Raw genomic sequence first — 56814 nt, forward strand, 5'->3', positions numbered from 1 at the left:
ATTACTGGTGGTATTGGCGGTGGTGAAGGTGGTCCTCTTGGTGCAATCACTGGCATCATCGGTGGCATCACGGGCGGAATCGGCGGCGGTGAAGGTGGTCCTTTAGGCTCAATCTCTGACATCCTTGGTGGCATTACTGGTGGAATCGGTGGTGGTGAAGGTGGTCCTCTTGGTGGAATCACTGGCATTATCGGCGGTATCACAGGTGGTATTGGTGGCGGTGAAGGTGGTCCTTTAGGCTCAATCTCTGACATCCTTAGTGGTATCACTGGCGGTATCGGTGGTGGCGAAGGTGGTCCTTTAGGCTCAATCACTGGCATTATCAGTGGAATCACTGGCGGTATCGGTGGTGAAGGTGGTCTAAGTGTGATTACAGATATTCTTGGAACCATTAATAATGGTGCAAATAGCGGAGACGTTATCGCAGGAATTGCTCAACCGATTCAAACCGTCATTAGCAGTGGTAACATTGCTGTAGATGCCTTACAAGATCATGTCAGTACCCTATTCAGCGATGGCTCATTAGAAAGTATCAATAATCTAATCAGTGTAAGCGTTGGCAATGGAGATTACAGTGCTCACGGAAGCTTGGATGGAATTTTAGATGCGTTGACTGGCACAGTCACTTCAGGCATCGCAGTGGGTGAACCGAATCCAAATGGTGGTTCGTTAACCGATCTTATTTCTCTTCCATCAGCTTTAAACAATTTGACCGACCATCTATTCAGCTCAGTCAACCATTTCTAAATAGACCAACTAAAAAGCCGCTGATTTCAGCGGCTTTTTTTATATTTATCATATAGTTCATATTCAATCAAAAAACTTAGGCACAAAAAAACCGCAATTAAGCGGTTTCTTCTATTAAGTTGGTGCGCTCAGAGAGATTCGAACTCCCGACCCCTTAGTTCGTAGCCAAGTGCTCTATCCAGCTGAGCTATGAGCGCATTACTTATCTGCCTATTTAGGCGTGTGTTACTTTAAATCTTTACTTGGTGCGCTCAGAGAGATTCGAACTCCCGACCCCTTAGTTCGTAGCCAAGTGCTCTATCCAGCTGAGCTATGAGCGCTTTAAGTAAAGTGGCGGTGAGAGAGGGATTCGAACCCTCGGTACAGTTACCCGTACGCATCCTTAGCAGGGATGTGGTTTCAGCCACTCACCCATCTCACCGTAACACGAGCGCAATAATACAAACTAAAACCACATTACACAAGGGATGTTCCTATTTTTTTCTCCTTTTTTAAACCAATCAAATGTTTTTTAACCAATTCTTGTATTTTTTCAGCATTTTTTGCCTCAACGCTTGTTAATATAGTGTTCTCTCCTTTATTCAGATTGGGCAATAAACAGAATCTTGCAATCTTTGACGTGCAGTTAAAGTTTGAATGACTTATGCTAAACCGATCTGCCAGATGTGAAATGAAACGATATGACTACAAATTGGGTTGATCCCGAAGCAAAAGCAGAAGCGCAACGTTACGATAATCCTATTCCTAGCCGAACTCTTATTCTAACTACACTAGAACAATTAAAAACTGCACAGTCTCATGCGGAGCTGGTTGACCACTTTAATATCCCAGATCAAAAAAGTATTGATGCATTGAATCACCGTTTAAGTGCCATGGTGCGTGATGGGCAACTTATGAAGGATGGTTTTAAATACCAGCCTGCAACTGATTTGCCAAGCCATGAAGCAACGGTCTATATCAATAGTAAGGGATTGGGTACTGCCAATATTGCAGGTCAGGATGATATCCTTTTACCAGAACGTGAACTGCGCCTAGTTTTTAATGGCGACCGCGTTAAAGTGCGTCAGACTTCGGTTGACCGTAAAGGTAAGCCTTGGGGCTTTATTACCGAAGTGGTACAACATCGCGTCAAACAGATTATTGGTAAATTGTCTGAGCATGAAGGCGAATACTTTATTCAACCAAGTAATCCAAACCAGCACCAACCCATTACCTTAGAAAAAGAATTGATTGAGCATGCCAATGCTAAAGTTGGGGACATGCTTCGTGTCGCAATTGATGACTATCCAACACGCGAAGAGCTGGCGACAGGTCATATCGTGCAATCGATGGCGGATAAAGCAGACACAGAAATTATCATTCCACAAACAATTCTAGAATTTGGTCTACCTTACGAATTCCCAGATGCCGTGGTGAAAGAAGCTGAAAGCTTCAAGGAGCCATCGGCAAAAGATCTAAAAGGACGTGTTGATCTACGTGATTTACCGCTGGTCACCATTGATGGTGAAGATGCACGTGACTTTGACGATGCCGTATTTGCAGAAAAACGTGCAGGTGGTGGTTATCGAGTTGTCGTCGCAATTGCTGATGTCAGCCATTATGTGCGTTTAGACTCTCCATTAAATGAAGAAGCAGAAGAACGTGGTACATCGGTTTATTTCCCGCACTTTGTATTGCCCATGCTGCCAGAAGCGTTATCAAATGGCTTATGTTCTTTAAATCCACATGTTGATCGTCTGTGTATGGTCTGTGATTTAAAACTGTCTCGTACTGGTAAAGTCACAGGTTATGAGTTCTACCCTGCGGTGATGCACTCTAAAGCTCGTCTGACCTATACCCAAGTGGGACAATATTTTGAGGGAGTAACCAATGCGATTCCTGAAGATAAGAGCATTCATAAGTCACTCAATACACTCTTCCAGCTTTATCAAACACTAAAAGGTCTACGTGCTGAACGTCATGCAATGGAATTTGAAACCATTGAAACCTATATGACCTTTGACGAATTAGGTGGGATTAAAGAAATCTTGCCACGTAGTCGTAATGATGCGCATAAACTCATTGAAGAATGTATGCTGCTGGCCAACGTTGCTGCGGCAGAATATGCGTTAGAGCATGATATTCCGATGTTATATCGTGTGCATGAAGCACCAGAGTTTTCACGTATTCAGAAAGTGCGTGACTTTGTGAAATTGCTTGGTTTGCCATTCCCTGAACAGCCAACTCAAGCAGATTATCAAGCCGTCATTGAAGCGACCAAAGATCGTTTAGATGCACCAAGTATTCATGCGGTGTTGTTACGTTCAATGATGCAGGCTTACTATGGCGCGAAAAATTTAGGTCATTATGGCTTGGCATATGAAGCCTATACCCACTTTACCTCGCCGATTCGTCGTTACCCTGATTTATTATTACACCGTGCCATCAAAGCGTATTTAGACAAGAAGGCCTATCCACTGTCAGGCGCAGCTTTAGATGATGCTGGTGAACATTTCTCTAAAACAGAGCGTCGTGCCGATGAAGCATCACGTAGCGTTACCATGTGGTTGAAATGCCATTATATGCAACAGCATATCGGTGATGAGTTTGTCGGGATCATTAGCGCTGTCACCGAATTTGGTCTGTTTGTCACACTCAAAGATTTATATGTCGATGGTATGATCCATGTCAGCCAATTGGGTGATGACTTCTTCATTTATGATCAAGCAAGTCAAAGCTTGGTCGGTCAAAACCGTGGACAATCCTTTAGTCTCGGTGATGAAGTGAAGATTCAAGTTGCGGGTGTGAATTTGGAAGAGCGTAAAATTGACTTCCAGTTGGTTCAACAACTCACCCATTTAGGCCGAGTCATTCGTCAGAAAGCACCGCGTACTGCGAATCCTTCTAGCTCGAAACGTGCTTCAACAACTGAAGAAGTATTTGGCAAACAGCCCTCTACTACTCAATCCAAAGTCAGTGAAGATGGTGAGAAGCCTGTACGCAAGAAAAAGGATAAGAACAAACCAAGTTCTTATACCAAGAAGCCTGCAAAAAAAGCTTCGGCTAAGCCTGAAAGCAAAGACAAGGCCAAGAAAAAAGTGAAAAAGAAAAAGTCTAACGCGAAAGCAAAGGCTGAGTAATTTTTACAAAATAAGAGAGCTTCGGCTCTCTTATTTTTTGTTATATAATGAATAGATAGAATATTTCTAAATATAAATAAAATCCGAATGACTCACTACCGCATCACAAAATATTATTACCACCATTACTTTTCTATTCTCTTCTTCTTTCTCGCAATCGGTGCTGCTATTTCTGTATTTTGGAGTGATTTTTCACCTAGCTTTACAGTAGAAATTGTCGCCTTAATCATTGCATGTTTTCTCTATGCCTTACTCCTCATTTATTTTCTATACTTGAAAAAGAAACAGGAATGGGTAATTCCTAGACAATGGCAGAAAGTACAAAAACAACCTAAACATTATGCTTTATTTATTTTCCCTTTATTCATTATTCCCGTACTCTGGCTCAACTTGGCTGGTACGCTTCCAATGATTTGGACGTATATCACTGGAAATTCGGAAATAATAGAGGCATCAGCAATTGCCGAAAAAAAGCACACGAGACATGAGAATATTTATTTTTTTAAAACAGCTTATTCCGACATACCGATCTTTAGAATGACATCGACTGAATATCAAGCGTATAAAAACCATCAACTCAAATTAAAGCTGTCTACCCGTCATAGCTCATTCGGTACATATGTAATGTCGATTGATGAAATTCAGGTCGCAACGCAAAACCCAACGAATAAATAATCAATCAACCTTGATTTCTCCCCTCCGAAGCCCTACATCTATAACTATGTTTAAAGATGAATATGGCAAAAATACAATGACACTCCAGCAAGCGACACTTCCCGTTCCTCAATTTGATCAAATTCAACTTGCCGACTTAAAACAACAAATTGAACAGACCATTCAAAACGGCCAAAACTTTCTCAATCAACTCAATGAGGTTCCTCAAGGCACTGAAGCCCAACTAGCAACATTGACCGAAGTTGATCAACTTGAAAATAATATGAGTGAAGCATGGGGGATTTTGTCACATCTCAATGCTGTGATGAACAATGCCGAAACCCGTGAGGTGTATCAGGCACTGCTACCAAGTTTAAGTGAATACTATACGCAGCTTGGGCAACACACGGCACTGTATCAAACCTATCAACAGATTCATGATAGTGCTGTATTTCAAACACTGAGCGAAGCACAACAAAGTGCGATTAAACTGGCTCTACGTGATTTCAAATTGTCAGGTGTTGCACTCGAAGGTGAAGCTAAAAAGCGTTATGCAGAAATCTCAGCACGTTTATCTCAACTGTCTTCAGATTTCTCAAACCATGTATTAGATGCAACACAAGCCTATTTTAAACCTCTAACGGAAGCGCAACTCAAAGGCCTGCCACAAAGCAGTGTTGAACTGTTAAAACAATACGGACAACAACGCGAGCTTGAGCAAGCTGTTGCCACACTCGACTTCCCTGCTTATTTTGCCATTTTGACCTATGCTGAAGATCGTGAGTTGAGAGAAGAGCTGTATAAGGCTTACGTTACCCGCGCATCAGAACAATCTGACCAAACAGAATTTGATAATACCCCAGTGATGGAAGAAATCCTCAGCTTGCGTCAGGAAATGGCTCAGTTGCTAGGTTTCAACAATTATGCAGAATACTCACTTGCCAGCAAAATGGCACCAGATGTTGAAACAGTAAATCAATTCTTAGTCGATTTGGCAGAACATGCGCGTACGCCAGCACTGGCTGAAATTGCAGAGCTCAAAACCATTGCACAACAAGATGGTATCGAGGAACTCAAACCTTGGGATGCAACCTATTATTCTGAAAAGTTGAAACAACAACAGTTCAACCTTTCGCAAGAAGCACTTAAACCATATTTCCCTGCACCGAAGGTGGTTCAAGGTTTATTTCAGATCGTACAACGTCTTTATGGTATTCAGATTGTCGAACGCCAAGCCCCTGTGTGGCAGAATGATGTCCGTTACTTTGAAATTGAAGATCAAGGTCAAGTGGTGGGTGGTTTCTACTTCGACTTATACGCACGCAATGGCAAACGTGGTGGTGCATGGATGAGCGGTTTCCGTTCTCGTGTCCAAACAGCCAATGGCCTGCAAAAACCAATTTGCTATATGGTGTGTAACTTTACCCCACCAATTGGCGATCAACCTGCCCTGCTTACCCACGATGAAGTGATTACCTTATTCCATGAGTTTGGACACGGCTTACATCATATGTTGACCGAAGTAGATAACATCTCGGTGGCAGGTACACACGGCGTGGCTTGGGATGCTGTTGAATTACCAAGCCAGTTTATGGAATTCTGGGCATGGGATAATGAAAGTTTAGATGTACTCAGCGAGCACACCGAAACCAAACAAACGTTGCCACAAGAATTGCTATCCGCGCTGTTGAATGCACGTTTCTTCCAGTCTGGTATGCAAACTTTACGTCAAATTGAGTTTGCTTTATTTGACCTGACAATTCACCGCCAAGCACCAGCATTAAACAGCCAGCAAATCCAAGCGACTTTAGATGATATTCGCAGTAAATTTGCGGTTGTGCCTGCTGTTGCTTATAACCGTTTCCAGCACAGTTTTAGTCATATTTTTGCAGGCGGTTATGCGGCCGGCTACTACTCGTATAAATGGGCGGAAGTTTTAGCGAGTGATGCTTTTGACCGTTTCGAAAATGAAGGTATTTTTAATACTGACACTGGAAAAGAGTTTAGAAAGTTTATTCTAGCAGTTGGCGGAAAAGATACAGCACTTGATGCGTTTCGCAATTTCCGAAAAAGAGAGCCGAAAATAGATGCGTTATTACGTCATCAAGGTTGGACGAACACAGATAAAACCGCTTAAACTATGTCATTATTATTCACAGGGTGTAATTAACTGACATGAAAAGACAGTTCATCGCGGGCGCAAAATGCCCTAAATGTGGCGCCTTAGATCGTGTCGTTAAGATCATCACTGTGGATGACGAGTGGATTGAATGTATCGAATGTGCTTATAGCGAAAAACGCCCGACCCACGTGGAAGAGCAACAACCCGCTGAGCCAGATGAAATTGGGGTGATACAATTCAAACCTCGTCATTTTGACTAGAAGGTTAAAAATGATGTCCACATACCAAACTGAAAATTCCAAATTATTATGGATGATAATTGCTGGAATGAGTGTTGTAGTGGTGCTATTCCTTGCTGTCCAATGGTTTTTAGCACAAAAAGACCAGCAAACAAGTACTACCACAACTCAGCCTGTTGCCACAAAAACCGTTGCAACACCCGCAGAACCAACAACCACAGCCACTGAAGAAACCGCAGCAACAAGTGCTGTTGCAGAACCCATCCAATTGGTTGAAGCATCAATCATTAAGGATCCAATTCCTGCCAATGATGCTTTAGCGAAAGAAGAAATCGCAAAGTTGGATGACATTCATCAACAACTGCAAGACCAGCAACATGATTTGAAACAGCAGAATAGCGATGTTGATACATTACTCAAGTTGAAAGAAGATCAAATTAAACTCTTGGAAGCCCAAATCGCTGCACAGAGTAAATCTTAAAAAAGAAAAAGCTTTAACCTCGGTTAAAGCTTTTTTGTTCGCAATCTGGTTAATCTAAAATTTGCTTCGCGTCTTGCTTCAACTGGATGGGTTTCTGAATGGTTTGGGCAATCAAGATACCCATTAAGGTTAATCCCCCACCAATGTAATGAAACATCTGCAAATGCTCTCCCAATAAGGCCATGGCAATCAATGCCGTAAATAAAGGCAATAGATTCATAAAAATACTGTTACGATTCGGTCCTAAATGTCTTACCCCTTCAATCCACAAATAAGACAACAACACCGAAGAAAAAATACTGGCATATACAATCAGGGGAATGGTCTGTTGGTTCAACTGTATGTCGTTGGCAGGCAAAAATATAAAAAATGGCAATACATACATAATGGCAAAACTGGATTGTACGAAGTTAGATTGCCAAGCAGGAATCGGCATTTTCCAGCGTTTCAGCAACACACCATATAAAGCATAGCCTGCTGCTGCAATCAACATCAAACCATCACCGAGATGAACGCCTTGCTGCCAAATATTAATAATTGAACCATGACTCAGTAGGTACAAGATGCCATAAAAAGAGAGTGCCCCACCAAACAACATGCCATAACTGATACGATCTTTCAGCATTAAACTACTCAAAATCATGGTCAGTAACGGAATCAATGCAGTTACAATCGCCATATTGGTTGCGGTGGTGGTCGATGCCGCTTGATAAGACAAAAACTGAAATAAAGACACCGAAAGAAAACCTCCCAACGCCAATTGCTTCCAATATTGCTGAATAGTCTTCCGATTTTTCCAGACAGGAATCAGCACAAAAGTACTCATCACAGTAAGCGCCAGCACCAGACGATAAAAAGTAATCGCCACAGGAGAAATAGCATGACTGGCCATTTTGGAGACCACTACATTTCCCGCCCAAAATAAAATGGCGAATAATGGATAAAAGTAAGCTTTCTGAAACATGAACTAGACCTATACATTGCGGTATCAATCATGCTAAAAAATAATCGAATCATCATTTCTCGATAATAAGACGACTTCTATCGAGAAAAAGACAATAGGTTTGAGAGACTTGAGATGGGCAAGAACTTTGAACATGGATTCTTAGATTATCCAGTGTATGCGTTTTCTGAAAACTACCCACATGGACATATTGAAGATTGGCATAGCCATGATCGAATCCAATTAATTCATACGCTATCGGGTGTGATCCGTGTTCAGACCCATGAAGGGATCTGGATTACTCCACCTGGGCGTGGCGTCTGGATTCCAGCGCAAAAACCACATGCCCTACTCAGTAGTGGCGACGTCAAAGCCCGAGGCGTTTTTATCGAAGTTTCACTTCAAACCAATACGCTAGATCAATGTCGCGTTGTTGCAATTCCCGCCTTATTAAGAGAATTGATGAGCAGTGCCATGCAGATACGGACGAGTATTCAGACGAACAGCCGTAATGAACGGTTACTGCAACTGATTCTAGATGAAGTTCGGTTATTGCCCACACTCGCCTTCAATCTACCTGATCCTCAAAATCCAAAACTTCAGCAGCTATGCCAAAGGATTAAAGATAATTTAGCGCAGGAGTGGAACCTAGAAGACACAGCAGAGCAACTACATATGAGTAGTAAAACGCTGGCACGTCATTTTCAAAAAGAAACAGGACTCCATTTTTCCCATTGGGTCCGTCAAGCCAAACTCATGCAAGCCATGATCGACTTGGGCATGAACAAACCCGTGTTAAATGTCGCACTAGACCTAGGTTATGACAGCCCGAGCGCATTTAGTGCCATGTTTAAGCGTGAAACCAGCATGACACCGAGCGACTATCTCAAACAGTTTTCTGAAACATATGCTTGAATCCCTGTTTGAGGTATTCAGGTGAATTTGCATTCCTTTCCCCTGTATAGAAGCATAAAATAGGCATACTCACCCAATACAATCATCACTATGGACACGCCTCACGCCAATCGCAACCTTATCCTCGCGATTGGTTGTCTCACCCTTTCCGCCCTGCTTTTTTCAGTGATGGGAATCTGTATTCGTTACGCCTCACATACCGTGGATAACTACACTATTGTATTTTTCCGTAATGTGGTCGGGCTGATCCTGTTCCTCCCTTTTATTTTGAAGCAAGGAACAAGCTTTGTAAAAACAGAAAAACTCTGGATGCATACATGGCGCAGTATTGTTGGACTCGCAGCCATGTATGGATTTTTCTATGCCATTGCCCATTTAAAGCTCTCTAATGCCATGGTGTTTACCTATTCCTCTCCGATTTTTATTCCTTTAATCGCGTGGCTGTTCCTCAAAGAAAAAGTCACTACGGCGATGCTGTTTGCCGCGGGCTTGGGTTTTATTGGCGTATTCTGTGTGGCAAAACCTGATCAAGGTTTACTGAATTGGATTTCAATTGTAGGCATCAGTTCAAGTTTATTAGCATCAATGGCCTTTGTCACAGTTCGCGCTCTAACGCAAACTGAACCACCTGAACGCATCGTATTTTATTTCTGTTTTATTGGTTCATTGCTGTCTGTGATTCCGATGTTTTGGGTCTGGCGGCCTTACCATTTACATGAATTGTTTTTTCTAATTGCAGCTGGCGTACTGGCCAATGTCAGCCAGATTTTTATGTCTCATGCTTATCGTCTTGCACCTGCAGGGCAAATTGCACCCGTCAATTATGTTGCGATTATCTTCGCTGGAATTTGGGGCTATTTGCTTTGGAATGAAATCCCCGATCTTTCCAGTATCGTTGGTTTCGGCATTATCCTCTTGGCCATTGTGTTATGTAGTCCATTAACACGGAGAGAAAAGAAATTCACTCAATAACCAATCCTGCATAGAATAAAAAAGCACCCGAAGGTGCTTTTTTATTTTCAACATTTAGTGTTTATACCAGCCAAACATTTGGAAGATATATGGTGCGTAGGTCACCAACACCAAAGATGAGAACAACACGATAATCGGCAATAACCAACGCTCATAACGGAAGTAGAAACTGGTGTATTTCTCTTTCGCTTCCCTATCAGCCGCCGAGACTTCCTCATCCCCGACGGAGAGTCGCGTCAGTAAGTGGTTCAAGGCAACAGGCGGTGTCACATAACCAAATTCGAAGGCAACCAGTACAATCATCCAGAAATGGATTGGATGGATACCATTCTCGTAAGCCACAGGTGCAACCGTTGCAGCAACTAAAATCACCGCGCCAAATGGATCGGTTGTCATACCAATAATGGCAAGTAACAGCGCAATAAAGGCAAGTGAAATATAGATATTACCTAAGTGCGTTGGCAATAACTCAACCACTTCGGCACGCTCGATTAAACCACCAACGCTTGCAGACAATGCCATAAGCAGGATTAATGCACCAATGTGTCCAACCGTTTCTGATGTTGCAAAACGTAGCGCTCCACCAAAACCAAGCGTCTTGCCACCATGTGGATCATGTGACTTCAAGAATTCTGATTTCTTTTCATGCTCACGAACCAGTGCTTCATGCTTAGCATCAACAACTGGTGCAGGTGCAAGTTTTGCTGCAAATAACTTGTCAAACAAGATCATTGCAATCAATACCAACGGTAAAATCATTGGCGCAGTGAATTCATTGATTGAGGTATCTAAAGCAAGCTTATAGAACATCACCACAGCAAAACCAATGATCACATAAGGAATCACCGGTACACATGCACGTAACATTCCTGGAACTGCAACTTTAGGCGAGTTCACACGGAATTTTTCTTCAGCAAGAATTAAAGACACACCAAGGAAAATGAATGCTGTTAGCCAGAATACATAGATACCATGATCAAATAACTCAGTCGATGTTACATGACGGCTGTCCAGCATCGAGATCAAGATCACCAATAGACATGGGCGAATGACCACACCCAAAGAACCCGACATGGCAGATACAGCTAAGGCATATTGGCGGCGAGCACCAGAATTCCAGACTTCTTTATAGATGATTGCACCCGCTGCAATAACGAAAATACCGGAAGCACCTGTATATGCTGTTGGAATCGCTGCTGCAATCAAGATTAACCACGTTAAGGTTTCAGGCGCCAAGTTCCATGGACGTAGGATGTTTAAGAATAAATCCATCACACGTGTTTGAGTAAGCAACATACCTGCCCAAATAAACAATGCAAGATTTAAGAAAATCCCAGAGAACTCAACCAAGATACCTAAGTAAATCCCTTGCCCCATTGGATAATCCATGAAGAAGGTAAATACAATTCCTGTCACTAAAGACATGAACGCGTACAATGGCACACTAAGTAAAGCTAAACCAAAGTTCCCCTTCGGCTGAGCGGTCTTCGGAATAAAGATAAATTGGAAAATACTAATAATGGTCAGTGATACAAATAGTGCAATCCACAACCAATATAAGACAGTTGTTTTACCAGCAACCTCTACCCCAGAATTCAATACTGAGTGATATTGGCTGACAACTGAATAGCTGAGCAAGGCATTACCTGCAACCATCAACGCCGAATAGACACGGAAGTCAATTTTGGTTTTTGGCGCACGTAAACCGATGTGATGGTAACGCAAAGATGCTGTAATTGAAGCAAACAACACCATGATTAATAAAATAACAGTTTGGTTTTCAGACCCCAGTTTAAAGATGCCAAAGAAGGTTGTTTCAACTTTACGATAGGTACGAATGCTTGGATGAGCTTCCAAATGCTTCATTGCTTTATCATAGAATTGATATTTTTCTTCACACTGTTGCTGTGCTGCAAGTAACGATGCACGCACATCAGATTCAGAAGCCGCACCAAACATACTGGCAAATTCATCGGCAGCATTGGCTTTCATCTGCTCTTGAACTTGTGCATCAATGTTAGGATGTCGATCACAAGATGGTTTTTCAGGTTCCGCACGTAAAAATGAGTACTGCATCCCTGTTGTTTGATCACCGTACAGACGCTCCCCCATACGAAGCATCTGACCGTGAATCATCTCGCCTGTACCAATAAGCAAAGTCATTAGCAACAAAGCAAGAATGATGAATGTTGATATCCAATCATTCCAGATATAGCCTAACCGGGCTAATCCGGATTTATTCTCTTGATCATTTTGCATGTCTATTCCAGTTTATTGTTATCAACATCCATCCAAAGATGTTGAATCATGCGATGTCCATGGTTGATAGATAAATGAATTTACCCTCTTCTTAACCAATCCCTTTTTAACCGATTAAATTTGCAGCAAACTTTTTCAAAAAAGAATGACTGCAATCACTTTTTTGTTGGTTATTTTTATCAATTTATATGTTCTCTGTTTTCCTTTTTATCAATAAATAGCTTAAACCACACAACACACCACCAATTGCGCCAATCAAATGTGCTTCGGTCAGTACAGGACTACCAATCAACTGAGCCGTTCCTGTTTGACCAAAAGAGTTTTCCCAAATAAGTTTTGCAGCAATCAGTGCCAACACCAAGATTGCAAATTTTCGTTCGTTCTTATATTTCAAATACACCAATCCAACTGCGGTATATAAACCATGCAAAACGCCTGAAAGGCCTGCATAAGCATCAATATAAGGCAAATAAAAATAAAAGATTAAACTAATGAATGGAGGAAGGACTAATAACAAAGCCCAGAGATGCCAATTTCGGACATGAGGAAAAATAAATGGTAAACATGCAAATGCCAACATATTCAACAAGAAATGAATCCACCCCACATGTACCCAATGCGCGGTCCATAAACGCCAAAACTCAGTCAGTAGACTGGGTCTCCAATAAATAAAATGATCTGCAAACACTTGTAGACAAGCCGATATGGAAATACATATCGCGATCAAAATGATTTTCCTTATCCATATTTGATCTTTCATTTATCTACTACCTCTTAAAAAAACAGACCTTTTACAAGTGTAGATGTTTCAAATGTAAAAGGTCGTTTAATTCAGGTTACTGTGCTGATGTCTCTGATGCTGGGGCTGTTGCATCTTGAGCTGGTGCAGATCCAGCATCACCACCACCATCAAAGAGTGAATCTAATTCAGCCGAATTTTCTTGTTTATCATCCCAGAATGAAGTCAGACCTTCATCACTCGCTCTCACACCCGTATTTTCAGTCCAATAACGATCTGCAATGCCACGGACCATCAAGCCTGCTATCTTATCAATCAATCTAAATTGTGGATTAGCTGGTTTATCTTCACCTGTTGCCGCAGCATATGAACGGAAAGCATCACGCAATTTTGCATCATCACCACTGGCTTGCGCAGCAACCGCATAGAGTGCATGTGCTAAACGTACACCTTTTTTCTCGCCAATTGCCATAGATTGCTTCATGGTGGCATACGGTTCAGGCTTCCCATCACCTGCACCAGGTAATAAGGTCCAGATCACCGCACGGGTTGCCATTGGAGCACCCCAGAATTTTTCATTATCCAAACAGGTCATGCCTCGCTCAACAATTCCCGCGATATCCTTAGGGACATTGATTGCACCACCTGAGTTAATATCATTAGTCATGGCTTGCAGACCACTCACCATACCGAGTAAATAAACGGTTTGGTCTAAATCATTACGCATAGTTGGGCATGAATCGCCTAATTTATATTTGTATTTGGTTTCCCAGCGATTTGCAAACAGTTGATAACCTGCATATTGTCGTTCAGCAGCAATCGCAGCCCAACGTTTCTGTTCAATACGCGCATCTTGCGCTTCAGACACTTGCCCCGCTTTAGAGGCACGTAAATAACGTAATTCTGCTTCTAAGGCTTGACTCTCAGCACACACACCTGCTGCTGTATAAAGTAATACAGCCATACGCGTCGGATCAGCCCCCATATCTTTGGTTGACATGACCGCAGGCGTTAAAGCATTCCCTGAGTTACACACCATTTCGGCATCATCCATCGACAAAATCGGTGGAACAATATGCTTTTCACCAAAACCGAGTGCCACATTTGCACCCGTTTTAATCACATACGAACATCCAGATAGCATTGATGTTGTTAATACCGCAACCGCCACACCCTGCCCAATTTTATGGAGTTTAGACATACTTCCTGTCCCTCTAATAATTTGTTTTTTCCTTTTAGCTGTACATTATCAGATGCAATACTTGAATTAAAGAGTAATTGCTCTAATTTAACGAGGACATTTTGACATAATTCACAAATGAAAGAATTGACAGATCCGCAGCAATACAGAAATTTCAGGCAAAAAAAAGTAGCATTGCGACGGTTCAGCACATGCTACTTATTAACTGGTAAAATCGTGAAACTCTTTATATTTTAGTTTTGTTGAAAATAATCCTTGAGTAATGTTCCAGCTCTTCCTACTACAATCGCCATAACGATCGCAATTACCAGAAACATCCACATTGAAATCTCCATAGAGACCTCCTACACTTTTTGTATCTACTTTTGATAGATACTAGATTGGCGTTCACCATCGATATTCACAGGAGAGTGATATATTGATGACACTTTCAATCTCTTTCTCTTGGTCACTACAACTTGACGTTGACGTGATTCAAGAAATTCCCTGAGTAAAGTTCCTGCTCTTCCTACTACAATCGCAAAAATGATTGCGACCACCAGAAACGACCATGTTGGAATTTCCATTTTGGACCTCCACCATACTTTACGTTGGTGTTTGTACTTTAGCGAAAATAACTCAGCGTTGATTGCCAGATTGTCTGACAATCATAATTTTCACGATTTTTTAGAGTATTTAATCTAACAATTTAAATAAAACAAACTTTAATTTTAACCAAGATATTGAAATTTATATTTTTATTAATTTTATACAGTTGTAGAATTGTCAAACAATTATGCCAGTTTTGCGCGTAATTTTAGCTTTTTCCACTGAGAATGTGATAATTGATCCCACCAAATCACACAAGGCTGTTGCTTATGTTTAGAAAAGTACAAGGTGATATACGCGTGGTGATCTAATATTTTGACAATTTGTCTTCGTTGAATCGCTAAGGTTGGATCAGAAAACTCAAATGAACACTCTTGCTCATCCAAGTATTCGAACTGTTTAATTTGAGGCCGTTTCAAAAATAAAACCCAAGCAACTGCCATCATGCATACGCACATTAACCAAATCCATAAGGCAAGTAAGGAGTAGGTTAAACTAAGGATGACAATGAAAATTAAGAGCTGCAATGCGATCGCAAAACGACTGCGTTGCAGCTCGAAAACACCATTAACCATGGACATAGTGTTTTAATTTTAAAATAAAATCTTTTAATTCTGCACGAGGCGGTTCCCCAACCTCCATAAACCAATCCAATAAATCTGGATCTTCTTGATCGACTAACTCCGCAAATAATGCCTTTTCAGCGATATCGGCTGTCAGGTAATGGTTTTTAACATAAGGATCAAAATACACATCGATTTCTTTTAAACCACGACGTGCACGATACACAACCTTACGCTCTTCCAGTGTCATTTCATCAGACATTATTGGCTCCGCAATGCAACAATTTTCCCATAGTGTACCTGATCTCCCCGATGAAGTTCTGAGAGATTTTTCTCAAGTGACCAAATACATCAATCAAATTGAGCATTGATCACATTGTTCACTATTTTCGATTTCTTGTATGGTGATGAAGATGATTTAAATCCAACACTCTAGGGAAAAATAACAAATGCAATCAGGTGCTATTCGTCCAATTCCAAACATGCTCCCACGCAAACTGTTTACTTCAGACCACGAAGCATTCCGTGAAACAGTCCGTAAATTCTATGAGAAAGAAGTTGTGCCCAATATTGAAAAATATGAAACACAACAACATGTAGATCGTGACTTATGGAATAAGGCAGGTGCACTTGGCTTGCTTTGCACAACCATGCCAGAGCAATATGGTGGTTCAGGTGTTGATCGTCTTTACAGTATGATTCTGATCGAAGAACAAGCCTACGCCATGGATTCAAGCACGGGTTTTTCTTTGCATTCAGATATCGTTGCCAACTATATCAATAACTTCGGTAACGAGGATCAAAAACAACACTGGTTACCGAAAATGGCAACAGGCGAAGCAGTCACAGCGATTGCGATGACTGAACCTGGTACAGGTTCCGACCTACAAGCAGTTCGCACGACAGCCGTATTGGATGGCGATGAATATGTCATCAATGGTTCTAAAATCTTTATTACTAATGGTTATCTTTGCGACATGGCGATTGTCGTTTGTAAAACTGGCAATAATGAAAAAGGCTCAGCAAACTTATCTTTGCTGATTGTAGAAGCGGATCGTGCCGGTTTCAGCAAAGGTAAACCACTGAATAAAATTGGTATGAAAGGCCAAGATACCTGTGAATTGTTCTTTGATAATGTCCGTGTACCGAAAGAAAACTTGCTCGGTATGGAAGGCATGGGCTTTATCATGTTGATGAAAGAGCTCGCTTGGGAACGTATGTTGGTTGCGATTATCTGTCAAGCAGGTGCTGAAGCAGCTTTTGCTCATACGGTGCAATATACCAAAGATCGTAAAGCTTTCGGCAAAGCAATTAGTACCTTCCAAAATACTCGCTTTAAACTGGCGGAATTGCGTACTGAAATTGATTTCTGCCGTACCTATTTAGACCGTTGTATGGAATTACAGCTTGAAGAAAACTTAGGCGTGGATGCCGCAGCAGCTGCAAAATACAAAATTTCCGATATGTTTTCAAAAGTCGTCGATGACTGCTTACAACTGCATGGTGGTTATGGTTATATGCTGGAATATCCAATCGCCCGTGCTTATATCGACAACCGTGCTAACCGTATCTATGCTGGTACCAATGAAATCATGAAGGAACTGATTTCCCGTACCCTCTAAAGATCAATAAAGAAAAGGGATCGTGTCCGATTGCGCGATCCCTTTTTTATTTATTTCGATTCAGGTTTTTCAGCAGCTTGAACAGGCTGCGGATTCATTCTTGCCATCAGTTGCTTCACTTTAGGATTCTCAATGTATTGTTGCATGGTGGTATTCAGTGCAGTACGTGCATTTTGTGTGGTGAAATGCGCGACTTCACTACCAACATCACTGGCTTTCTTTGCCCATACCTTTCCTTCTACTGATTGATAGAAACTCAAAGCGGCTTGTAACTCTTTTTGGCTAAAACTTTCTACATAACGTTGTACGATAAATTGCTTACGCTGTTCACTGTTCAGATTTTTGCTCAAATCAGCATAAAAACTTTCAGGTAAATCTTTTGGCAAACGCATACGAATTTGCTCTAAAATCATTTTATCGGTGTTTTGCAGTCCTTGTTCCGTCCCGTCAACAGATACCAGCTTTTGTGCAATGGCTTCTTTTTGTTTTACGTCATCGGCAAACACCAATGTACTGAATAATAATGTCCCTAAGATGATGATTTTTTTCATCGTATTATCCCTAATCAAAATTTTCTAATGTGCTCAATATACGCGATATTGATCGAATTTAAAGCCTGATTGAAAATAAAAAAACCCCACGCTTATGCATAGGGTTTTTTTAATAAATTTAGTAATAATTACGACACCAGCTTTGGCTTACGATCGACTTGCTCACCACGTTTGTGGAACTGTAAAACTTCATCGCTAAATTTAGCATCTTTCAAGTCTTTACGATCCGCAAGGTAGTTATTGGTGATTTTCCACGGTGCTTTTTTACCTTGTTTTGGCATCACATCTGCTGCACGTGCAATATAACCAGAAGACATTTTGCCCATGATCGTATCTTGCTCACGCAATGCAGGATCTGCATGTGCAATCACTTCGTCATAACCATTTTTGTCCATATGATTCAACAAGCGACAGATATAGTCCGCAGCAATATCAACTTTCAATGTCCAAGATGCATTGATATAACCAATGATCATTGCCATGTTGGGTACATCACTGACCATCACGCCTTGATAGAGCATGTGCTGAGACGTATCCATTGGTTTGCCATCAATCGTCCCTTTCACGCCACCCAAGATTTGGATTTCCAAACCTGTTGCTGAAATCACAATATCTGCTTCGAGGTGTTTACCAGACTTCAACTGGATACCATTTGCCGTAAACTTCTCAATTTGATCCGTTTCTACATCAGCACGACCTTCACGCAACGCTTTAAATAAGTCACCATCTGGCACGACACATAAGCGTTGATCCCAAGGATTGTAGCTCGGTGTAAAGTGTTTCATATCCACTTTACCCTTTAACTGCAACTCAATACCTTTCAATAATAAACGACGTACTGTTTTTGGATATTTTTGCGCTAACGCATAAATACCGCGCTGCATCCCGATGTTACGTGCACGAGTAAATTTATATGCTGTTTCCTCAGACATAAATTTACGCGTTTTTTCATAAATGAAGTCAATTGAAGGAATCGTCGCTATATAAGAAGGAGAACGCTGTAGCATGGTTACATGCCCTGCACCACCTTTCACCATTGAAGGAACAAGCGTAATTGCGGTTGCACCACTACCAATAATAACGACTTTCTTGCCTGTGTAATCTAGGTTTTCAGGCCAGTGTTGTGGGTGGATCAATTGACCTTTAAAATCTTCTTGTTTCGGGAATTTCGGTGCATAACCCTGATCGTAGTTATAGTAGCCCGTACAACCCATCACAAAGTTTGCTGACCAAGTTTGTTTTTTCTTGTTGCTGTCTTCAATTTCGACAGCCCATGTTTTCTTTGCAGAATCGTAGTTTGCAGACAATACACGATGACCGAAGTGAATTTTCTCTTTTAACTGATTTTCACTGATGACATCGCTTAAATAACCTTTAATCTCAGCGCCACTTGCCAATACTTTGTCTTTTGCCCATGGTTTAAAATTAAAACCGAACGTTGACATATCCGAGTCAGAGCGAATACCAGGGTAGCGGAATAAATCCCATGTTCCGCCAAAACTATCACGACGCTCTAAGATTTCGAATTTGCGTTGTGGACAATTCTTTGAGAGATGTACAGCTAGCCCAATCCCAGAGATACCTGCACCAATAATTAATACATCAACTTGCTTTTCCATTTTTTTTATACCCTGTGTAAACCATGACTTTATTAAAGCACAAATTTGACAATACGCAATGTCAAGTTTGGTCATTCATCGGTTTTTTCATATCACTTCGGGACAATTTTAGAAAAAACAGCGCTAAAAAATCCTGAGATTTCTGCTTGGATTTCTTACTCAAAAGCATAGTAGAACCAAAAAATTATGTACACACACGAAATGCTTAGAGCGCTATTCTGTTTAATATTAGATAGCGAACAATATTTAAGAAAATGAATCTGTCACTTAAAAAACATTCCCTTAAATGACTTCAGGGAATGACCCGTATAAGAAGCTCTATAGAAATAGATGCTTGCCCAGATCATAAGTCTGCTAGCAGACAGAATATATAAATGTGTCTGAAGGTAAAAAAAGTTTCATCAAAAGCTCATCTGTATATTCAGCGCTATTTTTTAATGCTTTGGACTCTACCCCATACGTTTGGAAGCCAAATTTTTGATAAAGCTTAATTGCTGGCTGATTATCATCGGCAACAACAAGTAAAATTTGTTCTAAATACTCTTTGCTGTGTTCAATAACAGTCGTGAGTAGTCTATTGGCTATACCTCGTCTTTGAAATTCAGGTTCAATAAATACGCTGGATAAATGAGCCTTATGAGAAAGCTTTATGCCAAGTTCTCAAGCATTCCAGGGGCTTTTGCTAATGCTGCAAGTCTGATGGTTCTAAAATCATTCAGCTCATTCATACTTAGAGTTTTAATCTCAATATTTAACATATTTGTCTATTTGAATTTTTATAGTCATGCGACCTAATTTAGTAGAATACTCGATTTAAAATTATGCTCAAAATTAATTAAAAATGAACAATAAAAAAGCCGGTTATTACACCGGCCTTTTTTGGAACAACTGACTGTTCTACACGTAGAAGTATTATTTTACTTCACGGTCAACGAGTTCAACGTAAGCCAACGGTGCAGCATCACCTGCACGGAAGCCCGCTTTAAGAACACGAAGATAACCACCGTTACGTTCTTTGTAACGAGGGCCAAGAACGGTAAATAATTTACCAACAGTTGCTGCAGAACGAGTACGAGCAAACGCTAAACGACGGTTTGCTACTGTATCGTTTTTAGCTAAAGTGATTAAAGGCTCAGCAACGCGGCGAAGTTCTTTCGCTTTAGGTAGAGTTGTTTTAATTAACTCGTGCTCAACTAAAGCATTTGTTAAATTTTGGAACAACGCCTTACGGTGGCTGCTGGTACGGCCTAATTTCACACCACTATTACGATGACGCATGGTGATAGTCCTACTTAATTAACGGCTACGATAGGCAAAACGGTCATCCATACGGAGACTAGCTGGTGGCCAGTTCTCTAAACGCATGCCGAGTTGTAAACCTTTCGATGCCAAAACATCTTTGATCTCTGTTAACGATTTTTTACCTAAGTTAGGAGTTTTTAACAACTCAACTTCAGTACGTTGAACAAGATCACCAATGTAGTAAATATTTTCTGCCTTCAAACAGTTAGCAGAACGAACAGTTAGCTCGAGATCATCTACTGGACGAAGCAAGATTGGGTCAACTTCTTCGCGAGGCTCTTGAGCAACAGGAGTTTGATCTTTCTGAAGATCAACAAAAATTGCAATTTGTTGTTGCAAGATTGTTGCCGCTTTGCGGATTGCTTCTTCTGGATCAACAGTTCCGTTAGTCTCAAGATCAATCACTAACTTATCAAGATCGGTACGTTGTTCAACACGAGCATTTTCTACTGTGTATGAAACACGCTTGATTGGGCTATAAGAAGCATCTAACTGTAAACGACCTACAGGACGTGTTTCACCTTCAGGGAAACGAGAGTCAGATGTTTCATAACCACGACCTTGAGAAACTTTAAGGCGCATTTTCAATGAACCTGTAGAACTCAAAGTACCGATTAAATGATCAGGGTTAACCACTTCAACATTGTGAGGTAAACGAAGGTCAGCTGCAGTTACGTCACCTGCCCCTTGTTTCTCTAATGTCAAATATGCTTCGTTTTGATCGAACAGCTTAATAGACAATCCTTTTAGGTTCAGCAAGAGCTCGACGATGTCCTGCTGCAAGCCTTCTAAAGTACTGTACTCGTGCTCGACACCTTCTATTTCTACTTCAACCACAGCAGCGCCAGGTAAAGAAGACAATAGAATGCGACGTAAAGCATTACCTAGAGTGTGACCAAAGCCACGCTCTAAAGGTTCCAGAATCACTTTTGCCGAGGTCCCGCTCACCGCTTCGACCTTGATCGCTTGCGGAGTTAGAAACTCGTTTGCAGTACGCGTCATTTATTGCTACCTCAAGGATTATTTAGAATACAATTCTACAATCAAGCTTTCGTTGATTTCAGCAGGTAAATCAGAACGATCTGGTGCAGCTTTAAACGTACCTTCTAACTTAGAATGGTCAATTTCCATCCAAGCAGGGATACCACGTTGAGCAGCTAATTCAATTGCGTTTTTAATACGTAATTGTTGTTTAGCGCCTTCGTGTACTGCAATTACATCACCAGCTTTAACTTGGATAGATGCAATGTTAACACGACGACCGTTCAAAGTGATGCTACGGTGAGATACTAACTGACGAGCTTCTGCACGTGTAGAACCAAAACCCATGCGATAAACAACGTTATCAAGACGGCTTTCAAGCAATTTCAACAAGTTTTCACCTGTTGCGCCTTTCACACGAGCAGCTTCTTTGTAGTAATTACTAAATTGACGCTCTAACACACCGTACATACGACGTACTTTTTGTTTTTCACGTAATTGTAGTGAGTACTCAGATTGTTTGCTACCACGAGCTCCGCCGTGTTGGCCAGGAGCTTTAGCATGTTTTTTAGTCTTAACGTCAAACGGTTTAACGCCAGATTTTAATTGCAGGTCTGTCCCTTCGCGGCGAGAGAGTTTGCATTTTGGACCAATATAACGAGCCATGAATGTTTCTCCTTACACGCGACGTTTTTTAGGTGGACGGCAACCGTTGTGCGGAATTGGAGTCACATCGGTAATGCTGTTAATTTTATAACCCACTGCACCTAATGCACGAACCGCAGATTCACGACCAGGACCAGGACCTTTTACAAGGACGTCCAAGTTTTTCAAACCGTAATCTAAAGCAGCTTTACCAGCAACTTCAGCAGCTACCTGAGCAGCAAACGGTGTTGATTTACGTGATCCACGGAAGCCTTGTCCACCTGAGGTAGCCCAAGCCAATGCATTACCTTGACGATCGGTAATCGTAACAATGGTGTTATTAAAAGAAGCGTGAATGTGTGCGACACCTTCAGAGACGGTACGAGTGACCTTCTTGCGTGCGCGAGTATCTTTAGCCATCTTTTAGCTTCCAGAAATCTTATTTCTTAATCGGTTTGCGCGGACCTTTACGGGTACGTGCGTTAGTTTTGGTGCGTTGTCCACGGACAGGCAAGCTGCGACGATGACGAAGACCGCGGTAGCAGCCTAAATCCATTAAACGTTTAATGTTCATGGAAATTTCGCGACGTAAATCACCTTCGGTCGGAACCTTAGCAACTTCTGCACGAATCGCATCAAGCTGAGCATCATCTAATTCACGGATTTTTGTAGTTTCAGTAATACCTACAGCAGCTAAGATGTTCTTAGCAGTGTGGCGACCTACACCAAAAATATACGTGAGAGAGATAACAGCATGCTTGTTATCCGGAATGTTTACACCGGCAATACGAGCCATTCAATTTTCTCCAAAAAGGCAGTCAAGATAATCAACCGCCCCACAAAAATCTTGAGGGGCGGATAATAACCTAATTAGCCTACTGAAATCAACAGGTCTTAATTAAATTAACCTTGACGCTGCTTATGACGAGGTTCTGCGCTACAAATTACGCGAATAACCCCATTACGACGGATAACTTTACAGCTACCACAAATTTTCTTTACAGAAGCTTGTACTTTCATGATGAAACCTTCTAAGTGCGCTTATCCCTTAGGATGAGCAGTCGTTTTTCTCATTAACGTTTGATTATCATACTGATGCGACGTAAGGTGCGCTTGGAGTTGCGCCATAAAGTCCATTACTACTACCACTACAATCAGTAACGATGTCCCACCCAAATGGAATGGAATACCGAACGAACTTTGTAGAACCATAGGCATTAAACACACTACAGTAATGTAGATTGCACCAATGAAGGTCAAACGGTTAAGAATATGATCTAAATAACGAGCCGTTTGCTCACCTGGTCGGATGCCAGGTACATATGCTCCGCTACGCTTTAAATTCTCTGATACTTCTTTCGGGCTAAACACTAGCGCGGTATAGAAATAACAGAAGAAGATAATTAACGCACCGAAAAGCATTAAATACAACGGCTGTCCAGGCGATAACACCAATGCCAGATCTTGTAGGCTACGCTTCACAATCCCTGCATTTGGATCAGCACTTCCTAACCATTGTCCCAAGCTCGCTGGAAATAATAACAATGAGCTTGCAAAAATCGCTGGAATTACACCTGCCATGTTAATTTTTAACGGCAAATGTGTTTGCTGTGCAGTAAACACACGACGCCCTTGCTGTTTTTGTGCATAGTTTACAGGAATACGACGTTGTGCTTTTTCAATAAACACAATCGCTGCCAAGACTGCCAACGATAATAAACCGAAAACAACCAACCCGATTAAACTACCCTGACCATTTTGTACAGACGTTAACGACTGAATCACGAGATTTGGCAAACCTGCCACAATACCCGCAAAAATGATCATTGAGATACCATTACCAACACCACGTTCGGTAATTTGCTCGCCCAACCACATCAAGAACATTGTTCCTGCAACTAACGAAGTTAATGCTGGAACATAAAATGCTAGGCCTGAAGTTAAGGTAATACCTTGACTGATCAAGCCAGCACACATCCCTATACCCTGCACAAGTGCAAGAAATAAGGTGCCATAACGCGTATATTGATTGATCTTACGTTTGCCTTGCTCGCCTTCTTTTTTCAAAGCTTCTAGCGAAGGAATTACGGTAGACATTAACTGCACGATAATCGATGCAGAAATGTACGGCATAATCCCTAATGCTAGAATCGACATGCGTTCTAATGCACCGCCAGAGAACATGTTAAATAAACCTAAGAAGGTACCTTCATTAGCTTTAAAAAAATGTGCTAGCGCTACATTATCAATCCCCGGCAACGGAATATGCGCTCCTAGTCGAAAGACCAACAACGCGCCAATCAAAAACATTAATCGACGAATAATTTCACGGTATTTCACATGAAATGGTTGGCCTTTCATCATGTTTACATGACCTGAAGAACTAGGAGTCATAGACACTCGAGATTACTCCTCGACTTTACCGCCAGCAGCTTCAACAGCAGCTTTAGCGCCTTTAGTCAACACAACACCTTGAATAGTGAATGCGCGAGTGATTTCACCAGAAAGAACGATGCGAGCACGAATTTGGTCACGACGAACAACATTCGCAGCTTTCAAAGTTTCTAGGCTAACAACATCGCCTTCAACTTTATTCAACTCAGACAAACGTACTTCAGCAGTTTTCAAAGCGATTTGACTAGTGAAGCCGAATTTAGGCAAACGACGATATAACGCAGTTTGACCGCCTTCAAAGCCTGGACGAGTACCACCACTTTTACGTGAGTTTTGACCTTTGACACCACGGCCACCAGTCTTACCAACGCCAGAACCGATACCACGGCCTAAACGACGATTTTCACGTTTTGCACCTTCTGCAGGCGCAAGTTCATTCAAACGCAGAGTCATGGCTTATTCCTCTACACTAACCATATAGTAAACTTTGTTGACCATACCGCGGTTAGAAGGCGTATCTTGCACTTCTACAGTATGACCAATACGACGCAGACCTAAACCTTGAAGGCAAAGTTTATGATTTTTTAAACGATGCGAAGAAGATTTAGTCTGGGTAACTTTAATCGTTTTCATGATTGATTACCCTTGAATTTGTTCTACTGAAAGACCACGTTTCGCAGCGACTTTCTCAGGAGAAGTCATATCACGCAAACCTTTGAAAGTTGCGTTTACTACGTTAGCAGCATTTGTAGAACCATAACATTTAGCAAGTACGTTATGTACACCTGCAGCTTCAAGAACAGCACGCATAGCGCCACCAGCAATTACGCCAGTACCTTCTGAAGCAGGTTGCATGTATACACGGCTTGCGCCATGACGAGCATTCACAGGGTGTTGTAAAGTAGTACCCGCGAGGTCTACAGTGATCATGTTACGACGAGCAGCTTCAAGTGCTTTAGAAATAGCAGCTGGAACTTCACGTGCTTTACCACGACCAAAACCTACACGACCGTTACCGTCACCCACAACAGTTAATGCTGTGAAAGAGAAGATACGACCACCTTTAACAACCTTGGCTACACGATCAACGGCAACCAGCTTTTCAACGAGACCTTCGTTTTGTTCAACTTTCGCCATGATTAGAACTCCAAGCCGCCTTCACGAGCAGCATCAGCCAAGGCTTTGATACGACCATGATATTTAAAACCAGAACGGTCAAATGCAACTTTAGTAACACCAGCTGCCTTAGCACGTTCTGCGATCAAAGCACCAACTTTCGTAGCTGCGTCTACATTACCTGTAGAGCCACTACGCAAAGATGCATCTAAAGTTGAAGCTTGCGCTAAAACTTTGCCACCATCTGCTGAAATAACTTGCGCATAGATGTGACGCGGAGTGCGGTTTACACACAAACGAGTCGCACCCAATGCACGAATGTGCAAGCGTGTGCTTTTCGCACGACGCAAACGGGTTTGTTTCTTTTCGTTCATAAGAACCTCGCGCCTTATTTCTTCTTAGCTTCTTTACGAAGAATAACTTCATCCGAATAACGAACACCTTTACCTTTATATGGTTCAGGAGCACGGTATGCACGGATTTCCGCTGCCACTTGACCTAACAACTGCTTGTTTGCTGATTTCAAAATGATTTCAGTAGCAGTTGGAGTTTCCGCTGTTACACCTTCAGGTAAAGCGTAGTCAATCGGGTGTGAGTAACCAAGGTTAAGGTTTACAGAAGTACCCTTAACCGCAGCTTTATAACCAACACCAACAAGCTGTAACTTACGTTCGAAGCCTTCGCTAACACCTTTTACAAGGTTGTTCAATACAGCGCGAGCAGTACCAGCTTGCATCCAAGCGTCTTTCGACTCTTTAGCTGGAGCAAGTTGAAGTTTACCTTCTTCCTGTTTTAGCTCGACCAGCGCATGCAGGTTGAAAGACAATGTACCTTTGCTGCCTTTCACTTCGACCTGCCGGCCGTTCTGAGTAACTGTTACACCATTCGGTACAGTTACTGGGGCTTTAGCCACACGAGACATGAGGAATCACCTATTAAGAAACAAAAGCAATAACTTCACCACCAACGCCCGCAGCACGTGCAGCGCGATCAGTCATGATGCCTTTGCTTGTAGAAACAATTGCAATACCCAAACCTTGCTTAACGCTAGGAATTTTATCTTTACCGCGATATTGGCGTAAACCTGGACGGCTTACACGCTTAACAGTTTCGATAACAGGTTTGCCTTCGAAATATTTTAATGTAATAGTCAAAGTAGATTTTGTCTCTTCAGAAGCAACTTCTACATTTGAAACATAACCTTCTTGTTGAAGAACGTTTGCAATTGCAACTTTCAACTTAGAAGAAGGCATAGAAACAGTTTGTTTCTTAGCCATTTGTGCGTTACGAACACGTGTTAACATGTCGGCAACGGTATCTTGCATACTCATTTAGTCGCTCCTTACCAGCTTGCCTTAACAACGCCTGGTACATCACCCTGCATTACTGTGTCACGTAATTTGTTACGGCTTAAACCGAACTTACGGAAGTAACCATGAGGACGACCAGTTAAACCACAACGGTTACGAAGACGTACTGGAGATGCGTTACGTGGCAATGCCTGTAACTTTAATGTCGCGGCGAAACGTTCTTCGTCACTTGCATTTACGTTTGCAATTGTTGCTTTTAATTCAGCACGTTTTGCAGCGTATTTAGCAACTGTCTTTTCGCGTTTCAATTCGCGATTAATCATACCTTTCTTAGCCATATCGACCTCTTATTTGAACGGGAAGCCGAATGCACGCATAAGCGCACGGCCTTCGTCATCGCTACGAGCAGTGGTCGTAATCGTGATGTCTAAACCACGGATACGATCAATCTTGTCAAAATCGATTTCAGGGAAAACGATTTGCTCTTTTAAACCCATAGAGTAGTTACCACGACCATCAAATGATTTCGAAGAGAAACCACGGAAGTCACGGATACGAGGGATTGCGATTGAGATCAAACGATCCAAGAATTCGTACATTTGGTCGCCGCGTAAAGTAACTTTACAACCGATCGGCCAACCATCACGGATTTTAAAACCAGCGATTGATTTACGAGCAAGAGTCACAACTGGCTTTTGACCAGCAATGAGTTGCATATCAGCAACAGCGCCATCTAATAATTTCTTATCAGTTGCAGCTGCGCCTACACCCATGTTCAGGGTGATTTTTGTGATGCGAGGAATATCCATCACGTTCTTAACGCTAAGTTCTTCTTGTAACTTCGCTTTAAGTTCGTCGTTGTAACGTGCTTTAAGTCTGGCCATTGCCTTTTTCAACCTATTACTTCGCTACCGCCACTGATTCACCATTTGATTTATAAACACGAGTTTTCGCGCCATCAATCACTTGGTAACCAATACGGTCAGCCTTTTGGGTTGTAGCATTAAAAATTGCCACGTTTGAGATATGAAGCGTAGCCTCTTGAGTAACGATACCGCCTTCAGCGCCAGTTACACGGTTTGGCTTTTGGTGCTTCTTCACCAAGTTAAGACCTTCGACCTTAACTCGTTCTTCAGAAACAGACAAAACAACACCTTGTTTGCCTTTTTCTTTACCTGCGATCACAATTACTTGATCGCCTTTTTTAATCTTAGCCATGATTGCCTCTTATAGAACTTCAGGAGCCAATGAAATGATTTTCATGAACTGTTCAGTACGAAGTTCACGAGTCACTGGTCCGAAGATACGAGTCGCAATCGGAGCTTTATTGTTGTTCAAAATAACAGCAGCGTTATCGTCGAAACGAATAACTGAACCGTCTGGACGACGGATGCCGAATTTTGTACGAACAACTACAGCATTCATCACGTCACCTTTTTTAACACGTGCGCGTGGAATTGCTTCTTTTACAGTAACTTTAATAATATCGCCAACTGAAGCATAACGACGGTGTGAACCACCAAGTACTTTAATACATTGTACGCGGCGTGCACCACTGTTGTCTGCTACGTCGAGCATACTTTCGGTTTGAATCATTGCCCTACTCCAAAACCGAGCATCACCGGTCACAATTTCGAAAGGCTCAAAGAGTACTCGAAATTGTCCGATGATGCAACAAGAACGTCTAATTACTCAGCAGCAGCTTCAACTACTTCCACTAAAGTCCAAGCTTTAGTTTTAGAAATTGGGCGGCTTTCTTTGATGGTTACCAAGTCGCCAGTTTTAGCAACATTGTTCTCATCATGAGCGTGTAATTTAGTTGAACGGCGGATTGATTTGCCATACAACGGGTGTTGAACGCGGCGTTCAATAAGCACAACAATAGACTTGTCCATTTTGTCGCTTACGACTTTGCCGGTTAACGTGCGGACTGTTTTTTCACTCATTGTCCGTTCCCCTGTTTTTCGGTAAGGAGTGTCTTAATACGAGCAATTGTCTTACGAGCAATTTGCACTTCATGCGATTTGCCTAATTGACCAGTTGCTTTCGCCATACGAAGACGGAATTGGTTAAGCTGTTGCTCATCAAGCAAAGCTTTCAACTCTTCTACCGACTTTTCACGTAGATCTTTAGTTTTCATTACATCACCGTCCGAGTCACGATAGTGGTTTTAAACGGAAGTTTAGCAGCAGCTAAAGCAAAAGCTTCGCGCGCCAACTCATCGCTAACACCTTCAATTTCGTACAGGATCTTACCTGGCTGGATCTGACACACCCAGTATTCCACGCTACCCTTACCTTTACCCATACGTACTTCTAATGGTTTTTCGGTAATTGGTTTGTCTGGGAATACGCGGATGAAGATTTTACCACCACGTTTGATACGACGGCTAATGGTACGACGTGCAGCTTCAATCTGACGCGCAGTCATACGACCACGTTCAGTTGCTTTAATTGCAATCGAACCAAATGATACTGTACTACCACGATGCGCTAGACCAGTGTTACGGCCTTTGTGCACTTTACGGAATTTGGTACGTTTAGGTTGCAACATGGATTATTCTCCCTTGTCAGCAGCACGGTCACCGCGACGACCACGACGCTCTTGACCTTCACCACGACCACGACCGCGTTTAGCTGGACGCTCTTCAGCAGGAGCAGGGTTCATGACTTGTTTCATGCCACCTAAGATCTCACCACGGAAAATCCAAACTTTAACACCAATCGTACCGTATGTTGTTTCTGCACGCATAGTAGCATAGTCGATGTCAGCACGAAGTGTATGCAAAGGTACACGACCTTCACGATACCACTCAGTACGAGCAATCTCTGCACCACCTAAACGGCCAGAAACTTCAACTTTGATACCTTTAGCGCCAGCACGCATTGTGTTTTGAACCGCACGCTTCATAGCACGACGGAACATAACACGCTTTTCCAATTGAGAAGCAATTGCTTCAGCAACTAGACGTGCGTCCAAGTCAGGGCGATCAATTTCATTGATGCTAACTTGAGCTGGAACACCCATAATAGTGGTGAGTTCGCGCTGTAATTTCTCGATGTCTTCGCCTTTTTTACCGATAACGATACCAGGACGAGCAGTGCTAATAGTTACTTTAGCAGCGCCTGTAGGACGTTCGATAAGAATATTGCTGATCATCGCGCTCTTAAGTTTTTTAATTAAAAACTCACGAACTTGAAGATCTTTAAGCAAGTATTCAGCGTATTGTTTCGGACTCGCATACCAGTTAGCGTTATGACGTTTCACAACACCTAGGCGGATACCGATTGGATGAACCTTCTGACCCATATCAAACCCCTACCTTAACGGTGATGTGACAAGTACGCTTAGTAATACGATCTGCACGGCCTTTAGCACGTGGCATGATACGTTTAAGGCTAGTGCCCTCATCAACGTAAATCGTAGTTACTTTAAGGTCATCAACATCTAAGCTGTTGTTGTGTTCAGCATTTGCGATTGCAGATTCTAATGCTTTTTTAACGAGCACAGCTGCTTTCTTATTGCTGAAGTTTAAAATATCTATCGCACGCGCAATCGACTTACCACGGATCAAATCAGCAACTAAACGTGCTTTTTGTGCCGAGATAGCGGCACCGCGTAATTTAGCAGTTACTTCCATCATAGCACCTATTAACGTTTAGACTTCTTATCAACACCGTGACCACGATAGGTACGAGTTGGCGCGAATTCACCCAATTTATGACCAACCATGTGTTCAGTAACAATTACTGGAACGTGGTTACGGCCATTGTGAACAGAAATTGTTAAACCAACAAAGTCTGGAAGGATCATTGAACGACGTGACCAAGTTTTGATCGGCTTACGGTTGTTAGCAGCTACAGCAGCTTCAACCTTAGCGAACAAATGCGCGTCGACGAATGGACCTTTTTTTAATGAACGAGGCATTATTCAGATTCCCTTACTTGACGCGACGGTCGCGAATAATCATCTTAGTCGTACGCTTATTGGTACGTGTCTTGTACCCTTTAGCTTTTTGACCCCATGGACTTACAGGTTGAATACCTTTACTACGTCCTTCACCACCACCGTGTGGATGGTCTACTGGGTTCATCGCCATACCACGAACGGTAGGACGAATACCACGCCAGCGCGCAGCACCAGCTTTACCCAATGAACGAAGGTTGCTTTCTTGGTTAGAAACTTCACCAATTACAGCACGACATTCAACATGGACTTTACGCATTTCACCAGAACGTAAACGAACGATAGCGTAAGAACCATCACGACCCAACAACTGAACTGAAGTACCAGCAGAACGTGCTAATTGAGCACCTTTACCGATTTTAAGTTCAAGGTTATGAAGGGTAGAACCGATTGGCATGTTACGAAGTGGCAAACAGTTACCTGGACGAATTGGAGCATCGTTACCAGATTGAACTTTATCACCAGCACGTAGGCCTTTAGGCGCAATGATATAACGACGCTCACCGTCAGCATATTTCAATAAAGCAATATGAGCTGTACGGTTAGGATCGTATTCAATACGCTCTACAGTCGCAGGAATACTGTCTTTGTTACGTTTAAAGTCAACAATACGGTAGTTTTGCTTATGACCACCACCCACGTGACGTGTAGTGATGTGACCATTGTTATTACGACCACCAGTACGTTTTTTAGCTTCTACCAACGGTGCATAAGGAGCGCCTTTGTGAAGATGGTCATGAACCACTTTCTCTACAAAGCGACGTCCTGGAGACGTTGGCTTACATTTTTGAATTGGCATAATTCTCGTCCTTATTCCGCTGCGTTTTCAGCGGTATCGCCCAAGTCAGCCATTTCTACATCTTGGCCAGCTTTCAGGGTGACGTATGCTTTTTTCACATCAGAACGACGTCCTAATGTTTTACCAAAGCGTTTTGTTTTACCTTTAGTGATCGTTGTATTGATTTTTACAACTTCAACACCAAAGAGCTGCTCAACTGCTTTCTTGATTTCAAGTTTGTTTGCATTTAATGCAACTTTGAACACTTGAACACCAGCAGTATCACCTAAAACTTGTGCTTTTTCTGAGAATACTGGTCCTAATAGGACTTGATAGATACGTTCGTTGTTCATCCGAGTTCTACCTCAATTTTCTTAGCAGCAGCTACAGACATTACAACTTTATCAAATGCGATCAAGCTAACAGGATCAATAGCAGTAGCATCAACCACATCAACGTGTGGAAGGTTGCGAGCTGCGAGATACAAGTTCTCATCTACAGCATCTGTAATGATCAATGCGCGAGTTGCATTCAAGTCTGTAAGTTTTGCAAGCAAGTCTTTAGTTTTTGGAGCTGCAACAGCAAACTCTTCAACTAATACAAGACGATCTTGGCGAACAAGTTCAGCTAAGATACATTGCATTGCACCGCGGTACATCTTACGGTTTACTTTTTGAGACCAATCTTGTGGGCGAGCAGCAAAAGTTTTACCACCACCAACCCAGATAGGGCTACGAATAGAACCCGCACGAGCGCGACCAGTACCTTTTTGACGGAATGGCTTTTTACCACCGCCAGAAACATCTGCACGTGATTTGTGAGCACGAGTACCTTGACGACCACCAGCTAAGTAAGCTGTAACAACTTGGTGTACAAGAGCTTCGTTAAATTCACGTCCGAAAGCAACTTCAGACAATTCAACAGCAGAGCCGGAAACAGTTTTTAAATTCACAGTATTTCCCCTCAGGCCTTGATGGTAGGACGTACAACAACGTCACCGCCAGTTGAACCAGGAATAGCACCCTTAACAACTAAAACAGAACGTTCAGCGTCAATAGATACAATTTCAAGACCTTGAACTGTTACGCGTTCGTCACCTAAGTGACCAGCCATTTTCTTGCCTTTGAACACGCGACCAGGAGTCTGGTTTTGACCTGTAGAACCTAATACACGGTGAGATACAGAGTTACCATGAGTAGCATCTTGCGTACGGAAATTCCAACGCTTAACACCACCTTGGAAACCTTTACCTTTTGACTGACCAGTTACGTCAACAATTTGACCAACTGTGAACAGATCAACACCGATAGAAGCACCCACTTCACGGCCTTCAAGCTCAGCTTCAGTAACACGGAACTCTTTAACTAAACGACCAGCAGCAACACCCGCTTTCGCGAAGTGACCTTTCTGAGCGTTAGTTACGCGCGATTCGCGACGTTCACCAGTAGTTACTTGAATTGCTTGATAACCATCAGTTTCAAGTGTTTTGATTTGCGTAATGCGGTTTGGATCGACTTCGATAACTGTAACAGGTACAGATACACCAGCATCTGTAAAGACGCGAGTCATACCACATTTGCGACCGACTAAACCAATAGCCATGTGCATAAACCTCTAAAAAAGCGGCCTAATTAACTTATAAAGTTAATCAACCGAAAGCCTTAACCCAAAGCGATCTGAACATCAACACCAGCAGCAAGATCTAACTTCATCAATGCATCAACAGTTTTATCTGTTGGTTGAACGATGTCGATCAAACGCTTATAAGTGCGGATTTCGTACTGATCACGAGCGTCTTTGTTGACGTGTGGTGAAGTAAGAACGTTGAAGCGTTCGATGCGAGTAGGCATCGGAATTGGACCACACACTTGTGCGCCAGTACGCTTAGCGGTTTCTACGATCTCTTGAGCAGATTGATCAATCAGACGATGATCAAAAGACTTCAAACGGATACGAATTCTCTGGTTAGACATACCAGTAAACTCCAAGCCAAATATATAAAGAATCACCCATGACGCACCTCACCATTCTGGTAAGTGTCAAGGGCAGTGAAAATCACTAAGGTCATGATCGATGCCACGACTGTAATGCGTTAACTACTTTCTTCGTAGTAAACGCCCTCCATTTGAGGGTCGCTCATTATAACGATTGTTTAAGTCTTATGCAATTCTTCTTTTTATTTTTTAAGCAATCAATCCGGTTATGCACTCACGACATAATCGATTGCTTGATTCAGCAAACGATTTCCCTGTTCAAATTTACTTTTGATCGTTCTTTTTAATTCAGATATTGGTTGTACATATTCGCCATTAAAAACCGCCATATCTTCTTCATTCTCAATCAAGAGTGCCAATGTCTGTGGTGTCATTTCTGGATGAAACTGAAACCCAAGAACATTACGCCCAATCTGATACATTTGATTTCGGCAGACTTTATTCTCGGCTAAGCGCACCCCACCCTTTGGAATTTCAAAAGTTTCGCTATGCCATTGCAGTATATTCAATTGTTCTGGAATCTGAAAATAATCCTCTGGCACATGCGATGCACGACCCACATCCATCCAACCTAATTCTTGGTACTGATTGCGGCTTACGGCTGCCCCCAAGGCATTGGCAATCAACTGCCCCCCTAAACACAATCCAATGGCAGGTTTACCCGCAGCTAAATAACGCCGCAACCATCTTTTTTCGAGCTTTAACCAAGGATAATTTGCTTCATCATTCACACTCATGGTTCCTCCCATAATAATCAGCAAATCAACTTCATCTACTCGCGGTAAGGCCTCCAATTCCAATGGCAAATCGACGGGTAATGCAAAAAACTCTGTTGCGGTAATTTTTGCTTTATGTGCTTTTAAAAAATCATAGCAACTGCCAAAACCTTCGCCAGCAATGTGCTGAAAATAATGTACTCTTAAATGCGACTTCATGCGCTAAAACCTATTTGTAGTTAGAATGATAATTAGTCTTAGCAAAAATAAAGCCAGTTTTGAGCAATCGTATTAATCCGTACCGATTCTGTACAAAAGCAGCGCAACACTAGCGGCTTTGTTGATTTTCTCTTAACCTAAGTCATTATATTCATTCAGCCCACGCACCATGACAACACACAATAAAGCACAAACCAATCTGATTCATGCACCACGCCAAGCCCCGCAATACATTGCAACCGTTCAACCTCCCTTGTTTCGTGCATCAACGATTATTTTTAAAAGTACGGCGCACCTTTTTGACCGTCATTGGACCGATGCTTATGATTATAGTTACGGTACTCATGGCACTCCTACCACTTTCACACTAGGTGACAACATTGCCCAGATTGAAGGCGGTCGTTATTGCTTACTTGCACCAAGCGGCTTATCTGCGATTAATCTCGTGAATAGTGCCATTTTAAGTTCAGGTGATGAGGTTTGGGTCGCTGATAATATTTATGGCCCCAATCTTGAGCATTTAAATAATCTGCAAGATCGTTATGGCATCACGGTTAAAATTTATAATCCAATTGATGCCAATAGCTTTCAACCGACTGAAAAAGCCAAATTGATTTGGCTCGAAGCAGCGGGATCAGTCACTTTAGAATTCCCTGACTTAAAAAATTTGGTTAAAAAAGCGCAACAGGCGAATGTATTAACCGCACTGGATAATACATGGGGTGCAGGACTCGCCTTCAATGCCTTTGATTTCTCTAATGAACATTTAGCAATCGACATTAGCGTACATGCGCTGACCAAATACCCAAGTGGCGGTGGCGATATCTTAATGGGTTCAGTAGTTACACGTGATCAACAGCTGCACCATAAGCTGTATCGTATGCACGCAATCCAGGGTATTTCTATCTCCGGCGATGATACTGCACAAATTCAACGCAGTTTGGCACATATGTCACTGCGCTATGAACAGCAAGCACAAAGTGCGCTCATCCTGCTGGATTGGTTAAAACAACAACCACAGTTTAACCAAGTCCTCCACCCAAGCGATCCTAATGCGGCAGGCCATCAATTCTGGGCAGAAATTTGCAGTACTGGCAAAAGTGCAGGCTTAGTCAGTGTTATTTTCAAACCAGAGTATGATCTGGCCGCGATCCGAAAGTTCTGCGACAGCTTAGTATTGTTTAAACTCGGATTTAGTTGGGGTGGGCCAGTGAGCTTAGCGATGCTTTACGATTTAAAACACATGCGAACTTTGGAAAATACACATTTACAACAAGGTTTATTGGTTCGCTTCTGTATAGGACTAGAACATCCAGAAGATTTAATCCAAGATATTCAAAACGCATTAAAACAGCTCGAATGATATTGAACAACAGGTGAAGAATGAGTACACCAATCGTTATTGCGAAAAAAACCACAGATACAACACAAGATATTGTTTTACATTCTAAATTTGCAAACCGACACGGTTTGATTGCGGGTGCAACTGGTACAGGTAAAACGGTTACCCTGAAAGTATTAGCCGAGAGCTTTTCTCGGCTTGGTGTGCCGGTATTCCTTGCAGATGCCAAAGGCGATGTCTCTAGCCTCGCCAAAGCAGGCAGTAGCAATCCTAAATTTGATGAGCGTCTGAAAAGCCTACAATTGGATGCAATTCCTTTTGCCGCTTCACCCGTTATTTTTTGGGATTTATTCGGTCAGCAAGGCCATCCCATTCGCACCACCATTTCAGAAATCGGTCCTCTATTACTGGCGCAAATGCTGAATCTAAATGACACGCAAGAGGGTGTGCTTTCAGCCGTATTCCGTGTTGCAGATGACCAAGGTTTACTGCTGATCGATTTTAAAGATCTGAAAGCTATGCTGACCTATGTCAGTGAAAATGCAACCGAACTGAAAGCTGAATATGGCAACCTTTCTCCAGCGAGCCTCGGAGCAATTCAACGTAATTTATTGGCTTTGGGCGATCAGGGAGGTGAGCAATTCTTTGGTGAGCCTAGCCTAAATATCCTCGATTTCATTCAGACTGACACCAATGGTCATGGTTATATCAACATCCTGGCTGCTGACAAGCTGATGAACACGCCAAAGCTTTATGCCACATTCTTACTTTGGATGATGTCAGAACTGTTTGAACAATTGCCTGAAGTGGGTGATATGGATAAACCGAAGTTGGTCTTCTTCTTCGATGAAGCGCATTTACTGTTTGACAATGCCAGCCCTGCTTTACAGCAAAAGATTGAACAAGTGGTTCGTTTGATTCGATCTAAAGGTGTCGGAATTTACTTCATCACTCAAAATCCACTGGATTTGCCAGAAAGTGTATTAGGTCAACTTGGTAACCGCGTACAGCATGCCTTACGCGCGTTCACTCCCAAAGATCAGAAAGCAGTGAAAACCGCAGCAGATACCTTCCGCGCCAATCCAGAGTTTAAAGTCGACCAAGCCATTACCGAACTTGCGGTCGGTGAAGCCTTGATCAGCTGTCTAGATGAACAAGGGACACCACAAATCGTGGAACGCGGTTGGGTCATGCCTCCTTACTCCTCCTTTACCCCAATCACTCCTGAAGAACGGCAAGTGATTATTGGGCAAAGTATTGTGGCGGGTGTATACGACCAGGCTGTTGATCGTGACAGTGCCTATGAAATGCTGCAAAAGAAAGTGCTACAACAATCTCAGCAAAAAGAAGCTGATCAGCTTGCAAAACAGCAAGATAAAGAACAGGAAGCACTGGCAAAGCAACAGGCCAAAGAACAAGAACGTTTTGCTCGCGAACAGCAAAAAGCTGCAGAAAAGTCACAGCGAGATCGTGAAAAACTTACTCAAGATATCGTAGGTACTTTTGCAAAAAGTGCAGCGCGTAGTTTAGGTGGCTCTACAGGACAGAAAATTGTCCGTGGCTTACTGGGCTCATTATTCGGTAAAAAATAAATCCACACTTACTTGTAAATTAAGGGATAATTTATTATCCCTTAATTTTTTTATGGCTTTTATTTAAATATGCATTGCAAATGCATTTTATAAGATATATTTTAAATACATCTTATAAAGTAATAGCCAAGAGAGATCAAACATGACTCCACAGCAAATTGACCTAGTAAAAGCCACAGTTCCTGTATTACGCGAAAATGGTGTTGCACTGACTGGATACTTTTATAACCGTATGTTGGGCAATCATCCGGAATTAAAAGAAACCTTTAACATGGGTCATCAACGTAGTGGTGCGCAGGCCCAAGCACTAGCGGGCGCAGTTCTGGCTTATGCAGAAAATATCGAAGACCCTTCTGTGCTTTTACCTGTGGTTGAAATGATTGCGCATAAACATGTCAGTTTAAATATTCAATCACCTGACTACGGGATTGTCGGTGAAAACCTCTTGCACTCGATTAGTGAAGTCCTGAACATTTCAATGGAAGACCCATTGATTGGTGCATGGGCTGCCGCCTATGGTCAATTGGCGGACCTATTTATCAGCACCGAAAAAGCCATTTATGATCAACACCAACAAACTCAAGGGAGTTGGCTAGGTTGGCGTAATTTCAAAATTGCCAAGAAGGTCGTAGAAAGTGATGAGATTACCTCGTTCTACCTTGCACCTGTAGATGGTGGCACATTGCCAAAATATGAAGCGGGTCAATATATTTCCGTCCGTGTATTTGTACCCGAATTGAATTTAAGACAACCGCGTCAATACACACTTTCAACAAGCCCACAAGCAGATTATTTACGCATCTCGGTTAAACGCGAAGATGAAAAAGGCGAGCTCGCTGGCGGCTGGGTATCCAGTACCTTGCATGGTTTAGCTGAAGGTTCAGAAATTGAAGTATCTGCACCAACAGGTAATTTCTATCTGATTGATAGCACTAAACGTAATGTATTTATTAGTGGTGGTGTTGGATTAACACCAATGATTGCCATGCTGAATCAGTTAGTGACTTTGGACATGCCACAACCCGTCAACTTTATTCATGCCTGCCGTAGTAGCCAAGTGCATGCAATGAAGAAACATATTCAAGATGTCAAAACTAAATATCCACGTTTAAGTACATTCACTGCTTATGAATTTCCACATGCAGATGACGTTCTTGGCGAAGATTATGATGCAGCGGGCCGTCTTGATTTAAGTCTTGTAGATACTGCGTTATTACCAAGCAATGCAGATTATTATTTATGTGGTCCAATGCCATTTATGGCAGAACAGCATAAAGCCTTAGTTGCTCGTGGTATTCCTGCTGCAAACATTCACAGTGAAGCCTTTGGCACAGGTGGCGTTAAACTTAGCTAACCCATCCTACATTTTGCATAGGGCTAGTCTATGTTAGACTAGCCCTTTCTATTTCTTGCACTAGATTGAGTGAAACCACATGCAACTCAATAAGTTTACTGATTATGCACTCAGAATTCTGATGTATGTCGCTCGTCCGAGTGATGTACCTTATACGATTGCAGATATCGCAGAAGACTTGCATGTATCGCAAAATCACTTGGTTAAAGTCGTCCACTTCATGGGTAAACAACACTGGATTGTAACCATTCGTGGTAAAGGGGGCGGCTTGCGTCTCAACCCAGAAGCCAAGAATCTAAAACTGGGTGCGATTGTTCGAACCTTACAAGGTAATCATCAAATTGTAGAGTGTAATACCCCCCCTTGTGTACTTCGTGCCAACTGTGGACTGAAAGGGATTTTAGACCAAGCGTTAGAATGCTTTTATCAAAGTCTTGATCAATATACGCTTGGCGAAGTCGTCCAGCAGGGAATTATTCCATCTTCCACACGCTCCAATATCGACTTTTTAGAACTGATTCAGAAAGCTTAAAATCACATACAGATGAGGATTCGCACGAACGGCTCACATCCTTTATAATGGTCGTTGCTATTCCTATTCAAAAGTAAGCTTCTATGCGTCGCAGTGAAAAATCGAAAGACACCAAAGCCAAACTCGCACCTAAACAAAAAATCAGTTATGAAAAAAAGGCTGACCCTGCATTAACGGAATATGCAGTACAGTCTTTGACTTGGTTACGCCAAGCTGAATTTTTGATGAGTGCGCCAAAACTGGCTTTATGCGTAGAAGATACAGGCTATGAAATTGCATTTGCAGGTCGTTCTAATGCGGGTAAATCAAGTGCAATCAATGCATTAACCAATCAAAAACAACTTGCACGCGCCTCAAAAAGACCAGGCCGTACCCAAATGATCAACTTTTTCAGCTTGGGTAATCCAGATCAACGCTTGGTCGATTTACCTGGTTATGGTTATGCGGCTGTGCCTGAGGCGATGAAAATCGTGTGGCAGAAAGAACTCGAAAATTATCTAATCCACCGTAAAAGCTTGCAAGGCTTGGTTTTATTGATGGACATTCGCCATCCTTTACAACACTTTGACTTGATGATGTTGGAATGGGCACATTCACGTCATTTATTTGTACATATCCTGCTGACCAAGGCAGATAAGTTGAACCGTGGTCCTGCCAACGAAGTTTTATTCGATGTAAAACAGCAATTGAAGAAAATCAAACTCGATTTCTCGATTCAACTGTTCTCATCACTCAATCGTATTGGCCTAGAAGAACTGGCAACTGTCATGGCAGGCCGTTTGAATTACACCCTTGATCAACCGGCGGAATTTGACCTCAGCCAAATCCCCGAAGCCTCAGAAACTGACATCCAAGAATAAAAAGTGCATTTTATGCATCAAGTTGCATAAAATAATTTTTAATTGTCCCGAATTGCTAAACACAAACACTAGGCAGTTTTCATATACTGCTTAGTGTTGGTTCATTGCACTATCGATTAGGACTAAACGATGAAATTAATATCATTTGTGAAGAACAAAGTTCTTGGTTCTTCGATTGACTATAAAATCCTCCCACGCAAAGTAAAATTTGACTGGGAAAATACACCAGTGGATTGGATTCCAAACCAGCCTTTTGCCAGCTATTTTATTAATGAAATTAACAATATTTTACCTGCTGGTGAGTTTTGGTTTTGCCGTTTATATAACAAAGTCCTTCCAGAAATTACCGATGAAAAATTAAAGCAAGACGTCCAAGCCTTTATTCGTCAGGAAGCAATGCATGCCGTTGCCCACACCTCTGCCAATAAAGAATATTTGACGCAACGCAATATTGATATTCAGCGCAACCTCGACATCATGGATTTCTTATTCACCAAGGTCTTGGCAGACAAGCCTTTCGATAAAGAAATTCCGAAAGCACTCGAGCATCAGTGGGATTTATTCCGTCTAGGTGTGATTGCGACTGTTGAGCACATGACCTGTGTACTGGGCAAATATGCACTGTACAACAAGCGTTGGGAAGAACTTGGCGCAGATCCAGAAATGATCGATCTGATTAAATGGCATGGCTCTGAAGAAATTGAACACCGTACCGTTGCATTTGATCTCTATCGTCATTTGGGCGGTGGTTATATCGCACGTTACTACATGAGTGTTGCCGTCATTATCGGTGTACTTGGCCTATGGGTCGATGGTGCTGCACATATCATGAGCCAAGATCCTCGTTTTGCTGACAAGAAACCAAGCTTATTTAAACCGTGGATCTGGATCGAATGGTCGAAGATCGCATTAAAAGACGCTAAAATCTTGCCAGGTCCTGCATGGTTAGTTGCACAACAGATTGATTACCTCATGCCTTGGTATGACCCAGTCAAAGAAGGCAATACACAAGATGCTGTGAATTATTTGAATAATTCTCCAGCGGCAAAACGCGCCTTACAACCCGCCGCATAAACATGCTTTTATAGAATAAAAAAGCAGGAGTCATCTCCTGCTTTTTTGCAGCCAATCCGATCAGCTTGATTCAGCTTCTGCCTGTTTCGCGTAGCGATCAACCACGACACTAATCATCATATCGCCTTGTACATTGACCACTGTACGGACGGTATCTAACACACGGTCAATCGGCAGTAAAATCGCAATCGCCTCAGCAGGCAAGCCAACAGACTGTAGCACCATAATCATGGTCACCATACCTGCACTCGGAATCCCTGGCGCACCCAATGAAGCAATCATGGCGGTTAAACAGACAATAACCTGCTGGGTTAAACTCAAATCCAAACCCATCAGGTTTGCAATAAATAAAGCCGCAGCGGCTTCATATAAAGCCGTACCATCCATATTCAGCTGTGTACCTAAAGGAATCACGAAACCAGCAGTTTGCGGTCTCACACCCAAATTTTCTTGTGCACACTTCATACTCAGCGGCATGGTCGCTGAACTTGAACTGGTGGCAAATGCTGTGACCAAGGCCGTTCTCGCCCCTCGAAAGAAGGTGATCGGGTCCATACGACCAAAAATCCACAGCAAAGCAGGTAACACCACCACGCCATGGAAAATGGTTGTCCCTGTCACCACCGCAGCAAATTCAACCAAACGACTGAGCACAGAGAGATCTTCTGTGGCAATTAACTTAGCCAATAAAGCAAAAATCCCAATTGGTGCAAGCTTCATCACCCAGCCCACTAGCATCATCATGATGTCAAAGAATTGCTGACTGATATTACGAACTAAAGCAAAACGCTCTCCCCCCTTCACCAAAGCCACACCAAGGAATAAGGCAAATACCACCACGGCAAGTACATTGCCCTCGCTGAATGCCTTAAATGGATTTATTAAAGTGTTTTGAATAAAAGTGGTGACAAAACTTGAGGGGGTTAAAGTATCTGGGGTTTGGTGGCTGTCCATTGCGGCTTGGAACAGTTGGATATCCACCCCTTTGCCCACATCAAACAGATGCGCACAGCTAATCCCCAAAATAAGTGCCAAAGTGGTGGTAGTCAAACAGCTCAGTGCAGTAATTTTCCAGACACGTCCAAACTGCCCGCCTGCCTGCAAGTTGGAAACACCGACCACAATCGAACTAAAAATTAATGGGATCAGTAACATTTTCAATAAACCAATGAAAACACTACTTAGGATGCCTAGCCCGTAAAGACTATATTCAACAAATGCAGTTTGCGGATAGGCAAGCAATAGAAAACCAAAGGCCACGCCAAGCACTGCTGCAATTAAAATTTGTGTATTTAAATTCATTGTTTAATGGGTAAACATTTAACTTATCGGTACTATGGCATGCTCATGTTGAAGAATCGAGCAATTTTTTGTCACATCCTTATGATAAAAAAAGCCATCATAATGATGGCTTTAGTACTGCTTTAGTTTTTACTGGGTTTCGATTTCTCTGAGCCGAATCAAACCTTCTTGCACGGTACTACAGACCAACTGACCATTTTGCCACATTCGCCCAAAATTTAAGCCGCGTGAACTGGCACTAATCGTTGCTTCCATGTCGTACAGCATCCATTCATCCGCACGTAATGGGCGATGGAAATAAATAGTGTGATCGATACTGGCACACTGTAGATTTGGAGAAATCCATGACAAACCATGTGGACGTAAAGCCGTCGTCATCAAAGTAAAGTCTGAATAGAACGCCACAATCGCCTGATGTAATGAAATCTCATCAATATTCTGCGGGATTTGATCATGCGTACGAATGTAGTGCGCATAAAACGGTGCTTCAGGCTGGGGTTGAAACGGATTAATCAATTGTGTTGGTCTGATTTCCACATGACGTTCACGCATGAAACTGGCACGTACATTTTCAGGCACAAAATTAATCAGACTTTCTTTCAGTTCATTCTCAGACTTCAATGTATCTGGTTCAGGATACTCTGGCTCTTTGTGTTGATAGTTCAGACCCTCTTCTGGATTGGCAAAAGAGACCATGGCAGAAAAAATAGTACGACCATGTTGAATCGCACGGACCTGCCGACTGGCAAAGCTCTTACCGTCTCGGAGTGGCTCAACTTCATAAATGATTGGTGCATTAACATCGCCACCATACAGGAAATAGGCATGTAAAGAGTGTGCTGGACGATCTGTGGTATAAGATGCCGCTCTCAAGGCTTGTCCAAGAACCTGCCCACCGAATACTCGCTTGCCTACCAAATTGCGGCTATTGCCTCGAAAAATATGCTCTTCAAGCTTTTCCAGAGTCAACAGTTCTACCAATTCTTGAGTTAACGCATTCATGTAATAGCCTTCCAACATCAATGAGGAGAGATCAACCAATCCTTTCAGGGTTGATAATTTTGATTGTGCCACAAATTCAAATGACAATGGTCAGGATAAAATGATTCATCCGTCACGATAATGATGGATTGATTATCCGAATATGTATTTATAGCGGCTAAAAATACGATTTTTAACGATAAAATCTACCAAATACGCTATATTTTGTCAGAAAATAACATACCGTTTCATGTAAGAATATCGCAGAATGTCGGGTTCATCATGACTCGATGTCAGGATTATTATTTAGGAGTTTGTAATGTCCAAGACTGGATTTGGTCAAATGTATCGCCAACTTTCGAGTAAGTTACTTGACCTTGTGGTAACCCCACATGTTCTTGGTGAAGTTCCTACAGAATCCACCACTACAGAGCCAAACACAACCGATTCAAATAAGTTAGTTTGCTATGTTTTACAAAATTATTCGCGTAGTAATGCCTTAGTTGTTGATGGTGAGACCCGCCGCCTCAATTTAAAGCCTGCATTAGATCCCTTGAGTTTTGGGAGCTATCAAGAAAAAAATTCAGTCTTGTTTTTACATCATAACGAAAATAATTTTTTTAATACTCAAACATTCCCACCTCGCCTGTTACAACTGGTCGAAGCCTTAGAACAAAATGCAGATACCGATATTCAATTGGTCCCTGTAACTGTACTTTGGGGACGTTCACCCGATAAAGAAGATTCTTGGTTCAAATTATTATTCTCAGACACTTGGGCGACTCCAGGTACAGTCAAACAACTGATGAATATTGGTTTGCATGGTCGCCAGTCTTATTTAGAGTTCCATGAACCACAATCTTTGCGCGAGTTGGTAGATTATGCCAAGAGCAATCACCCAAATATTTCGCCAGCAACCTATATTGCCAGTTCTTTAGATACCTATTTAGATCAGCAACGTGAAGTGGTGCTTGGTCCTGACTTGTCAGACCGTCGCAATGTGATGCAATCGGTGGTCAAGTCCTCTGAGGTACAAGATGCCATTCGTCGTGAAAGCATTCAGCATAAAATCAGTATGCTCGAAGCTGAGCGTCGTGCCATTGGTTATGTCAATGAGATCGTGTCTGACTATTCAGCATCTGCGGTGCGTTTTGCCGATATGGCTTTAACCCGCTTATGGACACAGCTTTATGACGGCGTAGAAGTCCATAATTTCAGCACTGTACGTGAGCTGGCAAAAGACTATGAAATCGTTTATACCCCGTGCCATCGTAGTCACATCGACTATTTATTATTGTCCTATGTGATTTATAAACGTGGCTTGATGATTCCGTATATTGCCGCTGGTGATAACCTTAACCTTCCATTCGTTGGTCAGTTATTACGTGGTGGTGGTGCATTCTTTATCCGTCGTTCTTTCCGTGGCAATGCACTTTATACTTCTGTATTTAAAGAATATTTATACAGTATTTTATCGCGCAATACGCCTATCGAATACTTTATTGAAGGCGGGCGTTCACGTACAGGTCGTTTATTACCACCCAAAACAGGTATGTTGGCGATGACCATTCAAGGCCATTTACGTGGTCCGGCAAAACCTATCGTCTTTGTACCCACCTATATTGGTTATGAGCGTCTGATGGAAGGCTCCACCTATGTCGGTGAAATGCAAGGCCAACCTAAAGAAGCGGAATCCATTTTTGGTATCGTAAAAACCTTACGTAAAATTGAACGTATCTTCGGTAAAGTGCATGTCAACTTTGGTGAGCCTGTATTCCTGAACGATATTTTGAAACAACAGGGTGCTGAAAATATTCAAGTAGATAGCGCAAGCACCACAGAAATTTCCAATGTCGTTGCAAGCTCAGCCAATCTGATTTTAGAAAATATCAACCGTGCTGTGGTGATCAACCCAGTGTCATTGCTTTCTTTAATTTTATTGGCGACACCAAAACACACTTTAGATGAAGAAATTTGCGCGAAGCAACTCGACATTTACCGCGATTTGGCCACACAACGACCATATGATGAGCGCACACAAGTCACTTCATTGTCAGGCAAAGAGATTATTGCTTATGGCCTTAAGCTCAAGCTCATCAAACGTGTACAACATGTGCTAGGCGATATTATTGCGATTGAAGACAATCAAGCTGTATTACTGACCTATTTCCGCAACAATATTTTGCATGCCTTTGTTTTACCATCGTTAGTCGCTTCTCTGGTTGAGCACAATGGTAAAATTCACAAGAATGATTTAAGCAACGTGATCCGTACTTTGTATCCGTTCTTAAAAGCTGAATTATTTATGAAATGGCAACCTACTGAGTTGCAAAAGCAGATTGATAATTATATCGATGCTTTGGTCCAAATCGGTTTGATTTTCCAAGATCATGACGGCAATTTATTCAGCCCGACACCAAACAGCGAAGAACATCAAAAGCTAGTCACTTTAGCGCTACCCGTAAAGCAAAGTTTAGAACGCTACTACATGACGCTTGCACTGATTACTCAGCGTGGTTCAGGTAATATTTCGACCAAGCAAGTTGAAGAACTTAGTCACCTGTTAGGTCAACGCTTATCTGTATTGTATGAGTTCAACTCACCAGAGTTCTTCGATAAAGCTTTATTCCAAAGCTTTATTAAAGTGCTGACTCAGCAAAATTATATTCGCAATAATGAGCAAGGTTTCATTGAATATGATGATAACTTTAGTGAAATGGCGGCAGGCGCACAACTGGTCTTAGACGAGACTACGCTCCAAATGCTGCAGCACATCACCACATTTAGCGATGAAGAGTTAGCAGAAGCATTAGAGGCTATGGCGTCTCAACAAGCCAAACGCCGCTTAAAACGCAAGAAAGCTTAAATAGAAAATAAATCCTCCCCCAACCCTCCTTTGTCAAAGGAGGGAGTTTCAGACATCTAAAATTCTCTTAGATTCTCAATATTCCCCTCTTTTTAAAGAGGGGTTAGGGGAGATTTTAAATCAGTCATCACAAATTATGATTCACTGATTAATATTACAACTTCGGTTGCATTTTTCTTAGATGATTATCTGCGACACTCTAAATATTTTGGATCATCCAAACATCTCAAACGCTTGATCAACTCGACAAAATAAGCATCGTAATAGCCCGAATCGACGTAACGATTTCGAATCTTGGCAACCATCGCTTCATAACCTTGCTTTTCAAAGTTCGATACATCAGCCCAATAATAAGCCGGTAAATGATTTTCCCACTGCATCGCTTGTGCAGCCAAAATATGACTATTACTAACAAACCAAGCTCTAATTTTATGCCCAAAAGCTGCAGGATAAGCTTGCGGACGAATCACCACATTTACAGCAAAATAAGCGACAGGAAAATTCACCACCTGGGTCGACTCACCAAACTCTTTTTTTAAGTTATAAGGCAGTACCCCATAAGCGGGGGCAGCTAAGATATCAATTTTCTTCTGCTTAAACGATTCAATCGCATTAGCAAAATCAATATAAATTGGTTTTGCTCCGACACTTTGCACCAAAGCCTGTTGCGGTGGATTATCTGCGAGGATCCCGATTGTTTTATTCTTTAACTGAGAGACTTTACTGATTTGCTCAGTATTCATGATCATATAGGCGGTGCCAATTGGAATCATCCCCACCACTTCATAATTGCCACTGACCATTCGTTTTTCGATATTTGAATTATTCAGCAGTTGTAGAAACACCCGCGCAATACGATTATTAGGGATCAGTCCAATTCCCCCTGTTGTACCCATAAAACGGTTATAACGATAGGTATTAAAATTAGATGCCACCAAACCCGAACATTTACGCTGATCAAATGCTTGTATCGCCTCACTTTCATTCTTAAAAGTTTGTAGTTTTAACTGAACTTGATTCTGCAATGCATACAGACGAATGTCTTGCAAACGACGACTAATATCACCCTGAGTACTTAAAGGATCAAACACGCACCATGTCTGCTCAACAGCCCAACTCGCTGTCGTGATTAATCCCAGTAAGATCATGCAAATTATTTTTCTCATGTATCACCTTTACACCTCGCCGCAAACCATGTGCTCAATTCAGGCGGTTCCTTTACGGAATCTATTCGTATTTTAGATTCAAAATACATACCAACTATTTAAACTTTCTTTACAGTGTAATCTAATTATTTTTCATTACTATGTACCAATAAGGCTGCTGCATAGTCATTAAAGCAAATCAAATGGTCAAATTGAAAGCCAGTGCCAATCAAGCGTGTGGCATAAATTTGCTTACCCGTGTGTTGCTCTGACAATAGTTTTAAATGCGGTAAATTTAATTGCCGCTGAAACCACAGCAGAATTTCATGCATCGGTAAAGGCGTATTATTGGTGATGAGATAACTCTTTTGCACTTTAGATAAATTAATTAATAGTGCCAAAAACTTTGCTAAATCATCAATATGAATACGATTACTAAAATGAATCGTTGGATAAGTCGACGTTTGTTCGGCCAGCTTGGTTAACCGTGCAATCGATGTACCATAAATCCCTGTAGGACGAACAATAATACTTTGCTTTGGATAATGCGCCTGCCAAAGTAACTCCATCTTCCGCAGGATCTGCCCTTGCTCATCAGCAGGCTGTATCAGCGACTCATCATCAATTCTCTCTCCTGCATTTTCTCCATAAACACGGGTAGACGAAACTATAATGATGCGTTGTACAGGATGCGCTTGGAGTGCGTGTACAATTGGCTCAACGCTGTCTAGATAGGTCTGTTGATAAGCCTCAATACCACTTTGTGCAGGTGCAAGTAGTACATATACCATCTCAACAGGCGGCAGCCCAGTTAAATCAAGTTGCTGGATGTCCTGAATATAATGCGTCGCGTAATAATCTGTTTTTTCACTGCGACTAATTGTGCTAATGTGGTGACCTTGCTCAAATAAGTGTTTAGCGACACGCTGAGATGTTTTACCATAACCAATAAATAAAATATGCATACACACCCTTTGAGCAGAGATGACATCAGTCCAGCAATTACAAGGCGTTGGTGCTGCCGCAGCGACCCTATTAGAAAAGCTTCATATTTTTAGCACGGATGATTTGTTATTCCATCTTCCCCGTGACTATGAAGATCGTAGCACTATTATTCCAATGAATCAGCTGATCGTTGGACGAAGTTATTTACTTGAAGGTGAAGTACGGTCTGTGGATTTCCCGCCTGGGAAAAAAAAATCCCTTGCCGCTTTAGTGCAAGACGATTTTGGCAAAGTAACTTTGCGCTTTTACCACATTTATAAAGGCTTGACTGATCGCATCAAGATGGGGCAACAACTGCGAATTTTTGGTGAAGTTCGAGTGGGTGCACGTGGTTTAGAGCTTTATCATCCTGAAATTCAAGTGATCCAGCAACACACGCCTTTGCCCAAGACGCAACTCACTGCGATTTACCCGAGTACCGAGGGGCTGACTCAACCCAAGCTACGCGAATATGTTCGCCAAGCCTTGCAGCATCATAGTGATGACTTACCTGAATTACTGCCTAGCAAGTACAGCAATGGTTATGAGCTTAAACAAGCCTTGCATTACATTCATGAACCACCGATTGATGCCAACATGTTACAGCTCAATCAAGGTTCGCATCCAGCGCAACAACGTCTGATTTTTGAAGAACTGGTCGCGCATCAAATCAGTTTGTTAACACGTCGTGCTTATATCCGCCAGATTGCTGCGCCACGCTTTAGCAGCAGTAAAGTACTTGCGAAGAAGCTATTGGAAGGCTTGCCTTTCCAGATGACCAACGCACAAAAGCGTGTATCCAAAGAAATCTTGCAGGATCTTAAACAAGATCAGCCAATGTTGCGCTTGGTACAAGGTGATGTAGGCGCAGGTAAAACCTTAGTGGCCGCAGTCGCGGCGTGTCACGCCTTAGAGGCAGATTGGCAAGTGGCACTTATGGCACCGACTGAAATTTTAGCTGAACAGCATTATTTAAACTTTAAACGCTGGTTTGAGCCCTTGGGCATTCAGGTGGCATGGCTTTCTGGCAAACAAAAAGGTAAAGCCAGAACCCTAGCGGAACAACAAATCAAAGAAGGTCATGCCCAACTGATCGTAGGTACCCATGCGCTATTTCAAGACACGGTTGGATTTTCCAAACTAGGCTTGGTCATTATTGACGAACAACACCGTTTCGGGGTCGATCAACGGCTTGCTTTACGCAACAAAGGGGCTGATCAATTTACTCCGCATCAATTAGTGATGACGGCAACCCCTATTCCTCGCACTCTAGCCATGAGTGCCTATGGTGATTTGGATACCTCTATTATTGATGAGTTACCACCTGGTCGAACGCCAATTCAGACGGTAACGATTCCCTTAGAGCGTCGTGAACAGGTACTGCAACGCATTGCCAGCAATTGCCGCGAAGGTAAACAAGCTTATTGGGTCTGTACCTTGGTAGAACAATCTGAAACGCTGGATGCGCAAGCGGCAGAAGCCACATACCAAGAGATTAAAGATCGCTTTCCAGACATCAACATTGGTCTGGTACATGGCAAGATGAAAGCAGATGAAAAGCAAGCAGTCATGCAAGCATTTAAGGACAATCAGTCACAGCTTTTGATTGCCACCACGGTGATTGAAGTTGGGGTCGATGTACCGAATGCGTCTATTATGGTGATTGAAAATGCGGAACGTTTAGGACTATCGCAACTGCATCAGCTTCGTGGTCGTGTGGGTCGTGGTGCCACCGCCAGTTTCTGTGCCTTACTCTATAAGACCCCTTTATCACAAAACGGTCAAGAACGTCTGTCGATTCTCCGTGAGAGTAATGATGGTTTTATCATTGCAGAAAAAGATTTAGAAATACGTGGCCCCGGTGAATTGTTAGGAACCAAGCAAACGGGGGATATGGGCTTCCGTGTCGCACGTTTAGAACGAGATGATCATTTACTCACACAAGCGCATTACGTCGCTGAGCAAATTTTAAAAGACTATCCACAACATGCGGAAGGATTATTAAAACGCTGGCTGCCTGAAGCCCCAAGATATGCCTATGTTTAAACGACTTGGCGCATCGGCGCAGCAACTGTTTGATTATTTTACGCCTTGCAGTCTCTGTGACATCGGCATGAAACGACACTTTGGCGTCTGCCAGAGTTGCTGGCAACAATTACCTTGGTTCAAACAAAGCATTGAACGGAATCAACAGCAAATTCTGGTGGCCTGTCATTATCAGTATCCGATTGACCGCATCATTCAACAGTTTAAATATGAACAAAAACTACACCATCAACGTTTATTGAATGGCCTGTTATTACAAGTCAGACTTCCAAAAGTTCATGCGATTGTACCGATGCCCATTTCGGTTGATCGTCTAACCGAACGTGGTTTTAATCAGGCCCTGCTTTTGGCCAAATCACTGAGTACTCACTTAAATGTCCCTGTATGGCAACCTGTACAACGCTTAGCACAGCATTCACAAAAAGGCCTGTCACGTTTGGAACGGCTGGAAGATATTGAACAACAATTTGTCGCAGCACCACCCAACCCGATTCGTTACCGCAAAGTGTTAATTGTCGATGATGTACTCACGACTGGCAGTTCAATTACGGCACTATCCAAAGTCTTGGAACAACTCGGCTGCCAACAAATCTACAGTGTCTGCGTAGCAGCCGCACAAAATCCATCAATCAATTCATTCGATTTTGCTGACACCAAGGAATCACAACCTCTTTAGTCAACGGGGCCAATAAAGTGGACTGATCATCAAGTTCAATCCATTTCATTTCCGCAATTTCCGCTGCAATTTGTGGCATCTGTTTTAATTTAACCGCATAGACATAACTCACCAAAACATGATCAGGCTCATTGGCTGCAGCAGTCTCAAACTGACCAATGAATTGCGTCAGTTCACATTCACAGCCAATTTCTTCCAAAATTTCACGTTGCATCGTCACTTCAGGCGCTTCATCAACCTCAAGCTTGCCACCCACTTGCATAAATGCCTGAGTATTTTGCTTACGCACTAACAGCAATTGGTTTTGTTTATTTAAAATGACGGCAGCTGCCACAGTGATGGTTTTCACGAGTTGATCCTTAAGCTTGAATTTCAGTGGTCGACGTCCACTTTGGTGTCACAGGCTGATATACCGAAAATGCCGCCAGAATATCATTAATTTGCTCCGCTACAATTAAGCGATCCACAAAACGTTCCTGACTAAAACCACGCTCAACTGAAGCTTGTAGCATCTTAATCAAGTCATCATAAAAACCGTCAACATTTAAAAATGCACAAGGTTTTTGATGAATTCCGAGCTGACTCCAGGTCCATTGTTCAAAAATTTCTTCCAAAGTTCCTGCCCCACCCGGCAAGGCCACAAAAGCATCAGATAGCTCAGCCATTTTGGTTTTACGTTCATGCATATTATTCACGATATGCAATTCGGTTAAACCGGTGTGAGCCAGCTCTCGATCCACCAAAGCATTTGGAATGATCCCAATCACTCGCCCACCTGCCTGTAAGGCACTATCCGCCACCACACCCATTAGCCCCGAACGACCACCACCATACACCAGGGTTTTCCCCTGTGCTGCAATTGTCTGGCCTGTTGCCTGCGCCATTTGCTGATAAATGGGATCATTACCGAGAGACGAACCACAGAAAACACATATAGAATTCATACAATTAAAACCGTTTTATATAACTGTCATGCTGATAAAGTAGGCTATGTAACAAGATTTTTGAGAAAATAGCGTTTAGGCAAGTGTTTTTCGTTTCATCCTTGTCTAAAATACACGCTGCTTTTCGGTAAAAGGCCGAAAATTTACATCGACTGCGCGAGGAAAAAAGACATGCTTGAAGCCTTTTATGCCACAGAGCGCGGTAGTCTAGAAGATGCAACCATTAATGGAAGTTTTGATCTCCACCCTGAACTGGTTTGGATTGATCTCATCGCGCCATCCCAAGAAGAACAACAATGGGTCTTGGATGCCTATGAGCAAAACTTACCGACCTTAAAGTCACTTGAAGACATTTCCTCATCTGCACGATTTTACCGCGATGATGATGGAATTTTGCATATCAGCACCTATTTTTTAACAAAGAATAAAAATTATCAAGTCGATGGCGATGCAGACGACTCCTTACCCATGTTAGCAATGGTACAAACAGTTGCATTTATTTTGCATAAAGATCGCTTATTCACCATGCGTGGTGAAAAGCTGGTCGCATTCCGTGCATTCCGTGCCCGCGCTCGTCGTAATGACTATGATATGGACTATAAAGATCCAACATGGATCTTACTCGGTTTACTTGAAGCGAAACTGGATGAGCTTGCGGATATCTTGGAAGATATCCACAAGGACTTGGAACGATATTCCACAGAAGTTCTGAATAACCATCATCGCGAGAAAATTTTAGATCTAGATGACATGATTACGCGCTTAGCCCAACAAGAAGATATGCTGGGAAAGGCACAACTCTGTTTAATTGATTTACGTCGAGTATTGACCTTTTTAGCGCGCCCACGCGCATTGGGCAGTCATATTTATGATGCCGACATTCGCGAGTTGAGTGAAGACGTTCGCTCACTGGTTGAACATGATGCCTTCTTATTCCAAAAAGTGCGATTCTTACTGGATACCACCTCTGGATTCATTAATACCGAGCAGAACGATACCATTCGTCGATTCTCGATTTTACCAAGCATGCTTGCGCCACCGATGCTGATTGCCAGTATTTATGGGATGAACACTGATGTGCTACCTTTTGCTCATGGCAGCTTAAGTTTTTGGATCGTCATCGGTATTCTGATAGCATTCTTAGTGTTACCCATGTTTTACTTCCGTTGGAAGAAATGGATCTAATAAAAAAGCACCTTACGGTGCTTTTTTATATCGACAAGATTTCATCAAATTAATTTCAAATCATCTTGCAGATGGCAGGCTTGGATAATCTTCAGCATTTTTTCAGACACATTTTTAAAATGCAGCCCCTTATTTTCAGGCGTCTGGCGCAACCATTGCACCAAGACCGCCAAAGATAAAGTATTACCTTGTTCAAGCTGAGCCAAATCTACAACCAAAGGAAAATCCTTATGTTGTCGAATATGCTTCAAACCTGCCTGATAAATCTGTTCTGCATTCGCAAAGTTAATCGTTTTTGAAACGATTAACAGCTGATCAATATACTGAATCACCCATCACCTACTTATTTTTTGCTGGTTGCAGCTTCTGCATCAGGTTTAAAGGTTGCAATCGCTTTATTGATGTCACCGCCATTACGCTGAACGGTTGCAGCAAACTGGTTACGGAATTGCAAACCAAGATCAATACCAGAAACATTGATATTACGTACTTTCCACTGATCGCCCTTATCTGTTAACTGGAACGATACAGGGATTTTCTCACCATTATGTAAGAAGTCCAATGTTACCACTGGGTTCTTGCTATTGGTCGATTTGAAAGGACGCATGGTGTAGCTTTCATTAGTATATTTCGCGAAAGCACCACCATAGTTTTCAATAATCACGGCACGGAAGTTTTGCTCAAACTGAGCACGCTGTGCAGCAGTCGTATATTGATTATTCGCGTAAGTACCGAGCACAATACGTGTAAATGCTTGCGAATCTACATACGGATCAAGGTTTTGACGAATAATTGTTCTAACTAAAGCTGGGTTATTCTGTAATTTAGCGTTATCTGCTTTTAAACGCGTAATTAAGCCATCAGCCACACGTTTAACAAAATCAGGTGGGGTCTCTGTTGGTGCTGCAAATGCCGCACTTGCAAGCATTGTTGATAATACGCTTGCTGTTAGAGTTTGTTTCAATAATGTGTTCACTTCAATCTCCTAACCTGAATTACTCAACAAAAGAAGGTTCTGCTTCAGCCGTAGCTGGTTGAGAAGCAGGACTCTCTGCAGAGGTTGAGCTCGATGTGGCTTTACCCGCACCACCAGTAATAAACTTACTGATTAAATCTTCTAAATCCATTGTACCTTGGGTATTTGAAACGACATCACCACGTTTAAGGTAGTTCACACCACCACCTGGAACAACTTTCAAATATTTCTCACCCAAAAGACCATTGGTTGCAACCATTATATAAGCATCTTCATCCAAACTTGTGATGGATGTCATGTTACTGATAAGTTGCTGTTCCATTTCTTTTTGTTTCGCAGCATCGGCCTGTTGATAATCAGAGCTATAGCGCAATTCTTCAAGCGCATTCTTTTGCACTTCTTTGAGTTGCTCAGGACTAAAGCTGGTTAATTTACCATCCAGATCAAATTTAACGGTTGCTAAACGCGTTACAGGATCAAGCGTGATTGATTCAACACGGCCAATAGTCACACCACTCATGGTTACTTTCGCACGCGCCTTTAAACCATTTACGTTATCAAACTGCGCTGTCATGCTGTAGCTATCACGTAAATTCGTACCGACTAAACCACTAACTTTCATTGCAAGAAAAAATAGAGCGATACCGAAGATAATGACAAAAATACCTACGGCCAGCTCACTAGTACGTGATTTCATTAAATCCCTCCGAACATGACCGCAGTCAACACGAAATCAAAACCTAATACACAAAGTGAAGAGTATACGACCGTTCTCGTCATCGAAGTCGCGATACCTTCTGGCGTCGGATCACAAGCATAACCTTGATATACCGCTACCCATGTACAAATTAAAGCAAATACAATGCTTTTGATGATGGTGCCATTAAAGATGTCATGCCAGAATTGCACGCTGCTTTGCATACCACTCCAAAATGACCCTTCATCCGCCCCTAAAAAATCAACACCAACCAGTTTGCCGCCAATAATACCAATGGTTGCAAAAATTACGGTGAGCATCGGCAGGCTGACAATACCAGCCCATAAACGCGGGGCCACAATTTGGCGAAGTGGGTCAACACCAATCATTTCCATACTGGCAAGTTGTTCACTCTGTTTCATGGAACCAATTTCAGCAGTTAGTGCTGAACCTGCTCGACCAGCAAATAACAGAGCGGCAACCACAGATGCAAGTTCACGCAACAAGGTGAGTGAAATTGCGGTACCGAGCATTGCCTCACTGCCAAAAGTGACCAGAATGCTATACATCTGCAAACCGAGAACAGCACCAATGAACAGGCCTGAAACAGCAATAATCAGCAGGGACATCACCCCAACACGATACATTTGATACACAAAACGCTGAAATCCGCCTTTCGATGGCATGGCAAATAAAACTTGCAAGAGCATCAATGCCGCAGCACCAATCCCCTTTATCCGCTCAATAACGAGTCTACCTAACCAGGCAATCGCATTCATGGACGAACCTCGTTATCTAAATATGCTTGGTGAGTAAATTGATATTCCACAGGTCCTTCAATTGAACCTGTTAAAAACTGACGTACAAATGGCGATGCATGATTTTTCAATTGTTCAGGTGAACCTTCACCCTGAATTTTGCCTTCCGCCACTACATAAATATAATCAGCAATTGATAAAGTCTCAGCAACATCATGTGAGACGATAATCGTGGTTAAATCTAAGGCATCTCGTAATGAGCGGATTAAACGCGTTAAAACACCCATCACAATTGGATCTTGGCCTGCAAATGGCTCGTCATACATAATCAGTTCAGGATCTAACGCAATTGCACGTGCCAAAGCTACACGACGATTCATCCCGCCCGAAAGCTCTGATGGCATTAACTGCTCAGCACCACGCAAGCCGACTGATTCAAGTTTTAAAGCAACTAATTCTGCAATAATATGTTCAGGTAATTTGGTGTGTGCCCGGATTGGAAAAGCGACATTTTCGTAAGTCGACATATCGGTAAATAATGCACCACTCTGGAACAGCATGCCCATACGCGCACGTGCAGCGAATAATTCTTGACGCGACATTGTCGCAATATTTTTACCGTCGAGCAGCACTTCACCGTGATCAGGTACCAATTGCCCACCGATCAACCGTAATAAAGTCGTCTTACCCGTACCAGACGGTCCCATAATTGCAGTAATTTGACCACGTCGAATTTTAAGACTGA

66 protein-coding genes, 3 tRNA genes and 3 pseudogenes (1 of these 72 running past the window's edge) are annotated in these 56814 nt (G+C 42.2%); 19 read left to right on the forward strand and 53 right to left on the reverse strand.

Annotated elements, in window-relative coordinates; all coding sequences use genetic code 11:
- Positions 1–747 (forward strand): annotated as a pseudogene (locus F909_RS14845) (agmatine deiminase); the annotation flags it as partial.
- Between the two features lie 120 nt (positions 748–867).
- Here the strand turns inward: F909_RS14845 and F909_RS14840 are convergent.
- From F909_RS14840 to F909_RS14830, 3 genes are all read right to left on the reverse strand, one after another.
- Positions 868–944 (reverse strand) — tRNA-Arg (locus tag F909_RS14840).
- 46 nt (positions 945–990) lie between these two features.
- Positions 991–1067, reverse strand: a tRNA-Arg gene (locus tag F909_RS14835).
- A gap of 11 nt (positions 1068–1078) precedes the next feature.
- Positions 1079–1168 (reverse strand) — tRNA-Ser (locus tag F909_RS14830).
- Positions 1169–1427: 259 nt separating this feature from the next.
- Between F909_RS14830 and rnr the strand changes: the two genes are divergently transcribed.
- The 5 genes from rnr (at position 1428) to F909_RS14805 (ending at position 7362) form a co-directional block, all read left to right on the forward strand.
- Positions 1428–3866, forward strand: a complete 2439-nt coding sequence (gene rnr / locus F909_RS14825) for a ribonuclease R (protein WP_005147064.1) — start codon at positions 1428–1430, stop codon at positions 3864–3866.
- 87 nt (positions 3867–3953) lie between these two features.
- A complete protein-coding gene (locus tag F909_RS14820; protein WP_005147066.1) occupies positions 3954–4541 on the forward strand; it encodes a hypothetical protein in 588 nt (195 codons plus the stop codon).
- Between the two features lie 76 nt (positions 4542–4617).
- Positions 4618–6657, forward strand: coding sequence for a M3 family metallopeptidase (locus F909_RS14815; protein ID WP_032877770.1), 2040 nt, complete (start codon positions 4618–4620; stop codon positions 6655–6657).
- 38 nt (positions 6658–6695) lie between these two features.
- Positions 6696–6902: a YheV family putative metal-binding protein gene (locus tag F909_RS14810; protein WP_004660391.1), complete on the forward strand. Its 207-nt coding sequence runs from the start codon at positions 6696–6698 to the stop codon at positions 6900–6902.
- A 10-nt stretch (positions 6903–6912) separates the two neighbouring features.
- Positions 6913–7362 carry a hypothetical protein gene (locus tag F909_RS14805; RefSeq protein WP_005147069.1) on the forward strand — a complete coding sequence of 150 codons (450 nt, stop codon included), beginning with the start codon at positions 6913–6915 and terminating at the stop codon, positions 7360–7362.
- A gap of 49 nt (positions 7363–7411) precedes the next feature.
- Here F909_RS14805 and F909_RS14800 read toward each other — a convergent pair whose 3' ends face one another.
- Positions 7412–8326, reverse strand: coding sequence for a DMT family transporter (locus tag F909_RS14800; RefSeq protein ID WP_005147070.1), 915 nt, complete (start codon positions 8324–8326; stop codon positions 7412–7414).
- A 114-nt stretch (positions 8327–8440) separates the two neighbouring features.
- On the opposite strand from F909_RS14800, the gene F909_RS14795 reads away from it, so the two are divergent.
- Positions 8441–9220, forward strand: coding sequence for an AraC family transcriptional regulator (locus F909_RS14795; RefSeq protein ID WP_005147072.1), 780 nt, complete (start codon positions 8441–8443; stop codon positions 9218–9220).
- A gap of 90 nt (positions 9221–9310) precedes the next feature.
- A complete protein-coding gene (locus tag F909_RS14790) occupies positions 9311–10192 on the forward strand; it encodes a DMT family transporter (RefSeq protein WP_005147073.1) in 882 nt (293 codons plus the stop codon).
- Positions 10193–10246: 54 nt separating this feature from the next.
- Here F909_RS14790 and F909_RS14785 read toward each other — a convergent pair whose 3' ends face one another.
- From F909_RS14785 to F909_RS14760, 6 genes are all read right to left on the reverse strand, one after another.
- Positions 10247–12451 carry a TRAP transporter large permease subunit gene (locus F909_RS14785; RefSeq protein WP_005147084.1) on the reverse strand — a complete coding sequence of 735 codons (2205 nt, stop codon included), beginning with the start codon at positions 12449–12451 and terminating at the stop codon, positions 10247–10249.
- Between the two features lie 184 nt (positions 12452–12635).
- Complete coding sequence (rrtA, locus tag F909_RS14780) at positions 12636–13211, reverse strand: rhombosortase (RefSeq protein WP_005147089.1); 576 nt, start codon at positions 13209–13211, stop codon at positions 12636–12638.
- A 76-nt stretch (positions 13212–13287) separates the two neighbouring features.
- On the reverse strand, positions 13288–14391 hold the full coding sequence (locus F909_RS14775) for a hypothetical protein (RefSeq protein WP_005147092.1): 1104 nt from the start codon (positions 14389–14391) through the stop codon (positions 13288–13290).
- A gap of 359 nt (positions 14392–14750) precedes the next feature.
- On the reverse strand, positions 14751–14957 hold the full coding sequence (locus tag F909_RS14770) for a hypothetical protein (RefSeq protein ID WP_005147099.1): 207 nt from the start codon (positions 14955–14957) through the stop codon (positions 14751–14753).
- 207 nt (positions 14958–15164) lie between these two features.
- Positions 15165–15554 carry a hypothetical protein gene (locus tag F909_RS14765; RefSeq protein ID WP_005147104.1) on the reverse strand — a complete coding sequence of 130 codons (390 nt, stop codon included), beginning with the start codon at positions 15552–15554 and terminating at the stop codon, positions 15165–15167.
- Entirely contained in the window at positions 15547–15804 is a 258-nt protein-coding gene (locus F909_RS14760; RefSeq protein WP_004804137.1) for an FAD assembly factor SdhE, read from the reverse strand. The genes F909_RS14765 and F909_RS14760 overlap by 8 nt, the downstream gene beginning before the upstream one ends.
- Before the next feature lie 187 nt (positions 15805–15991).
- On the opposite strand from F909_RS14760, the gene F909_RS14755 reads away from it, so the two are divergent.
- Positions 15992–17164: an acyl-CoA dehydrogenase family protein gene (locus F909_RS14755; protein ID WP_005147106.1), complete on the forward strand. Its 1173-nt coding sequence runs from the start codon at positions 15992–15994 to the stop codon at positions 17162–17164.
- A 50-nt stretch (positions 17165–17214) separates the two neighbouring features.
- Here F909_RS14755 and F909_RS14750 read toward each other — a convergent pair whose 3' ends face one another.
- From F909_RS14750 to F909_RS14600, 32 genes and pseudogenes are all read right to left on the reverse strand, one after another.
- Positions 17215–17715 (reverse strand): DUF2059 domain-containing protein, encoded by a 501-nt coding sequence (locus F909_RS14750; protein ID WP_005147109.1) that lies wholly within the window; start codon positions 17713–17715, stop codon positions 17215–17217.
- 128 nt (positions 17716–17843) lie between these two features.
- Positions 17844–19334 carry a flavin-containing monooxygenase gene (locus F909_RS14745; protein ID WP_005147112.1) on the reverse strand — a complete coding sequence of 497 codons (1491 nt, stop codon included), beginning with the start codon at positions 19332–19334 and terminating at the stop codon, positions 17844–17846.
- 354 nt (positions 19335–19688) lie between these two features.
- Positions 19689–20092: pseudogene (locus tag F909_RS20745) on the reverse strand (GNAT family N-acetyltransferase).
- A gap of 154 nt (positions 20093–20246) precedes the next feature.
- Positions 20247–20612 (reverse strand): 50S ribosomal protein L17, encoded by a 366-nt coding sequence (rplQ, locus tag F909_RS14740; RefSeq protein ID WP_005147113.1) that lies wholly within the window; start codon positions 20610–20612, stop codon positions 20247–20249.
- 18 nt (positions 20613–20630) lie between these two features.
- Entirely contained in the window at positions 20631–21638 is a 1008-nt protein-coding gene (locus tag F909_RS14735; RefSeq protein ID WP_004804125.1) for a DNA-directed RNA polymerase subunit alpha, read from the reverse strand.
- 18 nt (positions 21639–21656) lie between these two features.
- Positions 21657–22283 (reverse strand): 30S ribosomal protein S4, encoded by a 627-nt coding sequence (gene rpsD / locus F909_RS14730; protein WP_004657698.1) that lies wholly within the window; start codon positions 22281–22283, stop codon positions 21657–21659.
- A 12-nt stretch (positions 22284–22295) separates the two neighbouring features.
- Positions 22296–22682: a 30S ribosomal protein S11 gene (gene rpsK, locus F909_RS14725; RefSeq protein WP_004281491.1), complete on the reverse strand. Its 387-nt coding sequence runs from the start codon at positions 22680–22682 to the stop codon at positions 22296–22298.
- A 19-nt stretch (positions 22683–22701) separates the two neighbouring features.
- A complete protein-coding gene (rpsM, locus tag F909_RS14720) occupies positions 22702–23058 on the reverse strand; it encodes a 30S ribosomal protein S13 (RefSeq protein ID WP_004657696.1) in 357 nt (118 codons plus the stop codon).
- A 107-nt stretch (positions 23059–23165) separates the two neighbouring features.
- The gene (gene rpmJ / locus F909_RS14715) at positions 23166–23282 is read right to left on the reverse strand and encodes a 50S ribosomal protein L36 (protein WP_000867907.1); all 117 of its coding nucleotides are present in this window, start codon (positions 23280–23282) and stop codon (positions 23166–23168) included.
- A gap of 21 nt (positions 23283–23303) precedes the next feature.
- Entirely contained in the window at positions 23304–24623 is a 1320-nt protein-coding gene (secY, locus tag F909_RS14710) for a preprotein translocase subunit SecY (RefSeq protein ID WP_171067275.1), read from the reverse strand.
- A 45-nt stretch (positions 24624–24668) separates the two neighbouring features.
- A complete protein-coding gene (rplO, locus tag F909_RS14705) occupies positions 24669–25109 on the reverse strand; it encodes a 50S ribosomal protein L15 (RefSeq protein ID WP_005147117.1) in 441 nt (146 codons plus the stop codon).
- 3 nt (positions 25110–25112) lie between these two features.
- Positions 25113–25289, reverse strand: coding sequence for a 50S ribosomal protein L30 (gene rpmD / locus F909_RS14700; RefSeq protein WP_003653652.1), 177 nt, complete (start codon positions 25287–25289; stop codon positions 25113–25115).
- A gap of 6 nt (positions 25290–25295) precedes the next feature.
- Entirely contained in the window at positions 25296–25793 is a 498-nt protein-coding gene (gene rpsE / locus F909_RS14695; protein ID WP_004657688.1) for a 30S ribosomal protein S5, read from the reverse strand.
- Positions 25794–25795: 2 nt separating this feature from the next.
- Positions 25796–26146, reverse strand: a complete 351-nt coding sequence (gene rplR / locus F909_RS14690; RefSeq protein ID WP_005147119.1) for a 50S ribosomal protein L18 — start codon at positions 26144–26146, stop codon at positions 25796–25798.
- Positions 26147–26160: 14 nt separating this feature from the next.
- The gene (gene rplF, locus F909_RS14685) at positions 26161–26694 is read right to left on the reverse strand and encodes a 50S ribosomal protein L6 (protein ID WP_004657685.1); all 534 of its coding nucleotides are present in this window, start codon (positions 26692–26694) and stop codon (positions 26161–26163) included.
- Between the two features lie 13 nt (positions 26695–26707).
- Positions 26708–27103: a 30S ribosomal protein S8 gene (rpsH, locus tag F909_RS14680; RefSeq protein ID WP_005147121.1), complete on the reverse strand. Its 396-nt coding sequence runs from the start codon at positions 27101–27103 to the stop codon at positions 26708–26710.
- An 11-nt stretch (positions 27104–27114) separates the two neighbouring features.
- Positions 27115–27420, reverse strand: coding sequence for a 30S ribosomal protein S14 (rpsN, locus tag F909_RS14675; RefSeq protein WP_005147122.1), 306 nt, complete (start codon positions 27418–27420; stop codon positions 27115–27117).
- A 9-nt stretch (positions 27421–27429) separates the two neighbouring features.
- Positions 27430–27966 carry a 50S ribosomal protein L5 gene (rplE, locus tag F909_RS14670; RefSeq protein ID WP_004804116.1) on the reverse strand — a complete coding sequence of 179 codons (537 nt, stop codon included), beginning with the start codon at positions 27964–27966 and terminating at the stop codon, positions 27430–27432.
- Between the two features lie 16 nt (positions 27967–27982).
- Positions 27983–28300: a 50S ribosomal protein L24 gene (rplX, locus tag F909_RS14665; protein WP_005147125.1), complete on the reverse strand. Its 318-nt coding sequence runs from the start codon at positions 28298–28300 to the stop codon at positions 27983–27985.
- Positions 28301–28309: 9 nt separating this feature from the next.
- Positions 28310–28678 carry a 50S ribosomal protein L14 gene (rplN, locus tag F909_RS14660; RefSeq protein ID WP_004657680.1) on the reverse strand — a complete coding sequence of 123 codons (369 nt, stop codon included), beginning with the start codon at positions 28676–28678 and terminating at the stop codon, positions 28310–28312.
- Between the two features lie 92 nt (positions 28679–28770).
- Positions 28771–29028 (reverse strand): 30S ribosomal protein S17, encoded by a 258-nt coding sequence (gene rpsQ, locus F909_RS14655; RefSeq protein WP_004641057.1) that lies wholly within the window; start codon positions 29026–29028, stop codon positions 28771–28773.
- Positions 29025–29222, reverse strand: coding sequence for a 50S ribosomal protein L29 (gene rpmC / locus F909_RS14650; protein ID WP_000849927.1), 198 nt, complete (start codon positions 29220–29222; stop codon positions 29025–29027). Before rpmC ends, rpsQ begins: the two co-directional genes overlap by 4 nt.
- Positions 29222–29635, reverse strand: coding sequence for a 50S ribosomal protein L16 (gene rplP / locus F909_RS14645; protein WP_004657678.1), 414 nt, complete (start codon positions 29633–29635; stop codon positions 29222–29224). Before rplP ends, rpmC begins: the two co-directional genes overlap by 1 nt.
- A pseudogene (gene rpsC / locus F909_RS14640) lies at positions 29575–30391 on the reverse strand (30S ribosomal protein S3). The gene rplP and the pseudogene rpsC overlap by 61 nt, the downstream one beginning before the upstream one ends.
- Position 30392: 1 nt before the next feature.
- Positions 30393–30722: a 50S ribosomal protein L22 gene (rplV, locus tag F909_RS14635; protein WP_005147130.1), complete on the reverse strand. Its 330-nt coding sequence runs from the start codon at positions 30720–30722 to the stop codon at positions 30393–30395.
- Between the two features lie 11 nt (positions 30723–30733).
- The gene (gene rpsS / locus F909_RS14630; RefSeq protein WP_004775885.1) at positions 30734–31009 is read right to left on the reverse strand and encodes a 30S ribosomal protein S19; all 276 of its coding nucleotides are present in this window, start codon (positions 31007–31009) and stop codon (positions 30734–30736) included.
- A gap of 13 nt (positions 31010–31022) precedes the next feature.
- On the reverse strand, positions 31023–31847 hold the full coding sequence (gene rplB / locus F909_RS14625) for a 50S ribosomal protein L2 (RefSeq protein WP_004804114.1): 825 nt from the start codon (positions 31845–31847) through the stop codon (positions 31023–31025).
- A gap of 11 nt (positions 31848–31858) precedes the next feature.
- Positions 31859–32179 (reverse strand): 50S ribosomal protein L23, encoded by a 321-nt coding sequence (rplW, locus tag F909_RS14620; RefSeq protein WP_004641070.1) that lies wholly within the window; start codon positions 32177–32179, stop codon positions 31859–31861.
- Positions 32176–32778 (reverse strand): 50S ribosomal protein L4, encoded by a 603-nt coding sequence (rplD, locus tag F909_RS14615; protein WP_004804113.1) that lies wholly within the window; start codon positions 32776–32778, stop codon positions 32176–32178. Before rplD ends, rplW begins: the two co-directional genes overlap by 4 nt.
- 11 nt (positions 32779–32789) lie before the next feature.
- Positions 32790–33428, reverse strand: a complete 639-nt coding sequence (gene rplC / locus F909_RS14610; RefSeq protein ID WP_004775888.1) for a 50S ribosomal protein L3 — start codon at positions 33426–33428, stop codon at positions 32790–32792.
- A gap of 59 nt (positions 33429–33487) precedes the next feature.
- Positions 33488–33799, reverse strand: a complete 312-nt coding sequence (gene rpsJ / locus F909_RS14605; protein ID WP_000070912.1) for a 30S ribosomal protein S10 — start codon at positions 33797–33799, stop codon at positions 33488–33490.
- Positions 33800–34026: 227 nt separating this feature from the next.
- Positions 34027–34755, reverse strand: a complete 729-nt coding sequence (locus tag F909_RS14600; protein WP_005147134.1) for a type 1 glutamine amidotransferase — start codon at positions 34753–34755, stop codon at positions 34027–34029.
- Between the two features lie 169 nt (positions 34756–34924).
- On the opposite strand from F909_RS14600, the gene F909_RS14595 reads away from it, so the two are divergent.
- The 6 genes from F909_RS14595 (at position 34925) to F909_RS14570 (ending at position 41509) form a co-directional block, all read left to right on the forward strand.
- Entirely contained in the window at positions 34925–36118 is a 1194-nt protein-coding gene (locus tag F909_RS14595; RefSeq protein ID WP_005147138.1) for a PLP-dependent transferase, read from the forward strand.
- A gap of 20 nt (positions 36119–36138) precedes the next feature.
- Entirely contained in the window at positions 36139–37689 is a 1551-nt protein-coding gene (locus F909_RS14590; protein ID WP_005147142.1) for a helicase HerA-like domain-containing protein, read from the forward strand.
- Positions 37690–37831: 142 nt separating this feature from the next.
- Positions 37832–39043, forward strand: coding sequence for an NO-inducible flavohemoprotein (hmpA, locus tag F909_RS14585; RefSeq protein ID WP_005147143.1), 1212 nt, complete (start codon positions 37832–37834; stop codon positions 39041–39043).
- 79 nt (positions 39044–39122) lie between these two features.
- On the forward strand, positions 39123–39575 hold the full coding sequence (locus F909_RS14580; protein ID WP_005147145.1) for an RrF2 family transcriptional regulator: 453 nt from the start codon (positions 39123–39125) through the stop codon (positions 39573–39575).
- 83 nt (positions 39576–39658) lie between these two features.
- Positions 39659–40435: a ribosome biogenesis GTP-binding protein YihA/YsxC gene (gene yihA, locus F909_RS14575; RefSeq protein ID WP_005147147.1), complete on the forward strand. Its 777-nt coding sequence runs from the start codon at positions 39659–39661 to the stop codon at positions 40433–40435.
- Between the two features lie 129 nt (positions 40436–40564).
- Positions 40565–41509 carry a metal-dependent hydrolase gene (locus tag F909_RS14570; protein ID WP_005147148.1) on the forward strand — a complete coding sequence of 315 codons (945 nt, stop codon included), beginning with the start codon at positions 40565–40567 and terminating at the stop codon, positions 41507–41509.
- Between the two features lie 60 nt (positions 41510–41569).
- Here F909_RS14570 and F909_RS14565 read toward each other — a convergent pair whose 3' ends face one another.
- Positions 41570–42811, reverse strand: a complete 1242-nt coding sequence (locus tag F909_RS14565; protein ID WP_005147149.1) for a dicarboxylate/amino acid:cation symporter — start codon at positions 42809–42811, stop codon at positions 41570–41572.
- A gap of 129 nt (positions 42812–42940) precedes the next feature.
- Entirely contained in the window at positions 42941–43813 is an 873-nt protein-coding gene (locus tag F909_RS14560) for an acyl-CoA thioesterase (RefSeq protein ID WP_005147150.1), read from the reverse strand.
- Between the two features lie 298 nt (positions 43814–44111).
- Between F909_RS14560 and plsB the strand changes: the two genes are divergently transcribed.
- Positions 44112–46658 carry a glycerol-3-phosphate 1-O-acyltransferase PlsB gene (plsB, locus tag F909_RS14555; protein WP_005147153.1) on the forward strand — a complete coding sequence of 849 codons (2547 nt, stop codon included), beginning with the start codon at positions 44112–44114 and terminating at the stop codon, positions 46656–46658.
- 185 nt (positions 46659–46843) lie between these two features.
- Here the strand turns inward: plsB and F909_RS14550 are convergent, their stop codons facing one another.
- Both F909_RS14550 and F909_RS14545 read right to left on the reverse strand, forming a co-directional pair.
- Positions 46844–47824, reverse strand: a complete 981-nt coding sequence (locus F909_RS14550) for a putative solute-binding protein (RefSeq protein WP_005147155.1) — start codon at positions 47822–47824, stop codon at positions 46844–46846.
- Between the two features lie 125 nt (positions 47825–47949).
- Complete coding sequence (locus F909_RS14545) at positions 47950–48768, reverse strand: Rossmann-fold NAD(P)-binding domain-containing protein (protein WP_005147163.1); 819 nt, start codon at positions 48766–48768, stop codon at positions 47950–47952.
- A gap of 19 nt (positions 48769–48787) precedes the next feature.
- Here F909_RS14545 and recG point away from each other — a divergent pair, with 19 nt between their 5' ends.
- Both recG and F909_RS14535 read left to right on the forward strand, forming a co-directional pair.
- Entirely contained in the window at positions 48788–50833 is a 2046-nt protein-coding gene (recG, locus tag F909_RS14540) for an ATP-dependent DNA helicase RecG (RefSeq protein WP_005147165.1), read from the forward strand.
- A complete protein-coding gene (locus F909_RS14535) occupies positions 50826–51509 on the forward strand; it encodes a ComF family protein (protein WP_005147169.1) in 684 nt (227 codons plus the stop codon). The genes recG and F909_RS14535 overlap by 8 nt, the downstream gene beginning before the upstream one ends.
- On the opposite strand, the gene F909_RS14530 is transcribed toward F909_RS14535, so the two are convergent.
- Together F909_RS14530 and F909_RS14525 are read right to left on the reverse strand one after the other, a co-directional pair.
- Positions 51463–51858, reverse strand: a complete 396-nt coding sequence (locus F909_RS14530; protein WP_005147171.1) for an NUDIX hydrolase — start codon at positions 51856–51858, stop codon at positions 51463–51465. The genes F909_RS14535 and F909_RS14530 overlap by 47 nt on opposite strands.
- Before the next feature lie 10 nt (positions 51859–51868).
- Positions 51869–52453: an LOG family protein gene (locus F909_RS14525; protein ID WP_005147174.1), complete on the reverse strand. Its 585-nt coding sequence runs from the start codon at positions 52451–52453 to the stop codon at positions 51869–51871.
- Positions 52454–52624: 171 nt separating this feature from the next.
- On the opposite strand from F909_RS14525, the gene F909_RS14520 reads away from it, so the two are divergent.
- Positions 52625–53638: a magnesium and cobalt transport protein CorA gene (locus tag F909_RS14520; RefSeq protein ID WP_005147175.1), complete on the forward strand. Its 1014-nt coding sequence runs from the start codon at positions 52625–52627 to the stop codon at positions 53636–53638.
- 44 nt (positions 53639–53682) lie between these two features.
- On the opposite strand, the gene F909_RS14515 is transcribed toward F909_RS14520, so the two are convergent.
- The 5 genes in view from F909_RS14515 to F909_RS14495 are tightly spaced (at most 19 nt apart) and all read right to left on the reverse strand, a layout consistent with a single transcriptional unit that may run on beyond the window.
- The gene (locus tag F909_RS14515; RefSeq protein WP_005147176.1) at positions 53683–53970 is read right to left on the reverse strand and encodes an STAS domain-containing protein; all 288 of its coding nucleotides are present in this window, start codon (positions 53968–53970) and stop codon (positions 53683–53685) included.
- 11 nt (positions 53971–53981) lie between these two features.
- Positions 53982–54614 (reverse strand): MlaC/ttg2D family ABC transporter substrate-binding protein, encoded by a 633-nt coding sequence (locus F909_RS14510; RefSeq protein WP_005147182.1) that lies wholly within the window; start codon positions 54612–54614, stop codon positions 53982–53984.
- Between the two features lie 19 nt (positions 54615–54633).
- A complete protein-coding gene (locus F909_RS14505; RefSeq protein ID WP_005147183.1) occupies positions 54634–55311 on the reverse strand; it encodes an outer membrane lipid asymmetry maintenance protein MlaD in 678 nt (225 codons plus the stop codon).
- Positions 55311–56090, reverse strand: coding sequence for a lipid asymmetry maintenance ABC transporter permease subunit MlaE (gene mlaE / locus F909_RS14500; protein ID WP_005147184.1), 780 nt, complete (start codon positions 56088–56090; stop codon positions 55311–55313). Before mlaE ends, F909_RS14505 begins: the two co-directional genes overlap by 1 nt.
- Positions 56087–56814, reverse strand: partial view of an ABC transporter ATP-binding protein gene (locus tag F909_RS14495; protein ID WP_005147185.1) — the 3' portion only. Its footprint extends 91 nt past the window's final position; 728 of the gene's 819 nt are visible here — the last part of the coding sequence; its start codon lies beyond the right edge, outside the window — the gene reads right to left on this strand; it ends in the stop codon at positions 56087–56089. The genes mlaE and F909_RS14495 overlap by 4 nt, the downstream gene beginning before the upstream one ends.

The organism is Acinetobacter sp. ANC 3929, assembly GCF_000369405.1.
In the GTDB taxonomy this organism is placed as follows: Bacteria; Pseudomonadota; Gammaproteobacteria; order Pseudomonadales; family Moraxellaceae; genus Acinetobacter.

Excerpts from the sequence above, each read along its gene's own strand:
- mlaE (WP_005147184.1), bottom strand. The coding sequence starts at position 56,090 with ATGAATGCGATTGCCTGGTTAGGTAGACTCGTTATTGAGCGGATAAAG.
- rplN (WP_004657680.1), bottom strand. The coding sequence starts at position 28,678 with ATGATTCAAACCGAAAGTATGCTCGACGTAGCAGACAACAGTGGTGCA.
- F909_RS14600 (WP_005147134.1), bottom strand. The coding sequence starts at position 34,755 with ATGAAGTCGCATTTAAGAGTACATTATTTTCAGCACATTGCTGGCGAA.
- rpsH (WP_005147121.1), bottom strand. The coding sequence starts at position 27,103 with ATGAGTATGCAAGATACCGTTGCCGACATGTTAACACGTGTTCGTAAC.
- rpsS (WP_004775885.1), bottom strand. The coding sequence starts at position 31,009 with ATGCCTCGTTCATTAAAAAAAGGTCCATTCGTCGACGCGCATTTGTTC.
- F909_RS14760 (WP_004804137.1), bottom strand. The coding sequence starts at position 15,804 with ATGTCTGATGAAATGACACTGGAAGAGCGTAAGGTTGTGTATCGTGCA.
- F909_RS14785 (WP_005147084.1), bottom strand. The coding sequence starts at position 12,451 with ATGCAAAATGATCAAGAGAATAAATCCGGATTAGCCCGGTTAGGCTAT.
- plsB (WP_005147153.1), top strand. The coding sequence starts at position 44,112 with ATGTCCAAGACTGGATTTGGTCAAATGTATCGCCAACTTTCGAGTAAG.
- F909_RS14590 (WP_005147142.1), top strand. The coding sequence starts at position 36,139 with ATGAGTACACCAATCGTTATTGCGAAAAAAACCACAGATACAACACAA.
- F909_RS14525 (WP_005147174.1), bottom strand. The coding sequence starts at position 52,453 with ATGAATTCTATATGTGTTTTCTGTGGTTCGTCTCTCGGTAATGATCCC.
- rplP (WP_004657678.1), bottom strand. The coding sequence starts at position 29,635 with ATGTTGCAACCTAAACGTACCAAATTCCGTAAAGTGCACAAAGGCCGT.
- F909_RS14570 (WP_005147148.1), top strand. The coding sequence starts at position 40,565 with ATGAAATTAATATCATTTGTGAAGAACAAAGTTCTTGGTTCTTCGATT.
- rpsJ (WP_000070912.1), bottom strand. The coding sequence starts at position 33,799 with ATGTCTAACCAGAGAATTCGTATCCGTTTGAAGTCTTTTGATCATCGT.
- rplV (WP_005147130.1), bottom strand. The coding sequence starts at position 30,722 with ATGGAAGTAACTGCTAAATTACGCGGTGCCGCTATCTCGGCACAAAAA.
- F909_RS14755 (WP_005147106.1), top strand. The coding sequence starts at position 15,992 with ATGCAATCAGGTGCTATTCGTCCAATTCCAAACATGCTCCCACGCAAA.
- secY (WP_171067275.1), bottom strand. The coding sequence starts at position 24,623 with ATGAAAGGCCAACCATTTCATGTGAAATACCGTGAAATTATTCGTCGA.
- rplE (WP_004804116.1), bottom strand. The coding sequence starts at position 27,966 with ATGGCCAGACTTAAAGCACGTTACAACGACGAACTTAAAGCGAAGTTA.
- rplF (WP_004657685.1), bottom strand. The coding sequence starts at position 26,694 with ATGTCTCGTGTGGCTAAAGCCCCAGTAACTGTACCGAATGGTGTAACA.
- recG (WP_005147165.1), top strand. The coding sequence starts at position 48,788 with ATGACATCAGTCCAGCAATTACAAGGCGTTGGTGCTGCCGCAGCGACC.
- F909_RS14800 (WP_005147070.1), bottom strand. The coding sequence starts at position 8,326 with ATGTTTCAGAAAGCTTACTTTTATCCATTATTCGCCATTTTATTTTGG.
- rplR (WP_005147119.1), bottom strand. The coding sequence starts at position 26,146 with ATGAACGAAAAGAAACAAACCCGTTTGCGTCGTGCGAAAAGCACACGC.
- hmpA (WP_005147143.1), top strand. The coding sequence starts at position 37,832 with ATGACTCCACAGCAAATTGACCTAGTAAAAGCCACAGTTCCTGTATTA.
- rpsE (WP_004657688.1), bottom strand. The coding sequence starts at position 25,793 with ATGGCGAAAGTTGAACAAAACGAAGGTCTCGTTGAAAAGCTGGTTGCC.
- F909_RS14815 (WP_032877770.1), top strand. The coding sequence starts at position 4,618 with ATGACACTCCAGCAAGCGACACTTCCCGTTCCTCAATTTGATCAAATT.
- rpmJ (WP_000867907.1), bottom strand. The coding sequence starts at position 23,282 with ATGAAAGTACAAGCTTCTGTAAAGAAAATTTGTGGTAGCTGTAAAGTT.
- F909_RS14795 (WP_005147072.1), top strand. The coding sequence starts at position 8,441 with ATGGGCAAGAACTTTGAACATGGATTCTTAGATTATCCAGTGTATGCG.
- F909_RS14805 (WP_005147069.1), top strand. The coding sequence starts at position 6,913 with ATGATGTCCACATACCAAACTGAAAATTCCAAATTATTATGGATGATA.
- F909_RS14790 (WP_005147073.1), top strand. The coding sequence starts at position 9,311 with ATGGACACGCCTCACGCCAATCGCAACCTTATCCTCGCGATTGGTTGT.
- rplO (WP_005147117.1), bottom strand. The coding sequence starts at position 25,109 with ATGACTCTGCGTTTGAATGAACTTGCGCCTGCAGAAGGTGCAAAACGT.
- F909_RS14775 (WP_005147092.1), bottom strand. The coding sequence starts at position 14,391 with ATGTCTAAACTCCATAAAATTGGGCAGGGTGTGGCGGTTGCGGTATTA.
- rplQ (WP_005147113.1), bottom strand. The coding sequence starts at position 20,612 with ATGCGTCATCGTAATAGTGGTGTGAAATTAGGCCGTACCAGCAGCCAC.
- rrtA (WP_005147089.1), bottom strand. The coding sequence starts at position 13,211 with ATGAAAGATCAAATATGGATAAGGAAAATCATTTTGATCGCGATATGT.
- F909_RS14595 (WP_005147138.1), top strand. The coding sequence starts at position 34,925 with ATGACAACACACAATAAAGCACAAACCAATCTGATTCATGCACCACGC.
- rpsD (WP_004657698.1), bottom strand. The coding sequence starts at position 22,283 with ATGGCTCGTTATATTGGTCCAAAATGCAAACTCTCTCGCCGCGAAGGG.
- F909_RS14750 (WP_005147109.1), bottom strand. The coding sequence starts at position 17,715 with ATGAAAAAAATCATCATCTTAGGGACATTATTATTCAGTACATTGGTG.
- rnr (WP_005147064.1), top strand. The coding sequence starts at position 1,428 with ATGACTACAAATTGGGTTGATCCCGAAGCAAAAGCAGAAGCGCAACGT.
- F909_RS14735 (WP_004804125.1), bottom strand. The coding sequence starts at position 21,638 with ATGACGCGTACTGCAAACGAGTTTCTAACTCCGCAAGCGATCAAGGTC.
- F909_RS14810 (WP_004660391.1), top strand. The coding sequence starts at position 6,696 with ATGAAAAGACAGTTCATCGCGGGCGCAAAATGCCCTAAATGTGGCGCC.
- rplX (WP_005147125.1), bottom strand. The coding sequence starts at position 28,300 with ATGGCTAAGATTAAAAAAGGCGATCAAGTAATTGTGATCGCAGGTAAA.
- rpmD (WP_003653652.1), bottom strand. The coding sequence starts at position 25,289 with ATGAAAACGATTAAAGTTACCCAGACTAAATCTTCTTCGCATCGTTTA.
- F909_RS14520 (WP_005147175.1), top strand. The coding sequence starts at position 52,625 with ATGCTTGAAGCCTTTTATGCCACAGAGCGCGGTAGTCTAGAAGATGCA.
- F909_RS14770 (WP_005147099.1), bottom strand. The coding sequence starts at position 14,957 with ATGGAAATTCCAACATGGTCGTTTCTGGTGGTCGCAATCATTTTTGCG.
- rplB (WP_004804114.1), bottom strand. The coding sequence starts at position 31,847 with ATGCCAATTCAAAAATGTAAGCCAACGTCTCCAGGACGTCGCTTTGTA.
- rpsN (WP_005147122.1), bottom strand. The coding sequence starts at position 27,420 with ATGGCTAAGAAAGGTATGATTAATCGCGAATTGAAACGCGAAAAGACA.
- rpsQ (WP_004641057.1), bottom strand. The coding sequence starts at position 29,028 with ATGAGTGAAAAAACAGTCCGCACGTTAACCGGCAAAGTCGTAAGCGAC.
- rpsK (WP_004281491.1), bottom strand. The coding sequence starts at position 22,682 with ATGGCTAAAGATACTCGCGCACGCAAGAAGGTCACTCGTACCGTCTCT.
- rplW (WP_004641070.1), bottom strand. The coding sequence starts at position 32,179 with ATGAACAACGAACGTATCTATCAAGTCCTATTAGGACCAGTATTCTCA.
- rpmC (WP_000849927.1), bottom strand. The coding sequence starts at position 29,222 with ATGAAAACTAAAGATCTACGTGAAAAGTCGGTAGAAGAGTTGAAAGCT.
- F909_RS14745 (WP_005147112.1), bottom strand. The coding sequence starts at position 19,334 with ATGGAAAAGCAAGTTGATGTATTAATTATTGGTGCAGGTATCTCTGGG.
- F909_RS14505 (WP_005147183.1), bottom strand. The coding sequence starts at position 55,311 with ATGAAATCACGTACTAGTGAGCTGGCCGTAGGTATTTTTGTCATTATC.
- F909_RS14765 (WP_005147104.1), bottom strand. The coding sequence starts at position 15,554 with ATGGTTAATGGTGTTTTCGAGCTGCAACGCAGTCGTTTTGCGATCGCA.
- F909_RS14580 (WP_005147145.1), top strand. The coding sequence starts at position 39,123 with ATGCAACTCAATAAGTTTACTGATTATGCACTCAGAATTCTGATGTAT.
- F909_RS14565 (WP_005147149.1), bottom strand. The coding sequence starts at position 42,811 with ATGAATTTAAATACACAAATTTTAATTGCAGCAGTGCTTGGCGTGGCC.
- F909_RS14560 (WP_005147150.1), bottom strand. The coding sequence starts at position 43,813 with ATGAATGCGTTAACTCAAGAATTGGTAGAACTGTTGACTCTGGAAAAG.
- yihA (WP_005147147.1), top strand. The coding sequence starts at position 39,659 with ATGCGTCGCAGTGAAAAATCGAAAGACACCAAAGCCAAACTCGCACCT.
- F909_RS14550 (WP_005147155.1), bottom strand. The coding sequence starts at position 47,824 with ATGAGAAAAATAATTTGCATGATCTTACTGGGATTAATCACGACAGCG.
- F909_RS14535 (WP_005147169.1), top strand. The coding sequence starts at position 50,826 with ATGTTTAAACGACTTGGCGCATCGGCGCAGCAACTGTTTGATTATTTT.
- rpsM (WP_004657696.1), bottom strand. The coding sequence starts at position 23,058 with ATGGCTCGTATTGCCGGTGTAAACATTCCGGATAACAAGCATGCTGTT.
- rplC (WP_004775888.1), bottom strand. The coding sequence starts at position 33,428 with ATGGCTATTGGTTTAGTCGGTCGCAAATGTGGTATGACTCGCGTCTTT.
- F909_RS14545 (WP_005147163.1), bottom strand. The coding sequence starts at position 48,768 with ATGCATATTTTATTTATTGGTTATGGTAAAACATCTCAGCGTGTCGCT.
- F909_RS14820 (WP_005147066.1), top strand. The coding sequence starts at position 3,954 with ATGACTCACTACCGCATCACAAAATATTATTACCACCATTACTTTTCT.